Raw genomic sequence first — 55,822 nt, forward strand, 5'->3', positions numbered from 1 at the left:
GGCGCCGGAGCGGCCGGAGCGGCAGCCGGGGCCGCCGGAGCAGGCGCGGCAGCGGCGGCCGGAGCAGCCGGGGCAGCGGCCGGCGCGGCCGCCCCCGGAGCACCGATCACCGCGAGCTGGGCGCCGACCTCGACGGTCTCGTCCTCGGCCACGCTGATGGCCAGCAGCACGCCGCCGACCGGGGCCGGGATCTCGGTGTCGACCTTGTCGGTGGACACCTCCAGGAGCGGCTCGTCGGCCGCGACGGTGTCGCCGACCTGCTTGAGCCAGCGCGTGATGGTGCCTTCCTGCACGCTCTCGCCGAGTGCGGGCAGCACCACCGGGGTGCCCTGCGCCTCGCCCGCGGGTGCGGCGGGAGCAGCGGCCAGAGCCGCGGGCGCGGCCTCGGCCGGGGCGGCCGGAGCGGCCGGGGCCTCGGCGGCGGGCGCCGGAGCGGCCGCGGCCGGAGCCTCGGCGGCAGGGGCGGCGGCGGGCACCGGTGCGCCGGAGCCGTCGTCGATGATCGCCAGTTCGGCGCCCACCTCGACGGTGTCGTCCTCGGCCGCCTTGATGGAGACGAGGATGCCGGAGGCCGGCGCGGGGATCTCGGTGTCGACCTTGTCGGTCGAGACCTCGAGGAGCGGCTCGTCCATCTCGACGCGGTCACCCTCGGCCTTGAGCCAACGGGTGATGATGCCCTCCTGCACGCTCTCGCCGAGCGCGGGCAGTGTTACAGAGACCGGCATGGGGTCAGTGACTCCTTCGTACGCTTCCGGGCAAAAGTGTCAGCAGGGGCGCGTCAGTCGTGCACATGCAACGGCTTGCCGGCGAGCGCCAGGTGGGCCTCGCCGATCGCCTCGGACTGGGACGGGTGGGGGTGGATCAACTGGGCCACCTCGGAGGGCAGCGCCTCCCAGTTGTAGATCAGCTGGGCCTCGGCGACGAGTTCGCCCATACGGGCGCCGACCATGTGGATGCCCACGACCGGGCCGTCCTTGACCGAGACGACCTTGACGGAGCCCGCGGTCTTGAGGATCTGGCTCTTGCCGTTGCCGCCGAGGTTGTAGTCGATCACCGCGATCTTGTCGGCGCCGTAGCGCTCGACCGCCTGCGCCTGGGTGATGCCGACGGACGCGACCTCGGGGTCGCAGTAGGTGACGCGGGGGACGCCCGCGTAGTCGATCGGCGCGGCGGGCAGGCCGGCGATGTGCTCGGCGACGAGGATGCCCTCGCCGAAGCCCACATGGGCCAGCTGCAGCGTCGGGATCAGGTCGCCGACCGCGTAGACGTTCGGCACGTTGGTGCGGCAGTACTCGTCGGCGAGGACGTAGCCGCGGTCCATCGCGACCCCGGCCTCCTCGTACCCGAGGCCGGCCGAGACCGGGCCGCGGCCGACCGCGACGAGCATGAGCTCGGCCTCGATCTGCTTGCCGTTCTCCAGCGAGACCCGGATGCCGTTGTCGGTGTACTCCACGCCGCTGAAGCGCGAGCCGAGTTCGAACTTGATGCCGCGCTTGCGGAACGCGCGCTCGAGCAGCTTGCTGCTCGCCTCGTCCTCGACCGGCACCAGGTGCGGCAGGGCCTCGACGATGGTCACGTCGACGCCGAAGGACTTCCAGGCGCTCGCGAACTCGACGCCGATGACGCCGCCGCCCAGGATCACCGCGGACGCCGGGACCCGGTCCAGGACGAGCGCGTGGTCGCTGTTGATGACGCGGTTGCCGTCGATCTCCAGGCCGGGCAGCGACTTCGGCACCGAGCCGGTCGCCAGCACGATGTTGCGGCCCTCGTAGCGCACCCCGTCGACCTCGACGGCGTTCGGCGCGACCAGGCGGCCGGCGCCCTCCACCACGGTGATCTTGCGGCTCGCGATCAGTCCGCTCAGGCCCTTGTAGAGCCGGGAGATGACCCCGTCCTTGTACTTGTGCACGGCCGCGATATCGATGCCCTCAAACGTCGACTTGACGCCGAACTGCTCGCTCTCGCGGGTCTGGTCCGCCACCTCGCCGGCATGCAGGAGCGCCTTGGTCGGAATGCAGCCCTGGTGGAGGCAGGTGCCGCCGAGCTTGCCCTTCTCGATGAGCGCGACTTGCATCCCCAGTTCAGCGGCTCGGAGCGCGCAGGCGTAGCCGCCGCTCCCGCCTCCGAGGATGACTACATCGAAAACGGCTCCGGCGTCGTTCGCCACGTCACGTCCTCCTGCTGGATTGCGATGTGCTCACCCGGGCTATGACCCCGGGTAGCACCCCCTTCTTGTGGAAGGCTCTAAGTGCCGGTACAACATCCTCCCACTTGTTGTCGGGGGCCGGGCACCTCGGGTCTGTGCGGCACGTTCCCAGGGTGTGTTGCCTGGGCCACAACTGCGGCGGCAAGCTGTCCGCCACGGCACGCCGACTGCTCCTCGGGCGGCCGACCGAACGATCGGCCGAAGAAGGGATCGGACGTGGGACTGTTCCGACGCGGTTCGCGGGCCGGACGCGGGCGCGTCGAGCGCGACGCAGCGGCCGCAGCCGTCGAGCACCTGAAGGAATTCGCCCGCAGCCGGCGCGGTGTCGAGGCCTATCTGGAGCCGACCACGCAGGTGAGCGGCACGACGATGGTGCTGGTGGCGGACACCGGCGAGTGGACGCGCCGCCGGGTCGCCGACCCGGGCGCCGGGAAGGCGCTGGCCCGCAAACTGGGCGTGCCGCTCTACGAGGCAGGCATCGTGGGCTACCCGCAGCGCATGCGCGAGTGGACCCAGAAGAACAAGAGCGGCAGCTGATCACGCTTCGCGGCAACAAAACGTCCGGGACGCGGATTCCCGCGCCCCGGACGTCTGCGTCGCCGGACCTTTTCCGGACGTTCCCGGGCCCTGCCCGGGCCCTGCCCGGGCCTGAGCCGGACGGTCAGATGGTGCCGTCGGCCATGTCCGCCACGACCTGCACCAGCGTGCGGACCGCGACGCCGGTGCCGCCCTTCGCGGTGTAGCCGGACACCTCGCCCTCGTTGTACGCCGGGCCGGCGATGTCCAGGTGCGCCCAGGAGATGCCCTCGGCCACGAACTCGCGCAGGAACACGCCGGCCGAGAGGCCGCCGCCCATCCGGTCGCCGATGTTCTTGATGTCGGCGATCGTCGAGTCCATCGTGCGGCGCAGCTCGGCGGGCGTCGGCATCGGCCAGGACGGCTCGCCGACCCGCTCCGCGGCGTCGTGCACGGCGCTGCGGAAGTCGTCGTCGTTGGCGACGATGCCGTACGTCTTGTGGCCGAGCGCGACCATCATGGCGCCGGTCAGGGTCGCCACGTCGATGATCTTCTCGGGCTTCTCCTCGGCGGCCCGGGTGATCGCGTCGGCCAGCACCAGGCGGCCCTCGGCGTCGGTGTTGAGGACCTCGACCGTGCGGCCGCCGTACATGCGCAGTACGTCGCCGGGGCGGGTCGAGGTGCCGGACGGCATGTTCTCCGCCAGCGCCAGCCAGCCGGTGACGTTGACCGGCAGGCCGAGCCGGGCGATCGCGGCGACCGCGCCGAGCACCGCGCCCGCGCCGGCCATGTCCATCTTCATCGTCTCGTTGGCGCCCGCCGGCTTGAGCGAGATGCCGCCCGAGTCGTAGGTGATGCCCTTGCCGATGAGCGCGATCGAGCGCTTGGCCTTGGGGTGCGTGTAGCCGAGGCGGACCAGGCGCGGCGGGTTCGCGGAGCCCTGGCCGACGCCCAGGATGCCGCCGTAGCCGCCCTTGGTGAGCGCCTTCTCGTCCATGACCTCGACCTTGAAGCCGAAGTTCTTGCCCTGGTCCACGGCGATGGCCGCGAACGACTTCGGGTTCAGGTCGTTCGGCGGCGTGTTGACCAGGTCGCGCGTCTTGTTGACGCTCTCCGCGGTCACCTGCGCGCGCTCGAACGCCGCCTTGACGGCCTTGTCGCGGGCCTTCGCGCCGACCAGCGCGAGGTCCTTGACGGGCGCCTTGCGGCCTTCCGTGGACTTCTCGCGGTACGCCTCGAAGGTGTACGCGCCCAGCAGCGCGCCGAGCGCGACCGCCTCGACCGCGGCGGCGTCCGCCAGCGGCAGCGCGAGGCCGGCCTTCTTCGTGCCGGCCAGCGCACGGGCCGCGTTGCCGCCCGCCTTGCGCAGCGCCTCGGCCGCGAAGCCGCCCTCGGGCTCGGCACCCAGACCCACCGCGAGAACCAGGGGCGCCTTGAGCGAACCCGCGCCCGCGGCGGCCGGAATGCGGGTGATCTCACCCTCCGCGCCGGTGGCGCCCAGGGCGGTCAGGACCGCGCCCAGCGTGCCGCCGAACGCCTTCTCGACGGCCTCGCCGCCGGCGGCGACGACCGGCCCGCCGTCGCCCTTCGCAAGACCGATGACGATGGCGTCGGCGCGCAGCGTCGCCGCCGAGCTGGTGCTCAGGCTCAGTGTGGTCACGGGTGTCCTGTTCTCTTCTCGTTCGAATACGCGGTCCGAATCAGCGGTTCGCATCCGCGGAGGGGCCCCGCGTGTGGCGGGGATCCGTCAGGGACTTGGTGGGTCCCTTGGTATGCCCAAAGCATTACATGCTCATGTGCGGCGTGTCTCAACCCGTGGACATGACGACCAGCGCGGTCGCGGTCGCCGTCTCGCTCAACGCGCCCAGCACGTCTCCGGTGATGCCGCCGAACCGGCGAATCGTGTGGCGCAGCAGGGCGGTTGCCGCGAGCAGCCCGGCCGCGGCGGCCACCGCCGGGCGTACCGGCCCGAGTTCGGCCGCGGCACCGAGACCCGCTGCGGCCCCGGCGAGCAGGACGGCAAGTACCGCCACGACTCCCGGCCGCAGCGTCCCGGCGACCATCGCGCCCAGCCCGCCGGGGCGTGCACTCGGCACCCGGCGCAGGCAGCCGAGCCCGATCGCGACGCGGCCGCACACCACCGCGACGGCCAGCGCGGCCGCGGCCGCGGCAGTGCCGTGCCCGGCACCGATCCGGGCCAGCGCCGCGGTCTGCACGAGCAGCGCGAAGACCAGCGTGAGCACGCCGAACGGCCCGATGTCGGACGCCTTCATGATGCGCAGCGCGTCGTCCGCGGGCTTGCCGGAGCCGAGTCCGTCGGCGACGTCGGCCAAGCCGTCCAGATGCAGGCCGCGGGTGGCCACGGCCAGCGTGCCGAGCGCGAGCACGGCGGCCAGGAGCGGACCGGTGCCCGCGTACGCGGCCAGGGCCTGGACCCCGGCAGCGAGGCCGGCCAGCACCAGGCCCACCAGGGGGGCGAGCGCCATCGCCCGGGCGGCCACCGCCCGGTCCACGTGCGGGACGCGGACCGGCAGCACCGACAACGTGCCGAACGCCAGCCGGAGCCCGTTGCGCAGCGGAGCGGGGGCGGCAGCGGGCGGGGCGGTCATGGAGCAGGCTTGAAGGCGGGCTGTCCGGTGTCCGGGTCGATGTAGCCGATGCCGACGCCCGGTTCGGGGGCGCCGGGCTGCGGCTGCTTGCTCAGGGACGGAGCCTCGGCGGGCTCGGCGGCCTCGACCTCTTCGGCAGCGGTCTCGTCCGCGGCTTCCTCGGCCGGTGCCTCTTCCTTTGCCGCCACCGGGAGTTCGGCGGCCAGCAGCGCGGCGGCCTGCACCACCGGCAGGGCCAGCAGCGCGCCGGTGCCCTCGCCGTACCGGAGCTTGTAGTCGAGCAGCGGGTCCAGCGCCATGCGGTCGAGCGCCTTGGCGTGGCTCGGCTCGGGGGTCACGTGGCCGGCGAGGTACCAGTCCGGGGTGCGGTAGGCGATGCGCTGCACCACCAGGGCCGCGGCCGCCGACGCGATGCCGTCCAGGATCACCGGGGTACGCCGGATCGCGGCCTGCAGCAGGAATCCGCTCAGCCCCGCGAAGTCCGCGCCGCCGGACACCGCGAGGAGCCGCAGCGGGTCGCCGAGCACCGGGCGGGCCCGGCGCAGCGCGTCGCGGATGGCCGCGCACTTGCGGATCCACGTCGCGTCGTCGATGCCCGAGCCGCGGCCGATCGCGGCCGCCGCGTCGGTGCCGGTCAGCGCGCCGATCAGGACCGCCGCGGCGGTGGTGTTGCCGACCCCGATGTCGCCGACCAGCAGCAGGTCCGCACCGCCGTCGATCTCCGCGTCGGCGATCTCCATGCCGGTCCGGAAGGCCTGTTCGGCCTGCGCGGTGGTCAGCGCGTCGTGCCGGTCGATGCTGCCCGAGGAGTGCCGCACCCGGTGCCGGGCGACCGCGTCGGGGAGCAGCGCGGGGTCGGTGTCGACGGCCATGTCGACCACCCGCACGCCCGCCCCGTACAGCCCGGCGAGCAGCCCCACGGCGCCGCCGCCCGCGGCCGCCTCGCGCACCGCGTGCGCGGTGTGCCCGGGGGCCAGCGCGGAGACGTCCTTGGCCGCGATGCCGTGGTCGCCCGCGAAGACGACCATGCGGGGCTGCCGGACCGCGTGCACGGTCTCGCCGCCCTGCACGCCGGCGAGCCAGACGGCGATGTCCTCCAGGCGCCCCAGGGCGCCCGCGGAGCCGGTCTGCCGGGGCAGCCGCGCGCGCAGCCGGTCCCGGGCCTCGTCGTCCGGGCGTTCGACGAGGGCGCTGAGGGAGTCGAGGTCGATAGTCATCGCGGGTCAGCGTAGTCCGTGCCGCAACACCCCTGCGGAAGGGCGGTCCGGCCCGGCGGCGCGGGTGCCGGAACCGGGACCCGGCACCCGCGTCCGGTCCGGTCAAGCGCGGGCGTGGCGCGGCTTCCTGGGCAGGCCGCGGAGGGTCAGGACCTGGCCGGCGACGACCAGCAGCACCTCGTCGGACTCCTCCGCGACCGCGGCGTTCAGGCGTCCGAGCTCGTCGCGGTAGCGGCGGCCCGACGCGGTCGCCGGGACGACGCCGCTGCCGACCTCGTTGCTCACCGCGACCAGCGGCACCCGGCAGGAGCGCAGCGCCGCGGCCAGTTCGTCGACCCGGGCCCGGACCGCCTCGCGGCCGCCGGCCGCCCACGTCGCGTCGTCCCACGCGCCGCACTCGTCCATGACCGCGGTCAGCCACAGCGACAGGCAGTCGATCAGCAGCGGCGCCGCGGCCCCCGCGATCAGCCCGGCCAGGTCGGTGGACTCCGCGGTCGACCAGCCCGCAGGCCGCCGCTCGCGGTGCGTCTCGATGCGCTCCGCCCACTCGGGGTCGCCTTCGCGGGTCCCGCCGGTGGCCACGTAGACCACGTCCGGGACGGCGGCCAGGCGGCGTTCGGCCTCGGCCGACTTGCCGGACCGGGCACCGCCCAGGATCAGCGTGCGGTGCGGCCGCGCCGGGCGGCCGCCCGGATCCGAGCCGAGGTGCACGACGCCGCCGTCCGCGACCGCGCGGGCGCCCCAGGCGGCCAGCCGCCGGGTCAACTCCTCGCCGGGCGGCGCCTCGTGCGACAGGTGCACGGCCAACACGTCGGTGCTCTCCGTCACCGCGCCCTCGCGGCGCAGCGCGGCCAGCCGCTCCGGCCAGGCCACCACGTCGAGCAGCACCGCGTCGTACGGGCGGCCGTCGGCCCAGGCCCGTGCGGTGTCCGCCTCGGGGGCGAGCAGCGACGAGGGTATGTAGAGCAGCCGGGCGCCCTCCGCCCCGGTCACCGCGTACGCGACGCGTCCGGGGGAGCCGCCGGGCAGCACCCGGATGCGGTGCGCGCCCAGTTCGAACTCGTCGCCGGGCGCCACGGTCTGCCACGGCGGGCCGCCCGCGGTCGGGGCCGGCAGGCCGGCCGGCGGACCGGACGGCGCAGCGACCGCGTCGAGGCCCGCGGCCGGCAGCCAGCCCAGCGGCGCGGCCTCGGCCGGCCCGGTGAGGAGCAGGTGGCGGACGCCGGTCAGCGGCCGCGCGGCCCGGGCCGCGGCGTGCGCCGGCTCGGGCCCGCAGTCGATCAGCAGCGTGCCGTCGACGAGGACGCAACTGGGCTCGCGCACCGCGGAACCGGTGCAGCCCAGACACGAGGCGCAGGTGCAGAACGGCTGGGGCCAGCCGCGCGGGCCGGCCGTGCCGAGGAACGTCAACTCCATGGTGTGCTGCGCTACTCCCGAGCGATGCGGCGACGATGACTGCGTTGATGGGGCGTCACGGAATCCGTGGACGGAATGTCTGGTGGGTCCGGGTCGGCTACTGTGCGGACCGTTCACGGCCTGAGTCCGAAACGGTCCGGTCCGACGCAAGCCCCGAGCGAAGGAGCCCACGATGATGTGGCAGTGGCGGTACGAGAATGCGGCCGGTGCAGTGGTCCCCGGGCCGAAGTCCGAGGAGTTCTCGAACCAGTCGGACGCGGAGAGCTGGCTCGGCGAGAACTGGCGCGGCCTGCTCGACGCGGGGGTCGAACAAGTCAGCCTGCTCGAAGGCGAAGAGGTCGTCTACGCCGCGATGAGCCTGCGCGCCGCGGCCGAATAGCCGTACCGCGCACGGGTTCTCCGTGCCCGCACGGTGCCCGGCCCGGCCCGTGCCGGGTCCGCTTCTCCAACGCCCGGCGGTACGCGGGGGTCACGCCGGCGGGGGCGGTCCGGTCGGCCGGACCGCCCCCGGGGGGACCGGGGGGGCCCCGCCGGGGGGGGGGGGGGGGGCGCCCCCCCCCCCCCCGCCGCACGTGTCACGGACGGCTTGCCGGGCTCTGCGTCAGCGCCGGGTCGCGCTGCACGAAGGGCTCCAGGATCACGTCGATCTTGGTGAGCAGTTCGTCGTCGAGCTTCACGCCCGCGGCCTTCACGTTCTCGGCGACCTGCTCGGGACGCGAGGCGCCGATGATGGCCGCCGACACGTTGGAGTTCTGCAGCACCCAGGCGACCGCCAGCTGGGCCATGGTGAGCCCGGCCTGGTCGGCCAGCGGGCGCAGGCCCTGCACCGCGGTGAGCAGGTCGTCGCCCATCATCCGGGAGATGAAGTCCTGGCCGCCCTTGTCGTCGGTGGCGCGCGAGCCGGCCGGCGGCGGCTGACCGGGCAGGTACTTGCCGGTGAGCACGCCCTGCGCGATCGGCGACCAGACGATCTGGCCCAGGCCCAGCTCCTCGCTGGTCGGCACGACCTCGGGCTCGATCACGCGCCACAGCATCGAGTACTGCGGCTGGTTCGAGATGAACGGCACGCGCAGCTCGCGGGCCAGTTCGGCGCCCGCGCGGATCTGCTCGGCGTTCCACTCCGAGACGCCGATGTACAGCGCCTTGCCGGCCCGCACCACGTCGGCGAACGCCAGCATGGTCTCTTCCAGCGGGGTGGCGTGGTCGTACCGGTGGGCCTGGTAGAGGTCCACGTAGTCGGTGCCGAGCCGCGTCAGGGACGCGTCGATCGACTCCATGATGTGCTTGCGCGACAGGCCGCGGTCGTTGTGGCCGGGGCCGGTGGGCCAGTAGACCTTGGTGAAGATCTCCAGGCCTTCGCGGCGCTCGCCCTTCAGGGCGCGGCCCATGACCGACTCGGCACGCGTCTCCGCGTACACGTCGGCGGTGTCGAAAGTCGTGATCCCGGCGTCGAGGGCGGCGCGCACGCAGGCGAGCGCGGCCTCCTCCTCGACCTGGGAGCCGTGCGTCAGCCAGTTGCCGTACGCGATCTCGCTGATGACCAGACCGCTGCGGCCGAGGTGTCGGAACTCCATAGGCGACACCCTATGCCGCTATTACCTGATGGTCTTCTCGCCCACCAGGTGCAGCGTCGCGGCGATGCCGCGGTACGGGTCGGTACGCCCGGCTTCCTCCTCGACCGCGATGAGGTTCTGCCAGGTCTTGGTGCCGCGGCCGGGGGCCGGCTGCTCGCCGCGCAGCGAGCTGAAGACGCCCACGCCGTACCAGGACAGCACCGGCGCGCCGAGGTCGGCGAGCACCACCGACAGGCCCTCCGCGGACCCGGTGTCGGTGCCGTCCGCGCTGCCCACCGCACGGGCGCCGAGCGCCTTGCGGGTGGCGGACCACTCGCCTGCGGCGCCGGCGCGCATCGCGGCCGCGGCGCTGTTGGCCGCGGTGACCGAGAGCAGGCCGCCGGGATTGAGGATGCGGGCCAGCGCGGCCAGCATGCCGTCCGGCTCGGCCAGGTCGTCCAGCACGCCGTGGCACAGTGCCAGGTCGAAGCTGCCGGGCGGGAAGTGCCGGCCCGCCTCGCTGCCGTCGCCCTCGACCAGCCGCAGCCGGGCCCGGACGTCCTCGGGCTCGGCCGCCATCTCGTCGTGCAGCGCGGTCAGCTGCAGGGTGTCCGTGCTGACCGCGGTGACCAGGTGCCCGGCCCGGGCCAGCAGGAGCGACGGGGTGGCCGGGCCGCAGCCCACGTCGAGCACCTTGAGCGGGCCGCGCGAGCGCAGCCGGACCAGGTGCTCGGCGAGCTGCCGCGAGGCGATCTCGCGGAGCACGCAGGTGTGCAGGTCCGTGGGCCAGGTGGTCGCCTCGTGCAGGGCGGTCGTCATGGTGCTCCGTCGTCGGTGACTTGGTGCGCGCAGAACGGTGGTGCAGAAGGGCCTGGGGCCGCTGCGCTCAGAACTTCTCGCCGCGCTTGACCTGCGGCTTCGGCAGGCGCAGGCGGCGCATCTGGAGCGAGCGCATCAGGGCGTACGGGGTGCAGCCCTTCAGGTTCGCGTCCGGGAAGCGCTCGCGCAGCCGCTTCTTGAGCGTGTAGTTGAGCCGGATCGAGTCCAGGACGATGAGCACGATGATCGCGGCCCACATCAGCAGCGACGCGTTCTTCAGGGCCGCGCTCGGCATGATGCTCATGATGAGGATGAGCACGGCCGAGGGCAGGAAGAACTCGGCGGCCGAGAAGCGCGCGTCCACGAAGTCGCGGCAGTACCTGCGCACCGGGCCCTTGTCGCGCAGCGGCAGCGCGCGCTCTTCGCCGGTGAGCAGCGCATTGCGCTGCGCCTCGCGGTCCTCGCGGGCCCGCTGGCGCGCCACCCGGGCGGCCTCCTTGCGGTCCTTCGGCGGGGTCACGCGCGTCTTGCGATTGGCCTGGGCCTCGCTGCGCTTGGGCGTGGGGCGGCCCTTGGGCGCCTCGGGGTCGCGGACATCAGCCTCGACGGGGTCCGTCTCGGGGGCCGCGGTCTCTGCCTGGGAACGACGTCTGAACACGCCACAAGCCTACGTGTTCGAGCAAGCCCCCCGGACCGCCGGTCGGCCGGGCAGCTGATGGAGTGCCCTCCTGCCGGAAGGTCCATTCGCCATTTAGGCTGGTACAGCGCACAAGCTTGCCTACGAAGGGGGCGCGCGAGGCTCATGAGCAAGCGAATCGACCGGATGGACGCGCTTCGCGGATGCGGCGCCGAGCGCATCGAGGTGTCGGCATGACCGGTGTCATGAAGCGGATGGCCATGATCTTCCGCGCAAAGACCAACAAAGCACTCGACAAGTACGAGGATCCGCGCGAAATGCTGGATTACTCGTACCAGAAGCAGCTGGAACTGCTGCAAAAGGTGCGGCGCGGAGTGGCCGACGTCGCCACCTCCCGCAAGCGCCTGGAGCTCCAGCTGCGCCAGCTCGAGCAGCAGGCCGCCAAGCACGAGGACCAGGGCCGCAAGGCGCTGTCGCTGGGCCGCGAGGACCTTGCCCGTGAGGCGCTGACCCGGCGCAGCGGCATCATGCAGCAGATCGCCGACCTGCAGCTCCAGTACCAGCAGCTGCAGTCCGAGGAAGAGAAGCTGACGCTCGCCTCGCAGCGCCTCCAGGCGCGCGTGGACGCCTTCCGGATCCGCAAGGAGACCATCAAGGCGACCTACACCGCGTCCGAGGCGCAGGCCAACATCGGCGGCGCGATCGCCGGCATCTCGGAGGAGATGGCGGACGTCGGCCTGGCGATGCAGCGGGCCGAGGACAAGACCGCGCAGATGCAGGCGCGGGCCGGGGCGATCGACGAGCTGCTGGCCTCCGGCGCGCTCGACGACCCGACCGGGATGACCAAGGACGACATCACCGCGGAGCTGGAGCGCCTGTCCAGCGGCTCGGACGTCGAGCTGGAGCTCATGCGCATGAAGCAGGAGCTCGGCCAGGGCCCGGCCCCGCAGGCGCTCGGTCCCGGCCAGGCCGGGGGCCCCGGTGCCGCGCAGCAGGCCGATCCGCAGTACCAGCCCCGGTTCGAGAAGCAAGGGGAGTGACCATGATCGTCCGCATCATGGGGGAGGGGCAGCTGGAAGTCGCGGAGGCCCAGCTCGGCGCGCTCGACCTGCTGGACGACCGGATCGAGGCCGCGGTCGAGGCCGACGACGAGGCGGAGTTCCGCGCCGCGCTCGGCGCGCTGCTCGACAAGGTCCGCGAGGTCGGTACCCCCGTACCGGACGACGTGCTGGAACCGTCCGACCTGGTCCTGCCGGGTCCGGACGCCCATGTGGACGAGGTGCGCGAGCTGTTCCAGGAGGGCGGGCTGATCCCGGGCTGACCCGGGACGGACCGCGGATGTCCGGGCGGGGCCCGCAAGGGCCCGGTGCGCGCGCCCGGACGGGGAGCACGCCGCGCCCCTTCCGCAAATCCCTTGACTCTGACAAGCTTCTCGGGTCGAGGCCGTCCGCGGAAGGGTCATGTGCTGTGAAGGTCTACACCGGCATGGACCCGCGCCTGCCGCTGCGCGAGGTCGCCGCCCACGCCCGCCGGGCGGAGGCGGCCGGCTACGACGGCCTGCAGGTCGCCGAGACGGTCCACGACGCCTTCGGGGTGGCGCTGCTGGCCCTGGAGCACACCGAGCGGATCACCGTGCGCACGTCCGTCGCGCTGGCCTTCGTCCGGGCGCCGCTGCTCACCGCGTACGCGTCCTGGGACCTCGCCAAGTTCTCCGGCGGGCGCTTCCAACTGGGCCTGGGCACCCAGATCCGGCAGAACATCGAGGACCGCTACGGCATGCCGTGGTCCGAACCGGCCGCCCGGATGCGCGAGTACGTCACCGCCGTGCGCACCGCGTTCGCGACCTTCCGCACCGGCGAGCGCCCCGCGTACGAGGGCGAGCACTACCGGATGACCCGCATGCAGCCGTACTTCAACCCGGGCCCCGACGCGGAGACCCCCGAGCCCCGGATCTACCTCGGCGGCGTCAACCGGGCCATGTGCGCACTGGCCGGCGAGCTCGCCGACGGGTTCGTCACGCACCCCACCAACTCGAACCCCCGCTACCTCGACGAGATCTGCCGCCCCGGCCTCACCGCCGGCGCCGACGCGGCCGGCCGCACCCTGGCGGACCTCGAACTCGTCGCCGGCACCCAGATCGTCGCGGGCGCCACCGCCGCCGAGGTCGCCGCCGAACGCGAGCGCCAGCGCCGCCTCTTCGCTTTCCTCTACTCCACCCCGGCCTACCGCCGCACTTTGGAGCTGTGCGGCATGGCCGGCCTCCAGGAGAAGCTCGCCGCCCTGATCCGCGCCGACGACTGGGCCGCACTCCCCGCCCTCGTCACCGACGAAGTCCTCGACGCCCTCGTCCCGATCGGCACCTACGCCGAACTCCCGGACCTGATCCGCACTCGCTGGTCCACCAGAGCCGACGCCGTCACCGTCCCCCTCCCGGCCGACCCCGCCCACGACGCCCTGGTCGCCGAGGTCGTCGCCGCCCTGCAGACGCCCTGACGCAGCCGGCCGCGGCGGAGGCTCAACTGACCGGGTGCGTATCCGCGATCCGGATCACGGTCACCCACACGGCCACCAGCCCGAGAATCCAGCCGAGCGGGGCCAGGTAGCGCACGAGCCGCTTGCGGGAGGCGATCCCGAGGCCGCCCAGCGCACCCAGCACCGGACCGGACACCCAGGGGATCCACACCACCAGGCTCTGCCCGCGGGAAGTGCAGATCAGCGCTTCGTCCGCCGCCTCGCAGCCGGCGCTGTTGATCACCCCCAGCGGCGCAAACAGCATTGTCCCGAGCGTGGCCAGGACGAGTGCCAGCAGCACCGGGACGCGGATCCAGACGCGCCCCTTCGGCGATGCGGTGTCCCGCGACCAGCTCCAGCCGAACGGGTCGTGCTGCCTCTGCGTCGTCATACACCGACGATGGCGGATCCGAGCGGTCCCGGTTCAGTGTCGGGCTACTCGGATCCGCACCGCGCGGATACTCGGCCGGGCGGTCACCCGTCACTGCTCCGCAGCCGCCGGGCGGTGCCGGAGCATGGTCACCGTGCCGTCGAAGGTGCGCGTCTCGACCAGGTCCAGCTTGTGGCGCAGGGCGGACTTCTCGAACACCGGGCGGCCGCCGCCCAGCAGGACCGGGTGCACGAAGATCCGGAACTCGTCGACCGCGCCGTGCTCGGTCAGGTACGACGCCAGCGAGGAGCCGCCGAACAGCACCAGGTCCTTGCCGGACGCCTTGATCTCGGCGAGCTGCGCGACCACGTCGTCGTTGATCACGCGGGTGTTCCAGTCGGCCTTCTCCTTGGTGCGGGAGACGACGACCTTCTCCGCCGCCCGCCACACCGGCGCGAACGCCAGGTCGTGCTCGTGGTCGGAGATCTCCTCGGCCTTGGGCCAGTACGACGCCATGAAGTCGTAGACCACCCGGCCGTACAGGAAGACCTTGTCGCCGCCGGTCAGTTCGTGCGAGTACGCGGAGAGCTCGGGGCCCATCGACGGCCAGTCGAACTCGCCGTTCGGGCCCTCGATGTAGCCGTCCAGCGACTGGTGCACGAAGTGGACGAGCTTGCCGGCGGTGTTGCCCATGATGATCAGCCTGCCTCGGTGTCGATCCCTGCGGCGCGCCGCTCCGGCGCGCTCTCACCGGATACGTCGGAGGCCTCCGGCGCTTCTCGACATCCCCGCGGACCTTCTTCGAAAGAATTTTTCGGCGGGGTCCTCAGGAGGCGGGCCCGATGACGTCGTCGCCCGGTTCGGCGGCCGCCGCGCGGATGATCCAGTTCTGCAGCTCGCGGCGGTCCCGGCTGCCGTGCACGTGCGCGTACTGGGCGGGGGACAGGCTCAGTTCGCGCACCGTCATCATGGTGAGGAGCGCGTCGCGCATCCCGTACACGGCCCCGTCGATGAACAGCTCCTCGACGCCCGGCGCGGCCAGCTCCGGAACCCCGGCGGGCGCTTCGATGCGGACCACCTCCACCCGGACATTGGCGGTGTCGCCGATGTCGACGCCCGCCTCGCGCAGCAGCGTCCCGAGGAACTCGGGCTGCCGGACGCAGAGTTCGACTATCCCCTGACGCACCGCCTCGGCCTGCTCGTCGGTCCAGCCGCCGTCTTCGGCTTCGTCGTGGGGCTCAGGAATGTCACCGGTCGATGTCATGGCGGCAGACTAGCCGCGGGAACTCCGCTGTGCAGTCGAATGACTACACAACGTGCTCATCCGACAATGCTGAACACCGGCTGTCGGCAAAAGTACCTGCCGCCCGCGGGGGGAATGCGGGCGGCAGGAGTGGTGGGGCGGTGCAGTGGGGCCACAGCAGGGCTACGGCAGGGCCAGCATCTGGTCGAGGGCCTGCTTGGCGTACTTCTCGGTGTCGGCGTCGACCTGGATGCGGTTGACGACCTTGCCGTCCACCAGGGATTCCAGCGCCCACACGAGGTGCGGCAGGTCGATGCGGTTCATGGTCGAGCAGAAGCAGACGGTCTTGTCGAGGAAGACGACCTGCTTGTCCGGGTGCGCGGCGGCCAGGCGGCGGACCAGGTTGAGCTCGGTGCCGATGGCCCAGGCGCTGCCGGGCTCGGCGGCGTCGAGGGCCTTGATGATGTATTCGGTCGAGCCGACGTAGTCCGCGGCCGTGACGACCTCGTGCTTGCACTCCGGGTGCACGAGGACGTTGACGCCGGGGATGCGGGCGCGGACGTCGTCCACCGAGTCGACGCTGAAGCGGCCGTGCACCGAGCAGTGGCCGCGCCACAGGATCATCTTCGCGGCGCGCAGCTGGTCGGCGGTGACGCCGCCGTTCGGCTTGTGCGGGTTGTAGACGACGCAGTCGTCGAGCGAGAAGCCCATCTCCAGGACCGCGGTGTTGCGGCCGAGGTGCTGGTCCGGCATGAACAGGACCTTCTCGCCCTGCTCGAAGGCCCACTCCAGGGCGCGCTTGGCGTTGGAGGAGGTGCAGATCGTGCCGTTGTGGCGGCCGGTGAAGGCCTTGATGTCGGCCGAGGAGTTCATGTACGAGACGGGGACCGTCACGTCGGCTATGCCGGCGTCGGCCAGGACGTCCCAGCACTCCTCGACCTGGTCGTAGGTCGCCATGTCGGCCATCGAGCAGCCCGCCGCGAGGTCCGGCAGGATCACCTGCTGGGCGTCGTTGGTCAGGATGTCGGCGCTCTCCGCCATGAAGTGCACGCCGCAGAAGACGATGTACGGCGCGTCCGGGCGGGCCGCGGCCTCGCGGGCCAGCTTGAACGAGTCGCCCGTCACGTCGGCGAACTGGATGACCTCGTCGCGCTGGTAGTGGTGGCCCAGGATGAAGACCGAGTCGCCGAGCTTCTCCTTGGCGGCGCGGGCGCGCGCGACCAGCGTGGGGTCGGCCGGGTTCGGCAGGTCGCCGGGGCACTCGACGCCGCGCTCGCTGTACGGGTCGGCGCCGCGGCCCAGCATGAGCAGGGCGAGCGGGGTCGCCTCGACGCCCGGGGGCAGGTCCAGATCGTTCGTGGCCGTCACGTCGCACATCCTTTTCGTCTATCTGACACTATGTATCTTACCTTGATGTCGTCGGATTGACGAGAGCGGGGGGCGGCACGCGACGCGGGTCACAATGCCGGGGCCGTCCCGGCACGTGGCGCGGTATGCGACCATGAACGGATCGGGCCTGGAATAGAAACCAGGGCACCGTTCGTTGCGGACGGTGATAGCCGTATCCAGCACCGAACCATCACGTGGGAGCATCCAGATGACGGTCAAGGACGAGACCACGACCAGTGGCGTCATCCTCACCGATGAGGCCGCGGCCAAGGTCAAGGCCCTGCTCGAGCAGGAGGGGCGCGACGACCTCGCGCTGCGTGTCCAGGTGCAGCCGGGCGGCTGTTCCGGTATGCGTTACCAGCTCTACTTCGACGAGCGCTCGCTCGACGGCGACTCCGTGCAGGAGTTCGGCGGCGTCCGCGTCGTCACCGACCGCATGAGCGTCCCGTACCTCGGCGGCGCGACGATCGACTTCGTCGACACCATCGAGAAGCAGGGCTTCACGATCGACAACCCGAACGCGGCCGGCTCTTGCGCGTGCGGCGACTCGTTCAGCTGAGCGGTCCGGGCCGCGCGGCCCGGTGCAAAACGTCTGCGGCGGCAGTGCCCGGAGGGGGGCTGGCGGCGCGGGTTTTGGGGCGGGGGGTGTCGCCGGTCAGTCGCCGAACTCGGCGAGGCCGGCCACCAGCGCGGCGCCGCGGGCCGGCACCTCGACCGCGGGGGCGGTGAGCGAGAACGGCTCGGCGGGCAGCGGGCGGGTGGTGTGCGGGGTCGTCCACGAGACGTCGATGCGGGCGCAGTCGCCGCGCAGCTCGGCCATCGACTCGGCCTCGGCCTTGGGCGGGAGGTACGAGCGGACGGGGTCGACGTGGGCGGACCTGGCGGACATATAGGGCTCCTTGGGTGGTTACTCCCCCGAAAGCCTCAAAGTCGGGGGCGCGCCCTCAGCCTAGATCGCACGCAGGGTGACCGCACCGTCTACTCACGGGTAGTTTCATCCGCTTTGCGGACCGGCTGGGGACCGGCTGCCGGCCGGCGGCGGAACCGCCACCGGCCTGCCGCTTACCGCACCGACCAGTGCGGCGGGTACCGTGGGCGGGTTCCGGTGCGTCCCGGATCCCGTCCGGACCGGCAGGGCCCGGATGCGTCGGGGGCGGCCGCCCGCCCCTCATCCCAGGAGCCACCCGTGCGCATCGCCGTGACGGGGTCGATCGCCACCGACCACCTGATGACCTTTCCCGGCCGCTTCGCCGACCAGCTCCTCCCCGAGGAGCTGCACCGGGTCTCGCTGTCGTTCCTCGTCGACACCCTCGACGTCCGCCGGGGCGGCTGCGCCCCCAACATCGCGTTCGGCATGGGCTGCCTCGGCCTGGAGCCGATCCTCGTCGGCGCCGCGGGTGCGGACTTCACCGACTACCGGTCGTGGCTCGACCGGCACCGGGTGGACACCCAGTCGGTGCACATCTCGGAGACGCACCACACCGCGCGCTTCCTGTGCACCACCGACGAGGACCACAACCAGATCGCGTCCTTCTACACCGGCGCGATGAGCGAGGCCCGGGAGATCGAGCTGCGCCCGATCGCGGAGCGCGTCGGCGGCCTGGACCTGGTCGTCATCGCCGCGAACGACCCGCAGGCGATGATCCGGCACAGCGAGGAGTGCCGGGAGCGCGGCTACACCTTCGCCGCGGACCCCTCGCAGCAGCTGGCCCGGATGGGCAAGCACGACATCCGCAGCCTGGTCGACGGCGCCGCGTACCTGTTCACCAACGAGTACGAGGCCGCCCTCATCGAGGAGAAGACCGGCTGGTCCGCGGAGGAGATCCTGGACCGGGTCGGCATCCGGATCACCACGCTCGGCCCCAAGGGCGTGCGCATCGAGCAGCGCGGCGAGCCGACCATCACGGTCGGCTGCGCGCAGGAGAAGAAGAAGGCCGACCCGACCGGCGTCGGGGACGCGTTCCGGGCCGGATTCCTGGCCGGCCTGTCGTGGGGCCTGGGCCTGGAGCGCTCCGCGCAGGTCGGCTGCATGCTGGCCACGCTCGTGATCGAGACGGTCGGCACCCAGGAGTACACGCTGCGCCGCGTGCCGTTCCTGGAGCGCTTCGCCGAGACGTACGGCCAGGAGGCCGCGAACGAGGTCGACGCGAACCTCAAGGTGTGACGCCGGACCCGTTCGGGTGATCCTGCCGGGCGGGGCCGGGCCGCGTACGTGCGGACCGGCCCCGCTCTGCTGCGTCCGGACCGGGGTCAGGAGGTGCGGCGGACCAGGTAGGCGACCCCGCCCTCCGGGGACGGGCGTTCACCCGCGTATGCGTGGCCGGTCATCTCGCACCAGGCCGGCACGTCGAGCCGGGCCGCCTCGTCGTCGGAGAGCACCGCGACCAGCGCGCCGGGCGGCACCTCTCCGATGTGCTTGGCGAGTTCGATCACCGGGATCGGGCAGCGGCGGCCCAGGGTGTCCAGGACGAGTGCGGGGGAGCCGGGTTCGCCGGAGCCCTGCTCGCCGGTGCCCGGCTCAGCGGATTCCGGCATGGGGGAGTCTGCGATGGCGGAGTCCGCGATGGCGGAGTCCGCCGCAGTGCCGGCCGCGGATGGCAGCACGCCGGGCGTCACCCCGGTGACCGCCCGCAGGTCCGCCACGATCCCGGGCAGCACCGCGAGGAACCGGTCCACCTCCGCGGCCGGCGTCCCGTGCGGCAGCGACACCCGCACGTTGCCCTGCGACAACACCCCCATCGCCGCCAGCACATGACTGGGCGTCAGGGTCGAGGACGTGCACGACGAGCCGGACGAGACCGCGAACCCGGCCCGGTCCAGCGCGGTCAGCAGCGCCTCGCCGTCCACGTACAGGCAGGAGAACGTCACCAGGTGGGGGAGGCGCGCGACCGGGTCGCCGACCACTTCGACGTCCGGCACGGTCTGCGGCACCCGGGTGCGGATCTTGTCGACCAGTCCGGCCAGCCTGCGGTTCTCGTCGTCGCCGCCGGTGGCCACCGCGCCGAGTGCGACCGCGGCCGCGACGATCGCGGGCACGTTGACGAAGCCCGGCACGCGGCGCGCCTCGCGTTCGTCGTAAGGCAGCGGCGAGGCATATCGTGTGCCCTTTTTCACGACGAGGACCCCGACGCCCGCGGGACCGCCCCATTTATGTGCGCTGGCGGCGAGCACCGACCAGCCGTCCGGAACGGCGACACGCCCGACCGATTGTGCGGCGTCGACAATCAGCGGAATACCCCGGGCAGCACACAAATCGGCGGCTTCGGCGACCGGCTGAAGTGTGCCGACTTCGTGGTTCGCGCTCTGCAGCGCGACTGCCGCGGTGTCGGCCCGTAGATCATTTTCCAGTGCCGCGAGGTCGACGCGCCCCGTACGGTCCACCACCGTCCGGGTGATTTCCCCGCCGCGCGCCTCGTGCTGCTCCGCGGCGTGCAGGACCGAGGAGTGTTCCACCGCGCTCACCACCGCATGCGCGCCGACCCGGCGCCGGCCGGCGAGCGTGCCGAGGAGCGCCAACTGGACTGCCTGGGTGCCCGATCCGGTGAACGCCACCTCGTCCGGGCGCGCGCCGAGCACCGTCGCGACCGTCTCACGTGCGGCATCGAGCAGCAGGCGGGCGCGGCGGCCGTCGTGGTACTGCCGGGCGGGATCCGCCCAGCCCTCCTCCAGCGCACTGAGGAACGCCGCCCGTGCGGCGGGGTGGAGGGGTTCCGCGGAGGCCGCGTCGAAGTACGCCATAAGGGGACGGTAGTCCGCCTCTGACGGATCGCGTGAACCGGCTTGTTCACTCGATCGGACGGCGCGTCACATTCCTCTTTTCCGCCACACCGGACCTCGGCGCGCGACCCGAATACCGCTCCAGTAGGGTTGCCCCGCAGAAACATCCAAACCTGCCCGTGCGACGGACGACCGGGGGACGAAGTTCCCGGGGAGACCGGCCTCATGGGCGAGACATTCGGGAAGGCGCTACGTGAGTCCCTACGGCTCCGACCGCTCGCCGCGGCGCTGGATGCGGCGCAGGGTGCCGCAGCTGCTGGCTCTGGGCCTCGTCACTGTGACCGCCACCGGCTGCTCCGTCGACTCCAAGGATCTGCCCAGACTCGGACTGCCGAACCCGGCGACCGAGCAGGGCCACAGGGTTCTCTCACTCTGGCAGGGCTCTTGGATCGCAGCCCTCATCGTCGGCGTAGTGGTGTGGGGGCTCATCCTGTGGAGCATCGTGTTCCACCGGCGCAGCCGCACGAAGCAGGAGATCCCGCCGCAGACCCGGTACAACCTCCCCCTGGAGGTCCTGTACACGGTGATCCCCGGCATCATCATCGCGGTCTTCTTCTACTTCACCGCTCGTGACGAGACCGAGCTGCAGAAGACGACCAAGCCGGGCACCGAGGCGTACGCCTCGGTGAACGTCATCGAGGTCGTCGGCTTCCAGTGGAGCTGGGCGTTCAACTACAAGGAAGGTCCGGCGAACAAGACCGGTGCGGTCTACGACGTCGGAACTCCGGGCGAACGTCCCACGCTCTACCTGCCCCAGGGGCAGAAGGTGCAGTTCGAACTGAACTCGCCGGACGTGATCCACTCGTTCTACGTGCCGTCGTTCCTCTACAAGTTGGACGTCATCCCCGGCAAGACGAACAAGTTCGAGATCACGCCCGAGGTCCTGGGCACCTACGACGGCAAGTGCGCGGAACTGTGCGGTGCCGACCACTCCCGCATGCTCTTCTACGTGAAGATCGTCACCCCCGAGGAGTACCAGGCGCGCCTCGCCGCGCTGAAGGCCAAGGGGAACGACGGCGCTATCCGCAGCCAGATCAACATGCCGGCCACTCCTGAGAACGCCGAGCACGCGGGAAGTGAAAAGTGACCATCCTCAACGAGCCACAGAGCGTGGCGGTGGGCGCGGCGGGGGTGCGTCGCAAGTCCCCCGGCAACGCGGTGGTCAAGTGGATGACGACCACTGACCACAAGACCATCGGCAGCCTGTACCTCATCACCTCGTTCGTCTTCTTCTGCATCGGCGGCGTCCTGGCGCTCGTCATGCGCGCCGAGCTGGCCCGCCCGGGCACGCAGGTGATGTCGAACGAGCAGTTCAACCAGGCGTTCACGATGCACGGCACGATCATGCTGCTGATGTTCGCGACGCCGCTGTTCGCCGGTTTCACGAACTGGATCATGCCGCTGCAGATCGGCGCGCCCGACGTGGCGTTCCCGCGGCTGAACATGTTCGCGTACTGGCTCTACCTGTTCGGCTCGATCATCGCGGTGGCCGGCTTCCTCACCCCGCAGGGTGCGGCGGACTTCGGCTGGTTCGCGTACGCCCCGCTGTCGGACTCGGTCCGCTCGCCGGGCATCGGCGCCGACATGTGGATCATGGGCCTGGCGATGTCCGGCTTCGGCACCATCCTCGGTGCGGTCAACTTCATCACGACGATCATCGCGATGCGGGCGCCCGGTCTGACGATGTTCCGGATGTCGATCTTCTGCTGGAACGTCCTGCTGACCTCGATCCTGGTCCTCATGGCGTTCCCGGTCCTGGCCGCCGCGCTCTTCGCGCTGGAGGCGGACCGCAAGTTCGGTACCCACATCTTCGATCCGGCCAACGGCGGACCGATCCTGTGGCAGCACCTCTTCTGGTTCTTCGGACACCCAGAGGTGTACATCATCGCGCTGCCGTTCTTCGGCATCGTCTCCGAGGTCATCCCGGTCTTCGCCCGCAAGCCGATGTTCGGCTACAAGGGCCTGATCGGCGCGACCATCGCGATCGCGGGTCTGTCCGTCACGGTGTGGGCGCACCACATGTTCGTGACCGGCTCGGTCCTGCTGCCGTTCTTCTCCTTCATGACGTTCCTCATCGCGGTGCCCACCGGGGTGAAGTTCTTCAACTGGATCGGCACGATGTGGCGCGGCTCGCTGTCCTTCGAGACACCGATGCTGTGGACCATCGGCTTCCTGGTGACCTTCGTCTTCGGTGGTCTCACCGGCGTCATCCTGGCCTCGCCGCCGCTGGACTTCGCGGTGTCCGACACGTACTTCGTCGTCGCGCACTTCCACTACGTGGTCTTCGGCACCGTCGTGTTCGCGATGTTCGCCGGCTTCCACTTCTGGTGGCCGAAGTTCACCGGCAAGATGCTGGACGAGCGGCTCGGCAAGATCACCTTCTGGACGCTGTTCATCGGCTTCCACACCACGTTCCTGGTGCAGCACTGGCTGGGCGCGGAGGGCATGCCGCGGCGCTACGCGGACTACATGGAATCGGACGGCTACACGTCCCTGAACATGGTGTCGACCATCGGGTCGTTCCTGCTCGGCCTGTCGATCCTGCCGTTCCTCTACAACGTGTGGAAGACGCACAAGTACGGCAAGAAGATCACCGTGGACGACCCGTGGGGCTACGGCCGTTCGCTCGAATGGGCGACGTCCTGCCCGCCGCCGCGGCACAACTTCACGTCGATGCCGCGCATCCGTTCGGAATCGCCGGCCTTCGACCTCCACCACCCGGAGATCGCCGCCCTGGACTACCTGGGCGACGACAGGCAGGCCGTCTCGGCGAGCAAGGACGGTGAGCGGTGAAGTTCACCGGTGCGCTGATGACGCTGGTGGCGATCTTCCTGCTGCCCGTCACGATCATCTACTGGGTGCTCTCCGAGGACCCGACCGGAACGACGGCCCTGGCCCTGGCCTTCGGCCTGTCGATCATGATCGGCTACTACCTCTGGTTCACCGCGCGGCGCAGCGATCTGCTCCCGCAGGACAACGAGGTCGGCGACGTCGCGGACGACGCGGGCGACCTGGGCTTCTTCAGCCCGCACAGCTGGGCTCCGCTCATGCTGGCGTCGGGTACGTCGCTCATGTTCCTCGGTGTCATCTTCGGGTGGTGGCTCTGCTACTTCGCCGCCCCGATCGTCGGTATCGGCGTGTTCGCGTGGGTCTTCGAGTACTACCGCGGAGAGAACGCCAACCAGTGATCGCTTGAACAAGCGGTACAGCGAGGCCGGTCACCCGTCTGGGTGGCCGGCTTCGTGCATTCGGGTCATTGTTGGACCAATCGGGTCGAGACCCGCTCCGGAGCCGGGAGTTGTCACTGTTGTGTGACTGTCTCCAGGACCGGGAACCCCGCGCGCTGAGGGGGCGTCACACACAGCGCATACGGTTCGCAGCAGGACTGCGCAAGCATGAGGGAGGGATCGCGTGCCCCGTATATCTGGGACATCGCGCATGGGGGCCGCCAGGCTGGCCGCAGGACTGCTCGTCGTACCTTTGGTACTTCTGACGGGATGTTCTTCGTCGGGCGGCAAGGAGACCCCGAAGGGGACCGGCGGCGCGTCCGCCGACCAGGCGGGCGGCGGGGGCGGCAAGAACAAGGTGCCGGCGGCGCCCGCGGGCCTCGTCATCAGCCCGGCCGACGGTGCCAAGTCGGTCGAGACCGACGGCGCGCTCACCGTCACCGCGACCGGCGGCAAGGTCCTGTCGGTGCAGGTCGCGGACCCCAAGGGCAAGGCCGTCGAGGGCAACACGTCGACGGACGGCGCCAAGTGGACGCCCAAGGCGCCGCTGGCCAACAACACCAAGTACACGGTCGCCGCGAAGGCGGCCAACGCGGACGGCGCCGAGGTCACCGCGAACAGCAGCTTCACCACCATTGCGGCCGGGAAGACCTTCGAGTACTCCTACAAGCCGGACTCCGACGACGGCGACAAGCTGGGCGTCGGCGCGATCATCTCGCTGAAGTTCAACAAGTCGGTCAAGGACAAGGCCGCGGTCGAGCGCAACCTCAGCGTGGTCGCCGAGCCGGCCGTCGAGGGCTCCTGGAGCTGGCTCACCGACCTGGACGGCAGCGACCGCATCGACTACCGGCCCAAGGAGTACTGGAAGCCGGGCACCAAGGTGACCTGGGCGGCCAACCTGGCCGGCGCCAAGGCGGCGGACGGCACGTACGGCACGCAGAACCGCGGCGGCACCTTCACGATCGACGACTCGATCGTGGCGACCGCGGACCTCAAGTCCAAGCAGATGACGGTCAAGAAGAACGGCGAGGTCGTCCACACGCTGCCGATCTCCGCGGGCGGGCCGCAGTTCCCGACCTGGACCGGCACGATGGTCGTGATGGACAAGGTCGACGGCATCGACATGAACTCCGAGACCGTGGGCCTGGGCAACGCGTACGCGGTGGACAACGTCCGGTTCGCCGTGCACCTCTCCGCCTCCGGCACCTACGCGCACGCCGCGCCGTGGAACGAGGGCAAGTTCGGCCGGCAGAACGACAGCCACGGCTGCATCGGCATGAGCACCGCGAACGCCAAGATCTTCTACGACATGGTCGGCGCCGGCGACGTCGTCGAGGTGATCAACGGCACCGAGAAGAAGATCAAGGCCGGCAACGGCTTCGGCGGCTGGAGCCTGGACTGGGACACCTGGGTGAAGGGCAGCGCCCTGACCGCCCCTGCAGGGGGTACTCCCGGCGTGTCCGCCACTCCTGCCGCTCAATAGTGTGATATTTCGTCCCTAATGGGTGCATAGCCGATCGTTTCTGACCGCATCAGGTGACACTTGATCAGACAGTGCTCACCTGATGCGGGAGGTTCCGGGTGCGCGTCATCACGGATTCCATCGGCCGCCCCCGGCGACTGCTCCGCCCGGCTGCCGCGACCGCCCTGGTCCTGGCGCTGGGCGGTTGCCAGTTCTTCGGCAGCGAGGCCGCCAAGCCGGCCCCCAAGCCGACGGTCAGCACCGCCCGCTTCACCATGACCCCGCTCGACGGCAGCGCCACCGTGGCGCCGGAGAGCGTGGTCACGGTGGGCTCCGGCGGCGGCGTGCTCTCCGCGGTCACCCTGGCCGCCGCGGACGGCACGGCGGTCCCCGGCAAGCTCAGCCCCGGCGGCGCCTCCTGGCACAGCTCGGGGCCGCTCAAGTACGGCACCAAGTACACCGTGCAGGCCACCGCGGTCGACGGCCACGGGCTCACCGCCACCGGCACCTCGTCCTTCACCACGGCCACCCCGGAGACGCTCGTCAGCGTCGCCAAGGTGATCCCCGAGAAGGGCGCCACGGTCGGCGTCGGGATGCCGGTCAGCGTCGAGTTCGACCAGAAGATCGAGGACCCCGCGGTCCGCGCCGCGGTCGAGAAGCGCCTCGTCGTCGCCACCTCCACCCCCGTCGAGGGCGCGTGGTCCTGGATCGATGCCAAGACCGTCCGCTTCCGCCCCAAGACGTTCTGGCCCGCCGACACCAAGGTGTCCGTCTCCGGCGACCTCTACGCGCTGCCCATGGGCAAGGGCGTGTACGGCGGTTCCGGCACCGCCACGGACTTCACGGTCGGCTCCGCGGTCGTGGCCACCGTCGACTCCGCGGCCCACCAGATGACCGTCACCCGCAACGGCGAGGTCCTCAAGACCGTGCCGGTCACCACCGGCAAGCCCGGCTTCACCACGCGGGCCGGCACCAAGGTAATCCTCGGCAAAGAGGAGCACGTCCTGATGGACGGCACCACCGTGGGCATCTCGGAAGGCAGTTCCGAGTCGTACCGGCTCGACGTCTACTGGGCCGCCCGGGTCACCTGGAGCGGCGAGTACCTGCACGCCGCACCCTGGTCGGTCGGCTCCCAGGGCCGCGCCAACGTCAGCCACGGCTGCGTGGGCATGAGCACCGACAACGCCCGCTGGTTCTTCGGCGTGGTCGGCGTCGGCGACGTGGTCAACGTCGTCAACACCGGCAGCAGCAAGAGCATGGAGCGCATCGGCAACGGCTACGGCGAGTGGAACGTGCCGTGGGAGGAATGGCTCCAGGGCAGCGCGTCCGGAGCGGTCACCACCGGGGCACCCGCGGCCGGCTGAGCGGCGGTCCGGCACGCGGCAAGCCCCTGCGCGGGTGCGCAGGGGCTTGCCGCGGGCCGGCGGCGCCGAGGAGGCGGGATCAGCCGGCCGCTCGGGAGATCGCGGTCGCCAGCACCTCAGGGGTCACCGCTGCGTCGCCCGGGGAGTTGCCGATGACGTGCAGAAGCACCACGGTGCGCCCGCTGCGGCCGAATCCCTGGTAGCCCCGGTAGCTGTCGTCGCCGTGGTTCCACTGCCACAGCTGGGCGTCTTCCGTCGCGGAGATGCGGGTGCTCACCGAGCCCGGCTGCGCCGTGGCGCAGTTGGCCAGGCCGGCCGCGAACTCTGCGACCACGCGGGCGGCTTCCGCCTCGCTGGGGGCCTGGAACGTCGTCTCGATCAGGGCGGGCATGAAGTCCCCCGGCCCGGCTTTCGACTCGTAGCGCGTGACCTCGGTGACGGTGTCGGGGGCAAGGCCGAGGTTGGCGATCGGATCCGCCAGCGGCGGCTGGGTGAGTGCGGGGGTGCAGTAGCCGCCGGGCTGCGCGTCCTTGACGGGACCGGTCCAGGTGCCCCGGTCGCCGTCCGGCAGGTGCCAGCTGCGGCCCGGCAGTCCGGGCAGGTCCGTGAGGGCCAGTGCCTTGGCGGACAGCGGTCCGTCCGTGCCGCCCCGCTGATAGCTGCAGGGGAACCTGCTGCCCGCCGCGGGCTGCCCCTTGGTGGACAGCGGCGGGATCGAACCGCCGGGGCCGGGCTGGGCCGTGCCGGGCCCTCCGGTCATCCGGGCGAATCCCGGCGGGCACGAGGCGGGCGAATCCGCCGCCGCCCGGTCGGCTTTGCCGTCGTCCGCGCCGAACACCGCGGTGCTCGCGACGACGGCGCCGAGCACGGCCAGCGCCGCGGCCCCGGCGGCGGCCCGCTGCCGCATCCGGTGCCGGGTGCCGCGCGTGCGGGTCTTCTCCGCGGGGGCGAGCACCACCAGCGGCTGCACGTCCTCGACCAGCGCGCGCAGGCGCCGGTCCAGATCCTCGGTCATGTTCGTGTCTCCTGCCATGGTCGGACGACGGTCGTCAGCGGGCGGCACGGCGACCGCCCGGCTCGGGCTCGGGCTCCGGCGCCTCGCCCAGGTCCCGGGCGAGCGCCTGGCGGGCCCGGTACAGCCGGGTCCGCACCGCTCCCTCCGAGCAGCCGACTTCGCGGGCCACGGCCTCGGCGGGCAGGTCGTAGAGGTGGAAGAGCACCACCACGCGCCGCTGGTCCTTCGGCAGCTTCTGCAGTGCCGCCACCATCGCCACGTGGTCCGGTCCCAGCTCCGCGGCCGCCGCGGGGGAGCCGTGCCGCGCGTGCGCCCGGAGGCGGTTGCGGGCCTTGCGCCACGAACTGACCGCCAGGCGCTGCGCCACGACCCGCACCCAGGCCGCCGGGTCGCCGCCGGCCTGGATCCGCGCCCAGCGCGCCCAGGCCCGGGCGTACGCCTCCTGGACGGCGTCCTCGGCGTCCGCCAGGTTCCCGGTGAGCGCGTACACCGCACCGGTCATCCGGCGCGCCGTGGCGGCGTAGAAGGCGTCGAACTCGGCCCGCGCCGCCCCTCCGCCCGGCTGCAACGCCCCGGCCCCGCCGCCGGCCGCGGACTCCTCCGGTGGACCGCCGGGGTCGTCGGCGACGGCCACGTCCCCGCCTCTCGTGTGCTCGCGCTGCATCGCTTCCCCGTCTCCGTCGGCGTCTGCTGTCGTCATGAGCACGCGGGGCCGCCCGGGCATGTCACGCCCCCTTGGGCAGTGTCCGGAAAACGCGGAGGGCCCCGCCGGAAATCCGGCGGGGCCCTCTGTTGCTGATGTGGCGTCAGCGAGGTGGTTCAGCGGCGATCAGTGGTGGCCGTGGCCGCTCGTGATCTCCTTGTATTCCTCTGCGGTCGGCTTCTCGACCTTCTCGTCGAAGTACCAGCGCGACAGGCGCACGCGGAGCTTCTCGCCCGGCTTGAGCTTGCGGGCGACGCCGTTCTCGTCGACGGCGGGCGGCAGAGCGGCCGGGGTGGGCTGCTCGTGCGAGGTCAGGAAGTGCAGGCGCTCGGCGTCGAGGGGCTCGTGCACCTCGATGAACTCGCCGTGCGGCAGCTTCTTGATGATGCCGGTCTCGCGGCCGTGCAGGACCTTGTCCTTGTCGCGGCGCTGCAGGGCCATCGCGATCCGGCGGGCGACCACGAAGGCCAGTACCGGAGCCACGAAGAACAGGACCCGCATCGTCCACGTGATCGAGTTGATCGACAAGTGGAAGTGGGTGGCGATGATGTCGTTGCCACCGCCGATCCACAGGACCAGGTACATCGCGATCCACGCGGCACCGAGGCCGGTACGCACCGGCACGTTGCGCGGCCGGTCCAGCAGGTGGTGCTCACGCTTGTCGCCGGTGACCCAGGCCTCGAGCCAGGGGTAGGCGGCGATGAAGGTGAACATCACGCCGGGCACCACGAGGGACGGGATCAGCACGTTCCAGCTGATCGTGTGGCCCCACAGGTTGGTCTCCCAGTTCGGCATGATGCGCAGGGAGCCTTCGAGGAAGCCGATGTACCAGTCGGGCTGCGAGCCCGCGGTGATCTGCCCCGGGTGGTAGGGGCCGTACGACCAGATCGGGTTGATCTGGACCAGGCCGCCCAGCGCCGCGGTGATGCCGAAGACGATGAAGAAGAAGCCGCCCGCCTTCGCGGTGTAGACCGGCAGCAGGGGCAGGCCGACCACGTTCTTCTCGGTGCGTCCGGCACCCGGGAACTGCGTGTGCTTGTGGTAGAAGACCAGGATCAGGTGGACGGTCAGCAGGCCGACCATGATCGCGGGCACCAGCAGCACGTGGATGGTGAACAGGCGCGGCACGATGTCCGTACCCGGGAACTCCCCGCCGAACAGGAAGAACTGCAGGTAGGTGCCGACCAGCGGAATCGCGAGGACCACGCCTTCCGCGATGCGCAGACCCGTACCGGAGAGCAGGTCGTCCGGGAGCGAGTAGCCGGTGAAGCCGTTCACCATCGCCAGCACCAGCAGGAGGAACCCGAACAGCCAGTTCATCTCGCGGGGCTTGCGGAATGCACCGGTGAAGAAGATCCGGAACATGTGCACGAACAGCGACGACACGAAGATCAGCGCCGCCCAGTGGTGGATCTGACGGATCGCCAGACCACCGCGGATGTCGAAGCTGATGTCCAGCGTCGACGCGTACGCCTCGGACATGTGGATGCCCTGCAGCGGCACGTACGAGCCGTCGTAGACGACCTCGGTCATGCTCGGCTTGAAGAACAGCGTCAGCCAGACGCCGGTCAGCAGGATGATGATGAAGCTGTACAGCGCCACTTCACCGAGCATGAAGGACCAGTGGTCCGGGAAGACCTTGCGGAGGTTCTTCTTCGCGGCGCCGTAGATGCCCAGGCGCTCGTCGAAGTAGTCCGCGGTCTTGGTGGCGGCGTTGTCCGGGATCGGACCCGTCGCCTTGTTGGAGTGCGCGTTCGACATCAGCCACGCTCCCAGAAGCTCGGGCCGACGGGTTCGGCGAAGTCGCCGACGGCCTCGAGGAAGCCGGTCGACTCGTTCACGGTGATCTTCAGCTGCGGCAGCGAGCGCGCCGCCGGGCCGAAGACGACCGCGCCGTCGTCCGCGAGGTCGAAGGTCGACTGGTGGCACGGGCACAGCAGGTGGTGCGTCTGCTGCTCGTACAGGCCGATCGGGCAGCCCACGTGGGTGCAGATCTTCGAGTACGCCACGATGCCCTGGTAGGACCACTCGAGCTGCTTCTTGGACTTGATCTCGTCCGGCTCGAGGCGGACCAGCAGGATCACCGCCTTGCCCATCTCGGCAAGGTAGTGCTCGTTGGGCTGGTGGTCCTCGGTCTCCTGGTTCAGACCCTCGGGCTTCGCCATGGTGAGCGAGCCCTTGATGATGTGGTCCGGCTTGAGCGGCTTGCCGGTGTTCTCGTTGATGATCACCGTGCGGCCCTCGGGACCCTTGCGGCCCCAGAAGGTGTGCCGCAGCTTGTTGCCCGGCAGCGGTCCGAGGTCGCGCAGCAGCACCACACCGGACAGCGGGACCAGCGCCATGGCGCCGATCATCGTGCGGCGGATGAGCGGCCGGCGGCCGATGCCCGAGTCGGCAGCGCCCTGCTGGAACTCCCGGATGCCCGCCTCGCGGTCCTCCGGGGAGGACTTGAGCTCGTGGCGCTCCTGGACGATCTCCTCGTCGGTCATCAGCGTGCGGGCCCAGTGGACCGCGCCGGCGCCGATGCAGAACAGCGCGATGCCCAGCGTGACGCCGAGCGCGAGGTTCAGCGCGCCGATCTTCCCGAAGAAGAAGAGGTCGACGATCCGGTACTTGTCGATCGTGACGTACGACGCGATGAAGCCGACGGTGGCCAGCATCGAGATCACGAACAGCAGGGACACCTGGCGCTCGGCGCGCTTGGCGGCCTTCTCGTCGATGTCCGTGCGACGCGGCTCGTGCTCCGGCAGACCCGGGTCGGCGAACGGGTCGAGAGTACCGGCCGGGGCGTGCGCCGCCGGCAGCTTCTCTTCTGACATGTCGTGGTTGCTACTCACTTGGTCCTGGCCTTGGGGGTGCGGGCAGCGATCCAGATGGCGGCGGCGATCAGGAAGCCGAGCCCGAAGATCCACACGAACAGACCCTCGGAGACCGGGCCGAGGCGGCCGAGTCCGAGACCACCCGGGTTCGGCTCGTCCTTCGTCACACCGGTGATGTAGGTGACGATGGCCTTCTTCTGCTCCGGCGGCATGATCGTGTCGGGGAACGACGGCATGTTCTGCGGGCCGGTGAGCATGGCCTCGTAGATGTGCTTCGGGTCCACGTCCACCAGCGACGGCGCGAACTTGCCGTCCGGGAGGGCACCGCCTTCACCGGCGAAGTTGTGGCACTGCGAGCAGTTGGTGCGGAAGAGCTCGCCGCCCTCCGCGATCATCGCGTTGTTGCCCTCTTCGAGCGCGTAGTCCTCCTCGCGGGGCACGGCCGGGCCGGCACCGAGGGAGGCGATGAACGCACCGAGCTGGTCCGACTGCTCCTGCGTGAACACCACGGGCTTGCGCGGGGCCTGCGGGCCCTGCTGCTGCATCGGCATGCGGCCGGTCATGACCTGGAAGTCGACCGCCGCGGCACCGACGCCCACGAGGGACGGGCCGTCGCTGCTGCCCTGGCCGTTGAGGCCGTGGCAGCTGGAACAACCGCTCAGGTACAGCTTCTTGCCCTCTTCGATGTCGGAGAGGGCGGTCGCAGCGCCTTCGGCCTGTGCGGGCTTGGCGGGCGCGAACGCGGCGTACAGCCCCCCGGTCGCCGCGAGCGCGAAGAGTAGGACGACGAGCGCCGCCAGGGGATGGCGCCGTCGTGCGGAGAGCTTCTTCACCAAAAACCTCGGTTGGTTTCGTCGGTTGTCGAGTGGGACGAGATGCCGCGTCTACTTGATGAGGTAGATCGTGGCGAAAAGCCCGATCCACACCACATCGACGAAGTGCCAGTAGTACGAGACGACGATCGCGCTCGTGGCCTGCTCGTGGGTGAACCGCTTGGCCGCATACGTCCGCCCGAGAACCAGGAGGAACGCAATGAGGCCGCCGGTCACGTGCATGCCGTGGAAGCCGGTCGTCAGGTAGAAGACCGAGCCGTAGGCCGACGAGGAAAGCGTCAGGCCTTCCTTGACCAGCTCGGTGTACTCCATCACCTGCCCGCCGATGAAGATCGCGCCCATCACGAAGGTGATCACGAACCACATGCGCAGCTTCTTGACGTCCCCGCGCTCCGCGGCGAAGACGCCCAGCTGGCAGGTCAGGGAGGAGAGCACCAGGATCGTGGTGTTCACCGACGAGAACGGGATGTTGAGCATCTCCGTGCCCTGTTCCCAGATCTCGGGTCCCTGGACCGACCGGATCGTGAAGTACATCGCGAAGAGGGCCGCGAAGAACATCAGCTCCGACGCCAACCAGACGATCGTGCCGATGCTGACCAAGTTGGGACGGTCGACCGTCCCGTGTGCATGCCCGGTTTCTACTGCAGTTGCTGTCGCCACGGCCGCCATTATTGCGGTCGCCGGATCAGCCCGCGCTCCGGGGGGCATCCTTCGGTGAACGTGTCTAACTCGGGGCGGTGTTCCCGGCGCTCGGGATTCGGCCAAACGGGCCCGGCAAGACGCTCGGCGGAGACTGTCCCTGACGCTCTTTCAGGCGAAGAAGCACAGGTCCGAACGGGTGCCGCGGCAATTCCGCGATCTTCCCTGCGCAATTCGCGCGGGGCGACCGACGGTGCTTCCGCAGAGCGTACGGAAAGGACTCGGTAGGGGGACCGACCCGAACGGGTGATTCTGCGACACGGCTCCCGGCGGTTGGGCCGAACGAGGTGCACAAGGAGTCGCAGAGACAGAGGGGTAGCGTCCCCTGCATGGCTCTGGCAGGCATCGGCAAGATCTTCCGCCGCAAGCGCGGCACCCCCGAACCCCCGCTCGTCGACGACGGCACCCTGGTCGTGGTCGGCGAGTGCTTCGACCCGGCCCGCGCGGACTCCGCGGTGCTCGGCGAGCTGGCCGAGGCCGGCGTGGTGGTCGAGGGCCGGCCCCTGATCCTGCGTCATGTCCTGCGCCTGCCGGATGCCGACGCGGTCGCCGAGGCGGCCCGGCTGCTCGCCCCCGACGGCTGGACGCTCGCTGCCGGACCCGGCGGCGCGACCCACGCGGACCGGCAGCAGAAGGTGACAGCCCTCGAATTGGCCCGCGAGCGCAGCCGCATGGCCGGCCTCGCGCAGCGCCTCGGCGGCGACGCCGAGGGCTGGCGGCTGCTCGGGCGGCCCTGACGCGGAGCGGTGCGGACCGGCCGCGGGCCGATCGCGGCCCGGTTCCGGCGCGGTTCCGGGTCTGCTGCGTCGATCAAGAGCTTGGAGGCCGTCGATCAAAGGGAGTAGCATCCGCGATGTTGTAACGCGGATCACATCCGGCTTGACGACCAGGGCAGGTGGCAATGGCGCACAGCGGCGACACCATGACCGTCCTCGTGTACAGCGATGACCGCAACACCCGCGAGAAGGTCACGCTCGCGCTCGGACGGCGGCCCGCCGCCGACGCCCCGCGCGTGGAGTACTTCGAGTGCGCCACCGAGCCCGCCGTCATCGGGAAGATGGACAAGGGCGGCATCGACCTCGTCATCCTCGACGGCGAGGCGGCCCCGGCCGGCGGCATGGGCATCTGCCGCCAGCTCAAGGACGAGATCTACCGCTGCCCTCCGGTGCTGGTCCTGGTCGGCCGCCCGCAGGACGCATGGCTGGCCACCTGGTGCCGCGCGGATGCGGTCGTGTCGCACCCGCTCGACCCGGTGACGCTTGCCGCCGCGGCCGCGGACCTGCTGCGCAAGCGCGCCGCGGCCCGCGTGCCGGTCTCCTGACCGGTCGGCCTGCGCACGCCTCTCACGCCTCGGACATGCCGGAACCGGCTTGCCGCGCGCGGCTACGCTGAGTCCGACCTGACGGACTCGACATGCGGGAGCGGACCATGGGCGCCTCGGCCTCGGCAGCGGTGAGCAGCACCACCTCCGGGCAGGGCCGTTCCTGGCCGGACGTCCTGACCTCCTTGATGCGCGGCGAGGACCTCGACGCGGGCACCACCGCCTGGGCGATGGACCAGATCATGAGCGGCGATGCGACGCCGGTGCAGATCGCCGCGTTCGTCGTCGCGCTGCGCGCCAAGGGCGAGACCGTCGACGAGGTCGCCGGCCTGGTCGAGGCCATGTACGCGCATGCCGTGACCATCGAGGTGCCGGGTCCGATCGTGGACATCGTCGGCACCGGCGGCGACCGCGCGCGGACCGTGAACATCTCCACGATGTCCGCGATCGTCGTCGCGGGCACCGGGGCCACCGTGGTCAAGCACGGCAACCGCGCGGCGTCGTCCGCGAGCGGGGCCGCCGACGTGCTGGAGGCGCTCGGCGTCTCGCTCGACCTGACCCCCGATCAGGTGGCCCGCACCGCGGTGGAGGCCGGCGTCACGCTGTGCTTCGCGCAGCGCTTCCACCCCGCGCTGCGGCACGCCGCGCAGGCCCGCCGCGAACTCGGCGTGCAGACCACGTTCAACATCCTCGGCCCGCTGACCAACCCGGCCCGGGCCCCGCACACCGCGATCGGCGTCGCGGATGCCCGGATGGCCCCGCTGATGGCCGGCGTGCTGGCCCGGCGCGGCACCTCGGCGCTGGTGTTCCGCGGCGACGACGGGCTCGACGAGCTCACCATCACCACCACCTCGAAGGTGTGGGTCGTGCGCGACGGCGAGGTCCGCGAAGACCAGGTCGACCCCCGGGACTTCGGGATCGCGCTGGTGCCCATCGAGGCGCTGCGCGGCGGGGACGCGGCGTACAACGCGGACGTGGCCCGGAAGCTGCTGGCCGGCGAGCGCGGGCCGGTGCGCGACGCGGTGCTGCTCAACTCGGCGGCCGCCCTCGTGGCGCTCGGCCCCGGCGAGGGCCCGCTGAGCGAACAGCTGGCCGCGGGCATCGAGCGGGCCGCGGACGCGGTCGACTCGGGCAAGGCGCAGGCCGCGCTGGAGCGCTGGGTCGAGACGACGCGCGCCTTCGGCTGACGCCGACAGGCCCGGCACGTGCGGCGTCCGGCCGGGCGCCGCACGGGATTTGGCGGTGGCCCGCGGCCGGGCGCCGGGCGGAAGCCGGTGCCCGGCCGCGGGCTTTTGCCTGCCGTCTCACATGCTGATACGTCGAATATCCATGTTGAGAGACCGTCGATCGTGCGGTAATAATTCCTTCCAGGTCACGAGTGACAGCGTTTTGGCCCCGGCTTGCTGTCCGGCAACCCTCCTCCGCGGTGGGGTGCCCCGGGTGATGACCAGGCCGGACGCCATGAGGCGCTCCGGCAAGCGCGGACCTCCTTCCGGTCATCGGTACCCGGGGTCCCTGTCCCTGGAGAGCTGCCATGACCGCTGTCGCCTTCGCCCCCGCTGCCGCCGAGACCGCCCCGACCGCGGCTGCGGCCCCCGCCGGAACCTCCCGCCCGGACGCCCCGCTCGCCGTCGTCGGCCGCGACGTCCGCGTCCCGCTGGTCACCGGCGGCGAGGTCGAATACGCCGCCCTCGACTACGCGGCCAGCGCGCCCTGTCTGCAGCGGGTCTGGGACGACGTCTCCGCCTACCTGCCGTACTACGGCAGCGTGCACCGCGGCGCCGGCTACCTCTCGCAGCTGTCCACCGACCTGTACGAGTCGAGCCGCAAGACCGTCGCGTCCTACCTCGGCGCCCGTGCCGACGACGTCGTCCTGTTCACCCGCGGCACCACCGACTCGCTCAATCTGCTGGCCGCCGCACTCCCGGCCGGCACCCGGGTGTTCGTCTTCGAGACCGAGCACCACGCCGCACTGCTGCCCTGGCGCCGCACCGCCGAGGTGACCCACCTGCCCGCCCCCGGCAGCCACGCCGAGGCCGTCGCCACCCTGGACGCCGCGCTCGCCGCCGCACCCGCCGACGGCCCGCGCCTGGTGTGCGTGACCGGCGCGTCCAACGTCACCGGCGAGCTGTTCCCGGTCCGCGAACTGGCCGCGACCGCGCACCGGCACGGCGCCCGCATCGTGCTGGACGCCGCGCAGCTCGCCCCGCACCACCCGGTCTCGCTCACCGGTCTGGACGTCGACTGGGTGGCCTTCTCCGGCCACAAGCTCTACGCGCCGTTCGGGGCCGGCGTGCTGGCCGGCCGCGGCGACTGGCTCGCGGACGCCGAGCCGTACCTCGCGGGCGGCGGCGCCAGCAAGTCGGTCACCGCCGACGCGGTGGAGTGGAACACCGGTTCGGCCCGGCACGAGGCCGGCTCGCCCAACGTCATCGGGGCGTACGCGATCGCCTCGGCCTGCCGCGCGCTCACCGAGGCCGGACTCGACGCCCTCGCGGCGCGCGAGGACGCCCTCCTGGCCCGGCTGCGCGCCGGCCTCGCGGACATCCCCGAGGTGCGCACGCTGGACCTGTTCGGCCCCGGCGCGGCGCGCGTGTCGGTGGTGTCGTTCGTGGTGGAGGGCTGGAACAGCTCGCGGTTCGCCGCCGCGCTGTCCGCGGAGTACGGCATCGGGGTCCGCGACGGGCTGTTCTGCGCGCACCCGCTGGTGCGCCGGCTGCTCGGCGGCCGGGACGACGCGCCGACCGAGTGCGGCGCGCCGGACGCCCCGGCCGGCGAGCAGAACCTCAACGCGATCCGGGTCAGCTTCGGTGCGGGCACGCCCGAGGAGCACCTCGACCGGTTCGTCGGCGCGGTGCGCGAACTGGTGCGCCGCGGTGCGAAGTGGACGTACCGCACCGACGGCGGCCGCTGCGTGCCCGAGTCGGACCCCCGCGGACCCGCCTCGGTCGCGGGCCTGATCTGACGGGTGCTCTAGAAGCCGTCGTCCAGGCCGATCGCGAACGCGGCCTCGAGGTCGTGCTTGGAGTATGTGCGGAACGCGATGTGGGTCGCGGTGTGCAGCACGCCGGGGACCTTGTTCAGCTGCCCCGGGATCGCGTCGGCGAGCTGGTCGTGCTCGCGGACCCGGACCATCGCCACGAGGTCGAACTCGCCACCGGTGACCGAATAGACCTCGGTGACCGCGTCGATGGCCGTGATCGCTTCGGCGATCTCGGGGATGCGGTCGACGGCGGCCTTGACGTGCACGATCGCGGTGATCACAGCGGAGGCCTCTCCTCGGCGGGGCGGTGCGGTCCGGGATCCAGAGCCTATCCCGGCGGGGTCGGCGGGATGACCGGGGCGGGCGGCAGCGTGTGCGGGTACGGCTGCGGATCCGCGGGGCCGGCCGGCCCCGCCGGGCCGCGGCCGCTCTTGCGGCGGCCGTACAGCGCCCAGGTGTAGGCGAACCCGGAGGCGAAGCCGACCAAGTGCGCGGAGTAGGCCACATTGGCGTCGCCGCTCACCCCGAGGCCCTGGAAGTACAGCCACTGCAGCACGAAGTAGAAGCCCAGGACCGCCCAGGCCGGGAAGCGCAGCGGGAGGAAGAGGAGCAGCGGGACCAGGCTGGTGACCCGGGCCTTGGGATAGAGGTAGAGATACGCGCCGAGCACCGCGGCGATCGCCCCGGACGCGCCGACCAGCGGCTGCACCGAACCCGGATTGAGCAAGGCGAACCCGTACGTGGCCAGATAACCGGCGGCCAGATAGAAGAGCGCGAAATGCCCGCGGCCCATGCGGTCCTCGACGTTGTTGCCGAAGACGTACAGATAGAGCATGTTCCCGATCAGATGCACCCAGCCGCCGTGCATGAACATCGCGAACAGCACGGAAAGCGCCGGGATCTTGTCGGGATCGGGCACGACCTTGCAGCGCACCGGGCCGCGGTCGGTGGCCACCACCTCGGGCGGGTCGACGCGCGGGCCGCCGCCGACCAGTTCGCGCGGGATCGCGCCGTACTCGTAGTAGTAGCCGTTCTCCGCGCAGACCCGGGATTCCGGGCTGTCGTACCGGCTGCCGAAGCCGGACAGCGGACTGAGCAGGAAGATCACCACGTTGAGTGCGATCAACGCATAAGTGACCACCGGGGTGCGGCGGACCGGGTTGGCGTCGTGCACGGGGATCAACATGGCATCAATAGTCAGCCGACGCCCGGTTCGTACCCCGGTGATTGCCCCCTTCAGACTGCCTGTGGTTCACCCGGATGGCCGGTGCACCGGAGCAGACCGGACAGGTCGTGCACGCCCGCGCGCTGCAGGCGCGCGATGAGGGAGCGCAGGATGTGCGCGGTCGCGCGGGCATCCGCCGCGGCGCGGTGCACCGCGGGCTGCGGCGCGTCGAACAACCTGGCCAGGGTGCCCAGTTTGTAGTTCGCCACCTCGCCCCGCGAGACCAGCGCCCGGGCCAGCTCCAGCGTGTCCACCACGACCAGGTGCGGCCACGGCTCGCCGCACGCCGCGCACGCGGCCCGCAGGAAGCCGATGTCGAACGGCGCGTTGTGCGCCACCAGGACCGCGTCCCGGGCGAATTCGTGGAATGCGGGCAGCACGTGGTGCAGCGGCGGGGCGTCCGCCAGCATCGCGTCCGAGATGCCGGTCAGCGCGGTGATGAACGCCGGCACCGGCACACCCGGGGCGACCAGCGTGGCGAACTCGCCCAGCACGTCGCTGCCGCGCAGCCGCACCGCGGCTATCTCGGTGATGCGGTCCGCCTCCGCGGACAGCCCGGTCGTCTCCAGGTCGACGACCACGAACACCTGCCGGTCCAGCGGCGTGCCGTGGTCCCACCGGCCGGACGCGTTTCGCGCCGCGTGCGCCGGAACGGTACTGTCCGCCGCGGGTACGCCGGACCCCGGCGCAGCCGCATCACCCGCCCCCGCTCCGGGCACGGGGTGTGCCTCAGGGACGTGCACCGGTGGTCCGGACCCGTGGATGCTCATGGCAGGGACGGTACGGATCCGCCCTGACACCGGTGCGGGCACCCCTCCCGGACGGCCGCCCTCGCGCGGCGCGGGATGATGGTGTGCGACCCCTGACCGGGGTCCCGAGGAATTCCCCCCCGCAGCATCCAGAAGAAGAGGAACGTGCATGTCGATTCCGGCCCCCACCGAGGCGACCCGGTGGCGCTGCTCGCTGTGCGGCAACCTGACGCGGTTCGACGTGACCCGGACGACCCGGGCGGTGGAGTTCGTCCACCTCGACCTCGCGGGTGAGCCCCGGGTGGACGAGCGCGAGGTGCTGGAGGACACCATCGAGTCGGTCCGCTGCCGCTGGTGCCAGGCCACCGACTCGGTGCAGCTGGTGCCGCGCCCGGACGCCGACGAGAAGGACGACACGCCCGCCGAGTAGCACCGCGGCGCCGCCCGGCCGCAGGCTGTCCGCACGATGTGGCACTTTTGGGGTGGCGGACGCCGTACGCGACGCGGCACGCTTGCGGGCCGGGTTGTGCATCTTTTCGGCATCGGCCCGGGGAGGCGTGTCCGCCCCTCCGGGCGGGCAGGCCATGATCAGGAGCAGTGGCGAGCCGGGCGGGGAGACCGGGCGGCGACGGAACCGGAGGAGCAGTGGGCGAGTCGGACACACGTGCCGAGCCGGGCTACCTGGCCCGCGGCTCCGCCGCGTCCGCGCCCGAGCCCGCCGGCTCCTGGACGACCGGGCCGAGCTGGACCCCGCCGACCGCAGGTTCCTACACCCCGCCCCGCAGCGGCACTGCGGCCGACAGCGCACCCGGAACCGGTGCAGCGGGTGCGGACGGCAGTTCCGCCCCCGGTGCCCCGGGCGACCAGGAGGCCGAAGCCCAAGGCGACGGCGCGGAGTCGTCCGGCAGCGCGGCCCGCAGCGCGTCGAACGGCGCGGCGGCGGATCCCGCGGCCGACGGTGCGCGCGCCGCAGATGCGGCCGGCGACACCGCATCGGCCGGCCCCGACTCGACTGATGCCGATGCGGACGGTGCTGCTTCGGACGGCGGCGGGCACGGGGATGAGCACGACGACACCGCCGAAGGCCTGCAAGGGCCGCTGCCGGACGGTGTGCGCCAGCGGGTGATCGCCCTGGCCGCGGACGGGCTCGGGGCCATGACGGCCGACGAGATCCCCGTCCCGCTGCGCCAGTTCGCCCGCTTCACGCCGTCCCGCCGGGCCAAGCTGGCGGCCACCCCGCTGGCCGGCGTCCTGGAGAACGACCCGGTGTTCCGGCAGCGCATAGCGGAGCGTCTGCGGCGCGGACTCCCCGACCTCGCGGCCGCGTTGGACGCGGGCCGCCCGCCCGCCGCCGCGGATCCGCTGGATGTCGCCGCCGCCGCGTACCTGCTGCGGCCGCGCGGCTGGACCGCACTGCTGGACACCGCGGGCCAGGCCGCCGAGAAGGCCGCCCAGGACCGGGCGGGTGCCGAGGCCGCCGCGGTCGTCGACCGCCTCGAATCCGAGCTGGGCACGCTGCGCGCCACCGCGCGCGCCGAGCAGGAGCGGCTGCGCACCGAACTCGACGAGGCCCGCAAGGAGACCGAGCAGCTGCGCCGCCAGGTGCGCGGCCTGCAGGGCGGTGCCAAGCACGCCGAGAAGGAAGCCAAGAACGCGCTGTCCGAACTCGCCGCGGTACGAGCCGAGGCGCAGGCGGCCATCGCCGCCGCGGACAAGGAGACGCGGCGGCTGCGCACGCGCGTCACCGAGGCGGAGTCGGCACTCGAGGCCAGCCGCCGGGCCGCGCGCGAGGGCCGCAGCATGGAGGACACCCGGGTACGCCTGCTCCTGGACACCGTCCTGGAGGCCGCGCAGGGGCTGCGCCGCGAACTGGCGCTGCCACCGGTCGACATCCGCCCCGCGGACACCGTGGACGCGGTCGCGCCCGAGGGCGCCAGCCCGAAGGACATCGCCAAGCGCGCCCTGGAGGGCGACGACCCGGCGGTCCTCGACCAGTTGCTGAGCCTGCCGCAGGCGCACCTGGTGATCGACGGCTACAACGTCACCAAGACCGGTTACCCCTCGCTCGCGTTGTCGGAGCAGCGGGTGCGGCTCCTCGGCGGACTGGCGGTCATCGCCGCGCAGACCGGCGCGGAGATCACCTGCGTCTTCGACGGCGCGCAGCTCGACGCACCGGTGCTGCTCGCGCCGCCGCGCGGCGTGCGGGTGCGGTTCAGCAAGGCGGGGGAGACCGCCGACGAGCTGATCCGCCGCCTGGTGCGGGCCGAACCCCCGGGCCGGGTGGTCATCGTGGTGTCGTCGGACCGCGAAGTGGCCGACGGCGTACGCCGGGCCGGGGCGCGCCCGGTGCCGTCGACCATGCTGCTGCGCCGCCTCGCCCGCGGCTGACCGCCGCGTCGTCCGCGCCCCTTTCTGCGAGCTGTTCCGCGAGCTCTTCCCGCGAGCTCTTTCGCGGGCCCGCTCGCAATCCCCCGCAAGCGCTCCCGCGCCCCTTTGCACTACGTCCCATCTCGACTGCCGTGGTTGACATGTGACGTTGTGTCAGTGCCCGTCCCTACCGTGGATGCCACGAGTACTTCGCTCCAACGGAAGCTCAACGGATACGCAGCGGAAGGGGTGGACGACCATGTGGGTCTGCTGCCGTACGTGCCGTGCCCGAGGACCGGCGTGTGGCGATTGCGCGGTGCCCGAAATTCTGTCCGATAAATCGGACTTTTCGGATCAAAGTCATGACTCTCGGACGGCGGCGCCTGCCTGCCGACACGCTCTGACTCGGGTGGGAAATCCCACAAAACGGCGTTCCGGCACCGATACGGGTGATTCGCCCGTAGGGCGGAATTCCGGAATTGCCGGATGCCTCGAACTGGGTCCGGAAACCCTGGAGGCCATCGCGGCACTCGCCGCCGAAGGGCTCGGAAAACCCCTGCGCTACGAGCCTGACCTGCGCGAAGACCCGCCTCCGCGCAGCGTTCCGGAGGCCCGGACGCCGCCCGCGCCGGCCCCGGCGGCACGCCGGAAGCCGCCGCGAAAATATGAACAGATGGTCGCCCTCTGACCACGTTCCGTGCCTCCGGAAGCCTTAATCCGAGGCTTTCTCGTAAAACTTTGCGGATTGATTTGAACGGATCAAGGCCGGGTCACTAATGTCTCTGGCTGAGTGCCCGCGCGGACGACCGCCCAGCCAGGGTGGCGGCGGGGGCTCCCGCCGAATCCGGCGCGGCCCACGGGGGGCCGGTCCGGAACCGGGGACCCGGTTCCCTGGGGTGAATCGGTGCGGCATGCCGCACTGTAGGGCTTGCTTCCAGCCCGAACCCGTCAGCTCACCCGGTAGGCGGCCGGAGGAAGAACGGAGTTCGCCTGCGTGGCGTCCCATCGACGGCCCAAGAAGCCGAGCAAGGCGCGCGTCGGCGTCCTGACCGCCGCCGCGGCCACCGCGGTCGCGCTGTCGCCCGGCATGAGCCAGGCCGACCCCGCACCGTCCAAGGACCAGGTCAAGGCTCAGATCAACGAGCTGACCCACCAGGCCGAGGTGGCCACCGAGGAGATGAACGGCTTCCAGGAGAAGTCGGAGCAACTCCAGGGCCAGGTCGCCCAGATCCAGGAGCGGATCGCCAAGGAGCAGTCCGACCTCCTCGCGCTGCAGGGCACCATGGGCGCGATGGCCAGCGCCCAGTACCGCAGCGCCGGCATCGACCCGACGCTGCAGCTGCTGCTCTCCGAGCAGCCGGACGAGTACCTGCGCAAGGCGTCCGCCCTCGACCAGGTCACCTCGCACCAGGCCGAGTCCCTGGTCCAGATCCAGGCGAAGAAGCGCATCCTCGACCAGGAGCGCGCCGAGGCCTCGCAGAAGCTCGGCCAGCTCGAGGAGACGCGCAAGAACCTCTCGGCCAAGAAGGCCGAGGTCGAGGCGAAGCTGCAGAAGGCGCAGACCCTTCTCAACACCCTCACCAAGGCCGAGCGCGACGCGATCCTCGCGGACGACGGCCACGGCGAGTCGGCCACCGACCGCGCCTCGCGCGACGACACCCGCACGCCCACCTCGCCGAAGCCGTCGGCCAAGCCCGAGGTCGAGGCCCCGAAGGTCGACGTCCCGGTCTCCGGCCGGGCCGGTGCCGCGGTCGCGGCCGCCGCGGCCCAGATCGGCAAGCCGTACGTGTACGGCGCCACCGGTCCCAGCTCGTTCGACTGCTCGGGCCTCACCGGGTACGCCTGGAAGCAGGCCGGCGTCACGCTGCCGCGCACCTCGCAGTCCCAGGGCGGCGCCGGACGCAGCGTCCCGGTCTCCCAGATCCAGCCGGGCGACATCGTCATCTACTACAGCAGCGCCTCGCACGTCGGGATCTACGCCGGTGGCGGTCAGATAATCCACGCGCCGAAGCCCGGCACCAACGTGCGCTACGCCCCGCTGAACTCGATGCCGGTCAAGGACGTCCGCCGCATCTCCTAGGCAGCGCACCGCGCACGCCCCGGCCCTGCGCCACGCACACGGCCGGCCCGCCCCGGGCCGGCCTGCGCTCGGCGGGTGCCTCCGCGTGCGGTCTCGTACGATCAGTCCGTGGACGACCGGAGCCTGACGGCGCGACGGATCCCGCGGTGGTTCCTGGCACTCGTGGCGTTCTGCCTCGTGGTCGCCGCCGGAATCGCCCTGGGAAACCTCAGCCTGGGCGGCAGCGGATCGAGCCCCCCGCGCGCCGCTGCGAGCGGCACCCCGGAACCCGGGCAGGCCGCCGACCGGCCCGCGGGCACCGGCCGCCTGGACGTCACCCGCCACGACGAGATCGTCCGGCTGCTCGAACGCCGGGCCGCCGCGGTGCGGGACCGCGACCAGGCCGCCTACCTGGCCACCGTCGACCCGCAGGCCACCGCCTTCCGGGCGGTGCAGGCGGCCTCGTTCGGCAATGCCGCGCAGATCCCCTTCGCGTCCTGGGACTACGAGCTCGTCACCCCCGATGCATTCACTCTTCCGGCGGTACGCCGCGCCGAACTCGGCGGCACCGCCGTCTTCACCGCGCACGTGGACCTCGCGTACCGGATCGCCGGCCTCGACGCCGCCCCGCTGCGCAGCCCGCAGTTCCTCACCTTCGTGCAGCGCGACGGCGCCTGGTACATCGCCGCGGACGGCGACGGCGCGGCGGCCGGGCAGCCGAGTGCGGCCCAGGTCTGGGACCTCGGCCCGGTGACCGTGCTGCAGACCAGGTCCGGCATCATCCTCGGGGTCGGCGCGAACGCCGACCTGAGCGCGTACCAGAAGGACGTCGAGACCGCGGTCCCCGACGTCACCGCGGTCTGGGGCCCGGACTGGGCCGGCAAGACCGTCCTGGTGGTGCCCGCCGACCAGGAGCAGATGGCCGAGCTGCTCGGCGCCGAACCGCAGAAGTACGCGCGCATCGCCGCGGTCACCACCGGCGAGCGCGGCGCGGGCCCCGACGAGGCGGCCGCCGACCGGATCATCGTGAACCCCGAGGCGTTCCGCGAACTGGGCACGGTGGAGCGCCGGGTCGTGATGACCCACGAGATCGCCCACGTGGCCAGCCGGGCGGCCACCCGCAACTGGACGCCGACCTGGCTCTCCGAGGGCTTCGCCGACTACATCGGGTACCTGAACTCCGGGCAGACCATCCGCAGCGCGGCCCCCGAACTGCGCCGCGACGTGCGGGACGGCAAGGTGCCCGCGCAACTGCCGTCCGACGAGCAGTTCGAGACCACCCAGGACTCCCTCCCGCAGGCCTACGAGATGGGCTGGCTGGCCTGCCGCATGATCGCCGAGCAATGGGGCGGGACCAAGCTCGTCGACTTCTACCGCGCGGTCGGCGCCCCGCCGGCCGGCGGTGCCGGGCCGCCCGACCAGACGGCGCGGCTGGCCGAGGCGTTCACGTCGGTGCTCGGCACCACGCCCGCGGAATTCACCGCCAAGTGGGTCGCGTACGTGAAGGCCCAGGTGAAGTAGGCCGCCGCGGTCGGCCCCCGCACCCGGTGCGCCGTACGATCGCGGAGCCGGGCGATGGCCCGGCGTCGCCTGCCGCGGAGGGGGAGAAGGACCGATGAGCGGCCAGAAGGTGCTGGTGCTCTGCCTCGCGGTCACCGCGGTCGTGCTGCTGGCCGCGGTCGCCTTCACCACGCCGTGGCGGCCGCTGCCGGACGTGCCCGGCGGGGCGACCGCCCCGGACGCGGCCCGCGACTTCTCCGCGGCCGAGATCGCCCGCGGCCGGGCCCTCGCCGAACAGGCCCGCCCGCCGGTCTACCTCGCCATGGCGCTGTCCTTGGCGGTCACGCTGCTGCTCGGGCTCACCCCGCTCGGCGCGCGCCTGGTCACCGCGGTGGCCCGGCCGTTCGGCGGCGGCTGGGTGTGGCAGGTGCTGCTCGGCGGACTCGCGCTGCTGGTCGTCGGCCGGCTCGTCGCGCTGCCCTTCGACGCCCGGCTGGAGGTGGTCCGGCGCCGGCACGGCCTGTCCGTGCAGACCTGGCCGGGCTGGTGGCTGGACCTGGCCAAGGGCTTCGCGATGTCGTCGGGGCTGCTGCTCGCCGTCCTCGTCGCGTTCTTCGCCCTGCTGCGGCACTGGCCCCGGGCCGCCTGGCCGATCGCGGCCGGGGCCGGCGCGCTGCTCGTGGTGGCGATCTCGTTCCTCTACCCGCTGCTGGTCGAGCCGGCGTTCAACAAGTTCCACCCGATGCCGGACGGGCCGCTCCGCACCTCGCTCATGCAGCTGGCCGAGAAGGACGGCGTGCCGGTCGAGGACGTGCTGGTCGCCGACGCGTCGCGGCGCACGACCGCCTTGAACGCCTATGTCTCCGGCTTCGGTTCGACGCGCCGCATCGTCGTGTACGACACGACCGTGCAGACCGCGACCGCGCGCGAGATCGAGCTGATCACCGCGCACGAACTCGGCCACGCCAAGCGCAACGACGTCCTGCACGGCACCTTGATCGGCGCCGCCGGACTGGCCGCGGGCGTCTGCGCGGCCGGGCTGCTGGTGACCTGGCAGCCGCTGCTGCGCCGCGCGGGGGCGGACAGCGCGGCCGATCCGCGGGCGCTGGCACTGCTGATGGCCGTGGTCGCGGTGGTCGCCACGCTGTCCGGGCCGGCCCAGATGCTGATCAGCCGCCGCCTGGAGACCCGGGCGGACGTGCACGCTCTGGACCTGACCCGGGACCCCGAGGGGATGATCGCGATGCAGCGCCGGCTGGCGCTGGCCAACCGGTCCAACCTCACACCGAACCCGGTGCTGCACGTCCTGTTCGGGTCGCATCCGGCGACGGTGGACCGGATCGCGCTGGCGCGGGACTGGGCGCGGCTGCACGGGGAACCGGTGCCGGCCAGTCCGCGGCCGTGAACTCCGGTTCGCGCGAACCGTTCCACAGCCGCCGCGCGGACCAGACCGCCGCGGCGACCAGCAGGACGTTCCGGGCCGCGAGCACCGCGACCGCCTGCGGTTCGCTCGCCGCCAGCCAGCCGAACCACACCGGGAACTCCCAGGTGGTCAGCGGCACGGCGAGCAGGATCAGCACGGCGGCGGGCCGCTGCGTGGTCTCGCGCCGGGTCAGGCACACCGCGGCCAGGCCGATCAGCCACACCATGTACTGCGGGCTGAGCACCCGGCTGGTCACCACGAAGAGCAGCACCGCGGTGAGCGCCGCATCGGGCATCGTCGCGTGCGTCCAGCGCTGCGCCTGCCGCCGCCACAGCAGCAGCCACACCAGGTCGAGTGCGCTGGCCGCCAGGCAGATCCGGCCGGCCGCCGCGATGTGCGGGCCGAGGAACTCCATCGAGCCGTAGGTGAACCGGGCCTCGCCCGACCAGCCGTACGCGCGGGCGATGTGGAACGGCGTGGCCGCCACCGCCTCGATCTCGATGCCGCGGTCGCGCTGCGCGGTCACGAAGTCGAAGGCCCCCGGCAGCGCCGCGGCGAAGCCGAGCACCACGGCACCCGCACCGACCAGCGTCCACAGCGCCGCCTCGTACAGCCGGCGCCCGCGCGGCGCGCCGATCAGCAGCAGCACCGGCCACACCTTTATGGCCGCCGCGACGCCGGTCAGCACGCCGCTCACCCGGGGGCGGGCGGCGCACGACAGCGCGGCGACCGCGAGTGCGGTGACCAGCAGGTCGTACCGGGACAGGATCATCGGGCCGAGCACCGGCACCGCGGCCACCCACAGCATCGCGCCCAGCCGCGAGGGGCCGCGCAGCAGGAAGACCAGGGCGGCCAGGTCGGCCGCCAGCATCAGCGTGAAGAACGCGGTCGGGTAGGACAGCGGCAGCAGACCCGGGAGGAGCAACGCGCCCGCGGCGCCCGGCGGGTACTGCCACGTGACGTCGCCGATCGGGAAGGACCCGGCGCGCAGGATCTCGTACCAGCCGAAGTACGTGTACCGGACGTCGTCGGTGACGATCGGGTACGGGTTGTACAGCACGCCGAGCGTCACCAGGAACAGCCAAGCGCGCGAGACCGCCCACGCGGCGGCGATGCTCCAGCGGGATTCGCGGCTCATGCTCTCCTCGTCGCTGCCCGGTCGCACCTGCCGCCCTTCGGCCGTCGTGCGCGCCACCATAACGTCTGAAATCATCGGGACCCGATGAACAGCGAACAGACCGGCCGCGCGCCGACGACCAGGACCCTGATCGTCACCAACGACTTCCCGCCGCGTCCCGGGGGCATCCAGTCGTTCGTCCATTCGATGGCACTGCGGCTGCCGTCGGACAGCGTGGTCGTGTACACGTCCTCGTGGAAGGACAACGCGGAAGTCCGCGTGTTCGACCGCGAACAGCCGTTCCCCGTGGTGCGCGACGCGACCAAGATGATGGTCCCCAACCCCTGGGTGTTCCGCCGGGCGAAGGAGATCGCGCAGGCCGAGAAATGCGATGCGGTGTGGTTCGGCGCCGCCGCGCCGCTCGGCCTGATGGGCGTCGGGCTCCGCGAGGCCGGCGTCACCCGATTGGTGGCCACCACCCACGGGCACGAGGCGGGCTGGGCCCAACTCCCGGTCTCGCGCGGCCTGATGCGCCGGATCGGCGACAGCGTCGACACCGTCACCTATCTGGGCGAGTACACCCGCTCGAAGATCGCTCCGGTGCTGAGTCCGCAAGCGGCCGCGCGCATGGTGCAGTTGCCGCCCGGCGTCGACGAGTCCGTCTTCCGGCCCGGCGTCGGCGGCGACGAAGTGCGGGCCCGGCACGGGCTCTCCGACCGGCCGGTCGCGGTGTGCGTATCGCGCCTGGTGAAGCGCAAGGGCCAGGACACGCTGATCCGCGCGATGCCGGAGATCCTGCGCCGCGTCCCGGACGCCGCGCTGCTCGTCGTGGGCGGCGGCCCGTACCGCGGCGACCTGGAGAAGCTGGTGGACCAGGTCGGGGTACGCCGGTCGGTGGTCTTCACCGGCCCCGTCCCGTGGGCCGAACTCCCCGCGCACCACGAGGCCGGCGACGTCTTCGCGATGCCCTGCCGCACCCGGCGCAAGGGCCTGGACGTGGAGGGCCTGGGCATCGTCTACCTGGAGGCGTCCGCAGTCGGCCGCCCGGTGGTGGCCGGGAACTCCGGCGGTGCCCCCGACGCGGTGCTCGACGGCGAGACCGGCTACGTGGTGGACGGCCGCTCGCCCGCGCAGACCGCGGACCGGGTCGCCGAGCTCCTGCTCGACCCGGTCAAGGCCAAGGCGATGGGCGAGCGCGGCCGCCGCTGGGTCGAGGAGTCCTGGCGCTGGGACCTGCTGGCGGAACGGCTGAGGGGACTGCTCGGCTACCGCGCCGAAGGCGCGTGAACCGGTCAGCCCCCTCGGGAGCGTTCCGAGCCGCCGGCCGGCTCCGCGGGCACCCGCGGAGCCGGCCGGTCCGGCGTCACTTCGTGTAGATGGTCTCCACGTCCGCCGCGAAGTCCTTGAGCACCAGGTTGCGCTTGAGCTTCATGGACGGCGTGAGGTGGCCGCTCTCCTCGGTGAAGTTGATGGTGAGGATGCGGAACTTCTTGACGCCCTCGGCCTTCGAGACCGCCTTGTTGCCCTCGTCCACCGCCTCCTGGACCGCGGCCAGCAGGTCCGCGTCGTCCAGCAGGTCGGCGACCTCGGCGTCGGCCGGCTTGCCGTTCAGCTCCTTCCAGCGCGGGAAGGTCTCCGGGTCGATGGTGACCAGCGCGGCCACGAACGGCCGGGCGTCGCCCACCACCATGCACTCGCTGATCAGCGAGTGCGCGCGGATGCGGTCCTCGATCACCGCGGGGGCGACGTTCTTGCCGCCCGCGGTCACCAGGATCTCCTTCTTGCGGCCGGTCACCGACAGGTAGCCCTCGTCGCTGAGCTCGCCCAGGTCGCCGGTGCGGAACCAGCCGTCCTCGAACGCCTCTTCGGTGGCCACGTCGTTGTGCCAGTAGCCGGAGAAGATGTTGACGCCCTTGAGCAGGATCTCGCCGTCGTCCGCGATACGCACCGCGGAGGACGGGATCGGGCGGCCGACGCTGCCGATGCGCACCGCGTTCGGCGGGTTCAGCGTGGTGGCCGCGGTCGACTCGGTCAGGCCGTAGCCCTCCAGGATGGTCAGCCCGATGCCGCGGTAGAAGTGCCCGAGCCGGGTGCCCAGCGGGGCGCCGCCGGAGACCGAGTACTTGCAGCGGCCGCCGAGCGCGGCGCGCAGCTTGCCGTACACCAGCTTGTCGAACATCGCGTGCTTGACGCGCAGACCGAAGCCCGGGCCGCCGGCGTCCAGCGCCTCGCTGTACGCGATCGCGGTGTCCGCGGCCTTCTTGAAGATCTTGCCCTTGCCGTCCGCCTCGGCCTTGGCCGTCGCGGAGTTGTAGACCTTCTCGAACACGCGCGGCACGGCCAGCACGAAGGTCGGCTTGAACTCGGCCAGTTCGCCGGTCAGCTGCTTGATGTCCGGACAGTGGCCGGTGCGCACCCGGGCCTGCATGCAGATCACGTGCAGCTCGCGGCCGAGCACGTGGGCCAGCGGCAGGAACAGCAGGCAGGACGGGTTCTCGACGCTGAAGAGGTCCTCGAGCTGCTCGATGAGGTTGGTGGACGCGCCGTAGAAGTTGCGATGCGTCAGCACGCAGCCCTTGGGGCGGCCGGTGGTGCCGGAGGTGTAGATGAGCGTCGCGGTCGACTCCCCGGTGAGCTCCGCGCAGCGGGCGTCGACCGCGTCGTCGCCGAGCCCGGCACCGGCCTCGGCCAGCGCAGCCTCGACCCCGGGGGTGTCGCCCTCGTCCATACGCCACACGTGCGCGAGCTCGGGGAGGTTGCCGCGGATGCCGGCCACCATCGCCTCGTGCCCGGCGGACTCCACGATGCACGCCTTCGCACCGGAGTCGGCCAGGATCCAGGACACCTGCTCGGCCGAGGAGGTCTCGTAGATCGGCACGGTGACCGCGCCCGCCGACCAGATCGCGAAGTCCAGCAGGCACCACTCGTAGCGGGTCCGGGACATGAGGCCGACCCGGTCGCCCGGGCCGATGCCGGACGCGATCAGGCCCTTGGCCGCCGCGTACACCTCGGCCTTGAACTGCACGGAGGACACGTCGGTCCAGCGGCCCCCCACCTTGCGGGAGAGAACGGGGGTGTCCGGGGCCTCGGTGGCGTTGGTCCTGATGATGTCGGTCAGGTTGCCTGCCGCAGGTACCTCGGCCACGGCCGGGACGCTGAACTCGCGCACGGACTGCTCCTTGATGGCGTTGCCAGTGGTCGGGCGAACGTTACTAGCCGGTAAGGTCCGAGTGACAGGGGTTGTGACAATCCTGTGCCCTGGCTCACCTCGGGCTCTGCCGCATCGTTTCGCCGCACCCGTACCTTCGAGAGTATGCGAACCGGCGCCGGACACGGCGGCGGCGGGCGCCGGTACGCTGCGGACATGCGGGTCCATGTGGTGAGCGATGTACACGGCGAGGCGGGGGCGCTGGCCCGGGCGGGGGACGGTGCCGATGCACTCGTGTGCCTCGGCGATCTCATCCTTTTCATCGACTACCACGACCTGACGCAGGGGATCTTCCCCGAGCTCTTCGGCCTCGACAACGCCGTGCACCTGGTCGGCCTGCGCAATGCCAAGCGCTTCGCCGAGGCCCGCGACTTCTCCCGCTCGCTGTGGGCCTCGCTCGGCACCGATCCGCAGGCCGCCATAGAGAAGGCGGTGCGGCGGCAGTACGCCGAGCTGTTCGCGGCCTTCCCGGACCCCACCTATCTGACGTACGGCAACGTCGACCTGCCCGCGCTCTGGAAGGACTACGCGCGCGACGGCGTCACCGTGCTCGACGGCGCCACCACCGAGATCGGCGGCCGCACCTTCGGCTTCGTCGGCGGCGGCCTCAAGACCCCCATGCACACCCCGTACGAGATCTCCGACGAGGAGTACGCCGCCAAGGTGGCCGCCCTGGGCAAGGTCGACGTGCTGTGCTCGCACATCCCGCCGGCCGTCCCCGAGCTCACCTACGACGTGGTGGCGCGCCGCTTCGAGCGCGGCAGCGAAGCCGTCCTCGATGCGATCCGCACCATGCAGCCGGACTACGCCCTGTTCGGGCACGTGCACCAGCCGCTCGCCCGGCGGATGCGCATCGGGCGGACCGAGTGCATCAACGTCGGGCACTTCCAGGCCACCGGACGCCCCTTCGCGCTGTCCTGGTGACCCTCGGGCGGCGCGGCGCGATAGCCTTCGCAAGGAACCGCAGCGTCCCCGCCCGGGGCGGCGCGCAGGGCTGAAGGCTTCCCGGAGGGCTGCTGACGATGGCGGAACGGACCAGATCGAGCATCACGATCGACGCCACGCCGGCCGAGGTCATGGCGGTCATCGCGGGGTTCTCCGAATACCCGGACTGGACCGGCGAGGTCAAAGAGGCCGAGGTCCTGGAGAAGGACGAGCAGCTCGGCCGCGGCACGCGCGTCCGCCTGGTGCTGGACGCCGGCGCGATCAAGGACGAGCACGTGCTCGCCTACACCTGGGACGGCGACCGCGAGGTGCGCTGGACGCTGGTGAGCAGCCAGATGCTCAAGTCGCTGGACGGTTCCTACAGCCTCCGGCCGCTGGGCACCGGCACCGAGGTCACCTACGAACTGCGCGTCGACGTCAAGATCCCGATGCTCGGGATGATCAAGCGCAAGGCCGAGAAGGTCATCATCGACCGCGCGCTGTCCGGCCTCAAGAAGCGGGTCGAGCAGCGCCCCGGCGCCGCGAAGAACGGCTGAGGGTTTGGCGTCCCGGCAGCCCCTGATCCGCCCGCGCCCGTGCGGGGCCCGCGCATGACCAGGGTCCTGCTGGTCACTGGCACGGGCGGCGCGGGGCGCACCACCGTCGCCGCGGCGACCGCGGCCGCCGCGGCCCGGGCCGGTACGCGCACCCTGCTGCTGGCCGCCGACGGCACCGCCGACGCGGAGACCGTGCTCGGCGTCGCGCTCGGCTCGGAACCGGTCGAGGTCGAGCCGCGGTTCTTCGCCGCCCGCGTCGCGGTGCGGGAGGAGTTCGAACGCGAGTTCCTGCTGGTCCAGGACCAGCTGCGCGGCGTGCTGGCGCTGATCGGGGTCGACCCGCTGGACCCCGAGGAGATCACCGCGGTCCCGGGCGCGGCCGACGCGCTCGCACTGCGCGTGCTGGCCCGGCACGCCGGCGCCGCCGAGGACCCGTCCGGCCCGGCCCCGCGACCGCTGTGGGACCTGATCGTGGTCGACCTCCCGCCCGTCGACCGCACCGCCCTGGCCCTCGCCCTCCCCGAGTCGCTGGCCCGCTACCTCGACCGGCTGCTGCCCGTCGAACGCCAGGCCGCCCGCGCGCTGCGCCCGGTGCTGGCCGCGGTGGCCGGCGTGCCGATGCCGGACGAATGGCTGTACGAGACGGCCCGGCGCGTGATCGGCGAACTCGACGCGGTGCGGGCCGTCCTCGACGCCCCCGGCACCAGCGTCCGGCTGGTCACCCGGTCCGGCGCGGTCGCGGCCGCCACCGACCGGCGGGCCGCCGCCGCCCTCGCGCTCTACGGGCGCCGGGTCGACGACGTGATCGTCAACGCCGTGCCGCACGGCGCCACGCTGCCGCGCGAGCGCGGGACTTCGCTGCGTGCGCTGTTCCCCGGCGCCGGGGTGGCCGCGGTGGGCGCGGCCGACGACGAACCGCTGGGCAGCGACGCGCTGGCCGAATTCGCGGAGAGCCTGCCGCCGGTGCCGGGCGTCGCGCTGCCCGGCGAGGCGTCCGACGCGCTCGGCGGGACCGAGTCGTACGGCCCGTTCGGCGTCGAGGCGGACGGCGAGCGCCTGGTCCTCGTCGTCCCGCTGCCCGGTGCCGAGCGCGGCGACCTGGACCTGCTGCGCCGCGGCGACGAACTCGTGGTGACCGTGGGGGCGCACCGCCGCCTCATCCCGCTGCCGTCCGCGCTGCGGCGCTGCACGATCGAAGGCGCCGGGCTGCGCGGCGGAATGCTGCGCGTCCGGTTCGTCCCGGATCCGGCCGTGTGGATGCGGACATGACGCGGCGCCCGCACCGCGGTCGGCCTGCAGAGTTCGCCCGAACACCCGCTCACCCGGGAGAATGCTGCAGGTGGAGCCTCCGATGAAGACGACCGACGGACCCGACGACCCCTGGACGGGCGTCGCGGACCCGATCCCGGGCGCGCGCACCGAGCCGGGCCCGGACGAATCCGGCGCCCGGGAGCATCCGCAGGACGGCGACCGGCGCGAGCCCGGCGAGCGGCTGGCCGAAGAGGCCCGCAAGCTGGCCGAGGCGGTCGTCGGGCAGTTGGGCGAGGTCCGCCAGCGCGTCGTGGAGCCGCTCCTCAGGAAGCACCCCGAAGCGGCCGCGCACCTGGGTGCGGCGGGCTTCGAACTGATGGCCGCGTACCGGTCGTTCGTGGCCGACAAGGAGCGCCGCTGGGCCTCGCGCGCGGCACCCGCGCAGCGCGTGGACCTGGACGCCCCGGACGACGAGCCCCGCGGCACCTGAGCCCCCGCGGCACCTGAGCCCCTGAGCCCCTGAGCATCTGAGCATCTGAGCAGCATCTCGGCACCTGAGCACCGGCCACCGAATCACCGAGGACGACACACCACATGGGACTGACGATCGGCGTCGACATCGGCGGCACCAAGATCCTGGCCGGCGTCGTGGACGCCGCGGGCGTGGTCCTCGACCGCGTGAAGGTGCCCACTCCCGGCGAGCCCGACGCGGTCGCCGAGGCGATCGGCGACGCCGTCCGGCACCTGTGCCAGGACCGCGAGGTCGAGGCCGTCGGCCTGGGCGCGGCCGGCTTCATCGCCGCGGACCGCGCCACCGTGATGTTCTCCGCGAACGTCTCGGCCTGGGTGGACGAGCCGCTGCGCGACCGCATCCAGGCGCTGACCGGGCTGCCGGTCGTGGTCGAGAACGACGCGAACGCGGCCGCCTGGGCCGAGGTCCGCTTCGGTGCGGGCGTCGGGCACGACGACGTGGTGTGCCTGACCGTCGGCACCGGCATCGGCGGCGCGATCGTGCAGGACGGCCGGCTGGTCCGCGGCCGGCACGGCATCGCGGGGGAGCCCGGCCACATGCGCGTCGTCCCGGACGGCCTGCCCTGCGGCTGCGGCAACTACGGCTGCTGGGAGCAGTACGCGAGCGGCAACGCGCTCACCCGGTTCGCCCGCGAGCGGGCGGCCGGCGAACCGCACGCCGCCGAGAAGCTCCTCGCGTTCGGCGACGGCACCCCCGAGGGCATCCGCGGCCCGCACGTCACACAGGCCGCGCGGCTGGGCGACCCGGTCGCGCTGGCCGCGTTCACCGACATCGGCGAATGGCTCGGCCAGGGCATGGCCGACCTCGCCGCGCTGCTGGACCCGAGCGCATTCGTGCTGGGCGGCGGCGTCTCCGAGGCCGGCGACCTGCTGCTGCAGCCCACGCTGGCCGCGTACCAGCGCGTCCTCACCCGCGGCCACCGCCCGGGCGCGGAGGTGCTGGTCGCGAAGCTGGGCCCGGAGGCGGGACTCGTGGGGGCGGCCGACCTGGCCCGCTGCTGAGCCGCGGGCGTCCGGTCGGACCGCGCTGCCGCGACGTTGGTCCGCGTCCCGCCAAGGCCTTTGGTCCTTCCGGGCGTTCGCCATGCCCGGAGAGCCTGTTTCGAGTCGTCCATGTCGACTTTGGGTGCGTAGGGTCGGAGATGTCCGACCGGTACGCACGGAAGCGGTGACGCAGCGCATGGAGATCCTGGCCTACGGAGTCGAGAGCTACGAGCGGCCGCTGCTCGTCAAGGCCTTCGACGGGCACCACGCGCTGCGCTGCCTGGACGTGAACCTCGACGAGGACACCGCGGTCCTGGCGGCCGGCCACGAACTGGTGTCCACCAACGTCAACTCCAAGGCGGACGCCGAGGTGCTGCGCCGCCTCGCCGCGGGCGGGACGCGCCTGGTCACGCAGCGCTCCACCGGTTTCAACAACATCGACCTGGACGCCGCCGCGCGGTACGGCATCACGGTCATGCGGGTGTCGCACTATTCGCCGCACTCCGTCGCGGAGTTCGCCTGGGCGCTCGCCCAGGCCGCGAACCGGCACCTGCCGCGGGCGATCATCCGCACGCGCGACTTCGACTTCCGGCTGGACGGGCTGCTGGGCCGCGACATGCACGGCAAGACCGTCGGCGTGGTGGGCACCGGCAAGATCGGCGAGGTGTTCACCCGGATCGCCCACGGGCACGGCTGCGAGCTGCTGGGCTGGGACATCGCGGAGAACCCCGCCTGCCGCGAGCTGGGCATGGAGTACGTCGAACTCCCGGAGCTGCTCTCGCGCTCCGACGTGGTCAGCCTGCATGTGCCGCTGACCCCGGAGACCCACCACCTCATCGACGCCGCCGCACTGGACGCGATGCGCGAGGACGCCCTGCTGGTGAACACCAGCCGCGGCGGCCTGGTCGACACCTTCGCGCTGGTGGCAGCGCTGCGCCGCGGGCTGCTCGGCGGCGTCGCGCTGGACGTCTACGAGGAAGAGGAGCACTTCTTCTACCGCGACCTGTCCGACCGGGTGGTCACCGACGACGTCCTGGCCCGGCTCATGACGTACCCGAATGTGCTGGTCACCTCGCACCAGGCGTTCTTCACGCAGGAAGCGGTCGACCAGATCCTCGGCACCACGGTCCGCAACGTCGCGGACTTCCTGGCCGGCCGGACGACCGAGAACACGCTGACCGCGTAGCGGGGCGGGCCTGGTCGGGCAGCAAGATCGATTGGTCAATGGTCTGCCCGAT

53 protein-coding genes, 1 pseudogene and 2 riboswitches are annotated in these 55,822 nt (G+C 71.9%); of the genes and pseudogenes, 28 read left to right on the forward strand and 26 right to left on the reverse strand.

Annotation, left to right across the window (positions count from 1 at the left end):
- Both LZ495_RS28805 and lpdA read right to left on the reverse strand, forming a co-directional pair.
- On the reverse strand, window positions 1-725 hold a 725-nt coding region (locus tag LZ495_RS28805), incomplete at its 3' end, for a biotin/lipoyl-containing protein (protein ID WP_284701869.1).
- Window positions 726-778: 53 nt separating this feature from the next.
- Window positions 779-2,167: a dihydrolipoyl dehydrogenase gene (lpdA, locus tag LZ495_RS28810; protein ID WP_235055862.1), complete on the reverse strand. Its 1,389-nt coding sequence runs from the start codon at window positions 2,165-2,167 to the stop codon at window positions 779-781.
- A 255-nt stretch (window positions 2,168-2,422) separates the two neighbouring features.
- On the opposite strand from lpdA, the gene LZ495_RS28815 reads away from it, so the two are divergent.
- A complete protein-coding gene (locus tag LZ495_RS28815; RefSeq protein ID WP_235055863.1) occupies window positions 2,423-2,743 on the forward strand; it encodes a hypothetical protein in 321 nt (106 codons plus the stop codon).
- 124 nt (window positions 2,744-2,867) lie between these two features.
- On the opposite strand, the gene LZ495_RS28820 is transcribed toward LZ495_RS28815, so the two are convergent.
- From LZ495_RS28820 to LZ495_RS28835, 4 genes are all read right to left on the reverse strand, one after another.
- The gene (locus tag LZ495_RS28820) at window positions 2,868-4,382 is read right to left on the reverse strand and encodes a leucyl aminopeptidase (protein ID WP_235055864.1); all 1,515 of its coding nucleotides are present in this window, start codon (window positions 4,380-4,382) and stop codon (window positions 2,868-2,870) included.
- A 148-nt stretch (window positions 4,383-4,530) separates the two neighbouring features.
- Complete coding sequence (locus LZ495_RS28825) at window positions 4,531-5,331, reverse strand: adenosylcobinamide-GDP ribazoletransferase (RefSeq protein ID WP_235055865.1); 801 nt, start codon at window positions 5,329-5,331, stop codon at window positions 4,531-4,533.
- Window positions 5,328-6,548, reverse strand: a complete 1,221-nt coding sequence (cobT, locus tag LZ495_RS28830) for a nicotinate-nucleotide--dimethylbenzimidazole phosphoribosyltransferase (protein WP_235055866.1) — start codon at window positions 6,546-6,548, stop codon at window positions 5,328-5,330. The genes LZ495_RS28825 and cobT overlap by 4 nt, the downstream gene beginning before the upstream one ends.
- A 102-nt stretch (window positions 6,549-6,650) precedes the next feature.
- Window positions 6,651-7,964: a bifunctional adenosylcobinamide kinase/adenosylcobinamide-phosphate guanylyltransferase gene (locus LZ495_RS28835; RefSeq protein WP_235055867.1), complete on the reverse strand. Its 1,314-nt coding sequence runs from the start codon at window positions 7,962-7,964 to the stop codon at window positions 6,651-6,653.
- 172 nt (window positions 7,965-8,136) lie between these two features.
- Between LZ495_RS28835 and LZ495_RS28840 the strand changes: the two genes are divergently transcribed.
- The gene (locus LZ495_RS28840) at window positions 8,137-8,343 is read left to right on the forward strand and encodes a hypothetical protein (protein ID WP_235055868.1); all 207 of its coding nucleotides are present in this window, start codon (window positions 8,137-8,139) and stop codon (window positions 8,341-8,343) included.
- 196 nt (window positions 8,344-8,539) lie between these two features.
- On the opposite strand, the gene LZ495_RS28845 is transcribed toward LZ495_RS28840, so the two are convergent.
- From LZ495_RS28845 to LZ495_RS28855, 3 genes are all read right to left on the reverse strand, one after another.
- On the reverse strand, window positions 8,540-9,538 hold the full coding sequence (locus LZ495_RS28845) for an aldo/keto reductase family protein (protein WP_235055869.1): 999 nt from the start codon (window positions 9,536-9,538) through the stop codon (window positions 8,540-8,542).
- Window positions 9,539-9,559: 21 nt separating this feature from the next.
- Window positions 9,560-10,336: a class I SAM-dependent methyltransferase gene (locus LZ495_RS28850; RefSeq protein ID WP_235055870.1), complete on the reverse strand. Its 777-nt coding sequence runs from the start codon at window positions 10,334-10,336 to the stop codon at window positions 9,560-9,562.
- Between the two features lie 67 nt (window positions 10,337-10,403).
- A complete protein-coding gene (locus LZ495_RS28855) occupies window positions 10,404-10,994 on the reverse strand; it encodes a DUF3043 domain-containing protein (RefSeq protein WP_235055871.1) in 591 nt (196 codons plus the stop codon).
- 212 nt (window positions 10,995-11,206) lie between these two features.
- Between LZ495_RS28855 and LZ495_RS28860 the strand changes: the two genes are divergently transcribed.
- From LZ495_RS28860 to LZ495_RS28870, 3 genes are all read left to right on the forward strand, one after another.
- Window positions 11,207-12,013 carry a PspA/IM30 family protein gene (locus tag LZ495_RS28860; protein ID WP_235055872.1) on the forward strand — a complete coding sequence of 269 codons (807 nt, stop codon included), beginning with the start codon at window positions 11,207-11,209 and terminating at the stop codon, window positions 12,011-12,013.
- A 2-nt stretch (window positions 12,014-12,015) separates the two neighbouring features.
- Window positions 12,016-12,294 (forward strand): PspA-associated protein PspAA, encoded by a 279-nt coding sequence (pspAA, locus tag LZ495_RS28865; RefSeq protein ID WP_235055873.1) that lies wholly within the window; start codon window positions 12,016-12,018, stop codon window positions 12,292-12,294.
- Between the two features lie 146 nt (window positions 12,295-12,440).
- Entirely contained in the window at window positions 12,441-13,466 is a 1,026-nt protein-coding gene (locus tag LZ495_RS28870; RefSeq protein WP_235055874.1) for a TIGR03617 family F420-dependent LLM class oxidoreductase, read from the forward strand.
- Window positions 13,467-13,488: 22 nt separating this feature from the next.
- Here the strand turns inward: LZ495_RS28870 and LZ495_RS28875 are convergent, their stop codons facing one another.
- From LZ495_RS28875 to nadA, 4 genes are all read right to left on the reverse strand, one after another.
- Window positions 13,489-13,875, reverse strand: a complete 387-nt coding sequence (locus LZ495_RS28875) for a hypothetical protein (protein ID WP_235055875.1) — start codon at window positions 13,873-13,875, stop codon at window positions 13,489-13,491.
- A gap of 90 nt (window positions 13,876-13,965) precedes the next feature.
- Window positions 13,966-14,547 carry a dihydrofolate reductase family protein gene (locus LZ495_RS28880; RefSeq protein WP_235055876.1) on the reverse strand — a complete coding sequence of 194 codons (582 nt, stop codon included), beginning with the start codon at window positions 14,545-14,547 and terminating at the stop codon, window positions 13,966-13,968.
- Window positions 14,548-14,680: 133 nt separating this feature from the next.
- Window positions 14,681-15,118: a hypothetical protein gene (locus LZ495_RS28885; protein ID WP_235055877.1), complete on the reverse strand. Its 438-nt coding sequence runs from the start codon at window positions 15,116-15,118 to the stop codon at window positions 14,681-14,683.
- A 162-nt stretch (window positions 15,119-15,280) separates the two neighbouring features.
- Window positions 15,281-16,474: a quinolinate synthase NadA gene (gene nadA, locus LZ495_RS28890; protein ID WP_235055878.1), complete on the reverse strand. Its 1,194-nt coding sequence runs from the start codon at window positions 16,472-16,474 to the stop codon at window positions 15,281-15,283.
- Between the two features lie 220 nt (window positions 16,475-16,694).
- On the opposite strand from nadA, the gene LZ495_RS28895 reads away from it, so the two are divergent.
- Entirely contained in the window at window positions 16,695-17,045 is a 351-nt protein-coding gene (locus LZ495_RS28895) for a HesB/IscA family protein (RefSeq protein ID WP_235055879.1), read from the forward strand.
- A 96-nt stretch (window positions 17,046-17,141) separates the two neighbouring features.
- Here the strand turns inward: LZ495_RS28895 and LZ495_RS28900 are convergent, their stop codons facing one another.
- Window positions 17,142-17,375 (reverse strand): hypothetical protein, encoded by a 234-nt coding sequence (locus LZ495_RS28900; protein WP_235055880.1) that lies wholly within the window; start codon window positions 17,373-17,375, stop codon window positions 17,142-17,144.
- Window positions 17,376-17,672: 297 nt separating this feature from the next.
- On the opposite strand from LZ495_RS28900, the gene LZ495_RS28905 reads away from it, so the two are divergent.
- On the forward strand, window positions 17,673-18,650 hold the full coding sequence (locus LZ495_RS28905) for a carbohydrate kinase family protein (RefSeq protein ID WP_235055881.1): 978 nt from the start codon (window positions 17,673-17,675) through the stop codon (window positions 18,648-18,650).
- 86 nt (window positions 18,651-18,736) lie between these two features.
- Here the strand turns inward: LZ495_RS28905 and LZ495_RS28910 are convergent, their stop codons facing one another.
- Window positions 18,737-20,224 (reverse strand): cysteine desulfurase/sulfurtransferase TusA family protein, encoded by a 1,488-nt coding sequence (locus LZ495_RS28910; protein WP_235055882.1) that lies wholly within the window; start codon window positions 20,222-20,224, stop codon window positions 18,737-18,739.
- A 232-nt stretch (window positions 20,225-20,456) separates the two neighbouring features.
- Here LZ495_RS28910 and ctaC point away from each other — a divergent pair, with 232 nt between their 5' ends.
- The 5 genes from ctaC (at window position 20,457) to LZ495_RS28935 (ending at window position 26,316) form a co-directional block, all read left to right on the forward strand.
- Window positions 20,457-21,350, forward strand: a complete 894-nt coding sequence (gene ctaC / locus LZ495_RS28915) for an aa3-type cytochrome oxidase subunit II (protein ID WP_235055883.1) — start codon at window positions 20,457-20,459, stop codon at window positions 21,348-21,350.
- On the forward strand, window positions 21,347-23,056 hold the full coding sequence (gene ctaD, locus LZ495_RS28920) for an aa3-type cytochrome oxidase subunit I (protein ID WP_235055884.1): 1,710 nt from the start codon (window positions 21,347-21,349) through the stop codon (window positions 23,054-23,056). Before ctaC ends, ctaD begins: the two co-directional genes overlap by 4 nt.
- On the forward strand, window positions 23,053-23,451 hold the full coding sequence (locus LZ495_RS28925; RefSeq protein ID WP_308268656.1) for a cytochrome c oxidase subunit 4: 399 nt from the start codon (window positions 23,053-23,055) through the stop codon (window positions 23,449-23,451). The genes ctaD and LZ495_RS28925 overlap by 4 nt, the downstream gene beginning before the upstream one ends.
- Before the next feature lie 250 nt (window positions 23,452-23,701).
- A complete protein-coding gene (locus LZ495_RS28930; protein WP_235055885.1) occupies window positions 23,702-24,973 on the forward strand; it encodes a L,D-transpeptidase in 1,272 nt (423 codons plus the stop codon).
- A gap of 98 nt (window positions 24,974-25,071) precedes the next feature.
- Window positions 25,072-26,316, forward strand: a complete 1,245-nt coding sequence (locus LZ495_RS28935; RefSeq protein ID WP_235055886.1) for a L,D-transpeptidase — start codon at window positions 25,072-25,074, stop codon at window positions 26,314-26,316.
- A 79-nt stretch (window positions 26,317-26,395) separates the two neighbouring features.
- Here LZ495_RS28935 and LZ495_RS28940 read toward each other — a convergent pair whose 3' ends face one another.
- The 6 genes from LZ495_RS28940 to ctaE all read right to left on the reverse strand — a co-directional run bounded on the left by LZ495_RS28940 (window position 26,396) and on the right by ctaE (window position 32,355).
- Window positions 26,396-27,331: a hypothetical protein gene (locus LZ495_RS28940; protein ID WP_235055887.1), complete on the reverse strand. Its 936-nt coding sequence runs from the start codon at window positions 27,329-27,331 to the stop codon at window positions 26,396-26,398.
- A gap of 34 nt (window positions 27,332-27,365) precedes the next feature.
- Window positions 27,366-28,055: a SigE family RNA polymerase sigma factor gene (locus LZ495_RS28945; protein WP_308268657.1), complete on the reverse strand. Its 690-nt coding sequence runs from the start codon at window positions 28,053-28,055 to the stop codon at window positions 27,366-27,368.
- A 105-nt stretch (window positions 28,056-28,160) separates the two neighbouring features.
- Window positions 28,161-29,795 carry a cytochrome bc1 complex cytochrome b subunit gene (gene qcrB / locus LZ495_RS28950; RefSeq protein ID WP_235055888.1) on the reverse strand — a complete coding sequence of 545 codons (1,635 nt, stop codon included), beginning with the start codon at window positions 29,793-29,795 and terminating at the stop codon, window positions 28,161-28,163.
- Window positions 29,795-30,853: a cytochrome bc1 complex Rieske iron-sulfur subunit gene (gene qcrA, locus LZ495_RS28955; RefSeq protein WP_235055889.1), complete on the reverse strand. Its 1,059-nt coding sequence runs from the start codon at window positions 30,851-30,853 to the stop codon at window positions 29,795-29,797. Before qcrA ends, qcrB begins: the two co-directional genes overlap by 1 nt.
- 14 nt (window positions 30,854-30,867) lie before the next feature.
- The gene (qcrC, locus tag LZ495_RS28960; RefSeq protein WP_235055890.1) at window positions 30,868-31,686 is read right to left on the reverse strand and encodes a cytochrome bc1 complex diheme cytochrome c subunit; all 819 of its coding nucleotides are present in this window, start codon (window positions 31,684-31,686) and stop codon (window positions 30,868-30,870) included.
- 51 nt (window positions 31,687-31,737) lie between these two features.
- Window positions 31,738-32,355 (reverse strand): aa3-type cytochrome oxidase subunit III, encoded by a 618-nt coding sequence (ctaE, locus tag LZ495_RS28965; protein WP_235055891.1) that lies wholly within the window; start codon window positions 32,353-32,355, stop codon window positions 31,738-31,740.
- Between the two features lie 359 nt (window positions 32,356-32,714).
- Between ctaE and LZ495_RS28970 the strand changes: the two genes are divergently transcribed.
- The 4 genes from LZ495_RS28970 to LZ495_RS28985 all read left to right on the forward strand — a co-directional run bounded on the left by LZ495_RS28970 (window position 32,715) and on the right by LZ495_RS28985 (window position 36,671).
- Window positions 32,715-33,122 (forward strand): hypothetical protein, encoded by a 408-nt coding sequence (locus LZ495_RS28970; protein WP_235055892.1) that lies wholly within the window; start codon window positions 32,715-32,717, stop codon window positions 33,120-33,122.
- A gap of 164 nt (window positions 33,123-33,286) precedes the next feature.
- Window positions 33,287-33,706 (forward strand): response regulator, encoded by a 420-nt coding sequence (locus LZ495_RS28975; RefSeq protein WP_235055893.1) that lies wholly within the window; start codon window positions 33,287-33,289, stop codon window positions 33,704-33,706.
- A 107-nt stretch (window positions 33,707-33,813) separates the two neighbouring features.
- Window positions 33,814-34,893, forward strand: coding sequence for an anthranilate phosphoribosyltransferase (trpD, locus tag LZ495_RS28980; protein ID WP_235055972.1), 1,080 nt, complete (start codon window positions 33,814-33,816; stop codon window positions 34,891-34,893).
- A 183-nt stretch (window positions 34,894-35,076) separates the two neighbouring features.
- Window positions 35,077-35,193, forward strand: a riboswitch (SAM riboswitch).
- A 47-nt stretch (window positions 35,194-35,240) separates the two neighbouring features.
- Window positions 35,241-36,671 (forward strand): aminotransferase class V-fold PLP-dependent enzyme, encoded by a 1,431-nt coding sequence (locus LZ495_RS28985; RefSeq protein WP_235055894.1) that lies wholly within the window; start codon window positions 35,241-35,243, stop codon window positions 36,669-36,671.
- Window positions 36,672-36,679: 8 nt separating this feature from the next.
- Here LZ495_RS28985 and LZ495_RS28990 read toward each other — a convergent pair whose 3' ends face one another.
- The 3 genes from LZ495_RS28990 to LZ495_RS29000 are packed head-to-tail and all read right to left on the reverse strand — an operon-like array spanning window position 36,680 to window position 38,684.
- Window positions 36,680-36,970, reverse strand: a complete 291-nt coding sequence (locus tag LZ495_RS28990; RefSeq protein ID WP_235055895.1) for an Lrp/AsnC family transcriptional regulator — start codon at window positions 36,968-36,970, stop codon at window positions 36,680-36,682.
- A 47-nt stretch (window positions 36,971-37,017) separates the two neighbouring features.
- Window positions 37,018-37,875 (reverse strand): rhomboid family intramembrane serine protease, encoded by an 858-nt coding sequence (locus tag LZ495_RS28995; RefSeq protein WP_235055896.1) that lies wholly within the window; start codon window positions 37,873-37,875, stop codon window positions 37,018-37,020.
- A 50-nt stretch (window positions 37,876-37,925) separates the two neighbouring features.
- Window positions 37,926-38,684, reverse strand: coding sequence for an exonuclease domain-containing protein (locus tag LZ495_RS29000; protein ID WP_235055897.1), 759 nt, complete (start codon window positions 38,682-38,684; stop codon window positions 37,926-37,928).
- A gap of 148 nt (window positions 38,685-38,832) precedes the next feature.
- Between LZ495_RS29000 and LZ495_RS29005 the strand changes: the two genes are divergently transcribed.
- The 5 genes and pseudogenes from LZ495_RS29005 to LZ495_RS29025 form a co-directional block, all read left to right on the forward strand.
- A complete protein-coding gene (locus LZ495_RS29005) occupies window positions 38,833-39,093 on the forward strand; it encodes a hypothetical protein (protein ID WP_235055898.1) in 261 nt (86 codons plus the stop codon).
- Between the two features lie 656 nt (window positions 39,094-39,749).
- Window positions 39,750-41,051 (forward strand): NYN domain-containing protein, encoded by a 1,302-nt coding sequence (locus LZ495_RS29010; RefSeq protein WP_235055973.1) that lies wholly within the window; start codon window positions 39,750-39,752, stop codon window positions 41,049-41,051.
- Between the two features lie 805 nt (window positions 41,052-41,856).
- A riboswitch (cyclic di-AMP (ydaO/yuaA leader) is annotated at window positions 41,857-42,012 on the forward strand.
- A 12-nt stretch (window positions 42,013-42,024) separates the two neighbouring features.
- Window positions 42,025-43,110, forward strand: a complete 1,086-nt coding sequence (locus LZ495_RS29015; RefSeq protein ID WP_235055899.1) for a C40 family peptidase — start codon at window positions 42,025-42,027, stop codon at window positions 43,108-43,110.
- A 108-nt stretch (window positions 43,111-43,218) separates the two neighbouring features.
- The gene (locus tag LZ495_RS29020) at window positions 43,219-44,610 is read left to right on the forward strand and encodes a gluzincin family metallopeptidase (protein WP_235055900.1); all 1,392 of its coding nucleotides are present in this window, start codon (window positions 43,219-43,221) and stop codon (window positions 44,608-44,610) included.
- A gap of 301 nt (window positions 44,611-44,911) precedes the next feature.
- Window positions 44,912-45,889: pseudogene (locus LZ495_RS29025) on the forward strand (M48 family metallopeptidase); the annotation flags it as partial.
- Here the strand turns inward: LZ495_RS29025 and LZ495_RS45390 are convergent.
- Window positions 45,870-47,225 carry a glycosyltransferase 87 family protein gene (locus LZ495_RS45390; protein WP_372498658.1) on the reverse strand — a complete coding sequence of 452 codons (1,356 nt, stop codon included), beginning with the start codon at window positions 47,223-47,225 and terminating at the stop codon, window positions 45,870-45,872. The pseudogene LZ495_RS29025 and the gene LZ495_RS45390 sit on opposite strands and share 20 nt — an antisense overlap.
- A gap of 9 nt (window positions 47,226-47,234) precedes the next feature.
- Here LZ495_RS45390 and LZ495_RS29035 point away from each other — a divergent pair, with 9 nt between their 5' ends.
- Window positions 47,235-48,416, forward strand: coding sequence for a glycosyltransferase family 4 protein (locus LZ495_RS29035; protein WP_235055902.1), 1,182 nt, complete (start codon window positions 47,235-47,237; stop codon window positions 48,414-48,416).
- A 76-nt stretch (window positions 48,417-48,492) separates the two neighbouring features.
- Here LZ495_RS29035 and LZ495_RS29040 read toward each other — a convergent pair whose 3' ends face one another.
- Window positions 48,493-50,298 (reverse strand): AMP-dependent synthetase/ligase, encoded by a 1,806-nt coding sequence (locus tag LZ495_RS29040; RefSeq protein WP_235055903.1) that lies wholly within the window; start codon window positions 50,296-50,298, stop codon window positions 48,493-48,495.
- Window positions 50,299-50,493: 195 nt separating this feature from the next.
- Between LZ495_RS29040 and LZ495_RS29045 the strand changes: the two genes are divergently transcribed.
- From LZ495_RS29045 to LZ495_RS29070, 6 genes are all read left to right on the forward strand, one after another.
- Complete coding sequence (locus LZ495_RS29045; protein WP_235055904.1) at window positions 50,494-51,261, forward strand: metallophosphoesterase family protein; 768 nt, start codon at window positions 50,494-50,496, stop codon at window positions 51,259-51,261.
- Between the two features lie 98 nt (window positions 51,262-51,359).
- Window positions 51,360-51,818, forward strand: coding sequence for an SRPBCC family protein (locus tag LZ495_RS29050; RefSeq protein ID WP_235055905.1), 459 nt, complete (start codon window positions 51,360-51,362; stop codon window positions 51,816-51,818).
- Between the two features lie 54 nt (window positions 51,819-51,872).
- Complete coding sequence (locus tag LZ495_RS29055) at window positions 51,873-53,087, forward strand: ArsA family ATPase (protein ID WP_235055906.1); 1,215 nt, start codon at window positions 51,873-51,875, stop codon at window positions 53,085-53,087.
- Between the two features lie 82 nt (window positions 53,088-53,169).
- Window positions 53,170-53,559 carry a DUF5304 family protein gene (locus tag LZ495_RS29060; protein ID WP_235055907.1) on the forward strand — a complete coding sequence of 130 codons (390 nt, stop codon included), beginning with the start codon at window positions 53,170-53,172 and terminating at the stop codon, window positions 53,557-53,559.
- Window positions 53,560-53,663: 104 nt separating this feature from the next.
- On the forward strand, window positions 53,664-54,602 hold the full coding sequence (locus LZ495_RS29065; protein WP_235055908.1) for an ROK family glucokinase: 939 nt from the start codon (window positions 53,664-53,666) through the stop codon (window positions 54,600-54,602).
- Window positions 54,603-54,780: 178 nt separating this feature from the next.
- On the forward strand, window positions 54,781-55,770 hold the full coding sequence (locus LZ495_RS29070) for a 2-hydroxyacid dehydrogenase (protein WP_235055974.1): 990 nt from the start codon (window positions 54,781-54,783) through the stop codon (window positions 55,768-55,770).
- Window positions 55,771-55,822 lie beyond the last annotated feature (52 nt).

The organism is Yinghuangia soli, from assembly GCF_021502675.1.
Lineage (GTDB): Bacteria > Actinomycetota > Actinomycetes > Streptomycetales > Streptomycetaceae > Yinghuangia > Yinghuangia soli.

What these genes read in the sequence shown, in the direction of transcription:
- LZ495_RS28825 (WP_235055865.1), bottom strand. Translation starts at nt 5,331, where the DNA reads ATGACCGCCCCGCCCGCTGCCGCCCCCGCTCCGCTGCGCAACGGGCTC.
- cobT (WP_235055866.1), bottom strand. Translation starts at nt 6,548, where the DNA reads ATGACTATCGACCTCGACTCCCTCAGCGCCCTCGTCGAACGCCCGGAC.
- LZ495_RS28835 (WP_235055867.1), bottom strand. Translation starts at nt 7,964, where the DNA reads ATGGAGTTGACGTTCCTCGGCACGGCCGGCCCGCGCGGCTGGCCCCAG.
- LZ495_RS28840 (WP_235055868.1), top strand. Translation starts at nt 8,137, where the DNA reads ATGATGTGGCAGTGGCGGTACGAGAATGCGGCCGGTGCAGTGGTCCCC.
- LZ495_RS28845 (WP_235055869.1), bottom strand. Translation starts at nt 9,538, where the DNA reads ATGGAGTTCCGACACCTCGGCCGCAGCGGTCTGGTCATCAGCGAGATC.
- LZ495_RS28850 (WP_235055870.1), bottom strand. Translation starts at nt 10,336, where the DNA reads ATGACGACCGCCCTGCACGAGGCGACCACCTGGCCCACGGACCTGCAC.
- LZ495_RS28860 (WP_235055872.1), top strand. Translation starts at nt 11,207, where the DNA reads ATGACCGGTGTCATGAAGCGGATGGCCATGATCTTCCGCGCAAAGACC.
- pspAA (WP_235055873.1), top strand. Translation starts at nt 12,016, where the DNA reads ATGATCGTCCGCATCATGGGGGAGGGGCAGCTGGAAGTCGCGGAGGCC.
- LZ495_RS28875 (WP_235055875.1), bottom strand. Translation starts at nt 13,875, where the DNA reads ATGACGACGCAGAGGCAGCACGACCCGTTCGGCTGGAGCTGGTCGCGG.
- LZ495_RS28880 (WP_235055876.1), bottom strand. Translation starts at nt 14,547, where the DNA reads ATGGGCAACACCGCCGGCAAGCTCGTCCACTTCGTGCACCAGTCGCTG.
- LZ495_RS28885 (WP_235055877.1), bottom strand. Translation starts at nt 15,118, where the DNA reads ATGACATCGACCGGTGACATTCCTGAGCCCCACGACGAAGCCGAAGAC.
- nadA (WP_235055878.1), bottom strand. Translation starts at nt 16,474, where the DNA reads ATGTGCGACGTGACGGCCACGAACGATCTGGACCTGCCCCCGGGCGTC.
- LZ495_RS28895 (WP_235055879.1), top strand. Translation starts at nt 16,695, where the DNA reads ATGACGGTCAAGGACGAGACCACGACCAGTGGCGTCATCCTCACCGAT.
- LZ495_RS28900 (WP_235055880.1), bottom strand. Translation starts at nt 17,375, where the DNA reads ATGTCCGCCAGGTCCGCCCACGTCGACCCCGTCCGCTCGTACCTCCCG.
- LZ495_RS28910 (WP_235055882.1), bottom strand. Translation starts at nt 20,224, where the DNA reads ATGGCGTACTTCGACGCGGCCTCCGCGGAACCCCTCCACCCCGCCGCA.
- LZ495_RS28930 (WP_235055885.1), top strand. Translation starts at nt 23,702, where the DNA reads ATGGGGGCCGCCAGGCTGGCCGCAGGACTGCTCGTCGTACCTTTGGTA.
- LZ495_RS28940 (WP_235055887.1), bottom strand. Translation starts at nt 27,331, where the DNA reads ATGACCGAGGATCTGGACCGGCGCCTGCGCGCGCTGGTCGAGGACGTG.
- LZ495_RS28945 (WP_308268657.1), bottom strand. Translation starts at nt 28,055, where the DNA reads ATGCCCGGGCGGCCCCGCGTGCTCATGACGACAGCAGACGCCGACGGA.
- qcrB (WP_235055888.1), bottom strand. Translation starts at nt 29,795, where the DNA reads ATGTCGAACGCGCACTCCAACAAGGCGACGGGTCCGATCCCGGACAAC.
- qcrA (WP_235055889.1), bottom strand. Translation starts at nt 30,853, where the DNA reads ATGTCAGAAGAGAAGCTGCCGGCGGCGCACGCCCCGGCCGGTACTCTC.
- ctaE (WP_235055891.1), bottom strand. Translation starts at nt 32,355, where the DNA reads ATGGCGGCCGTGGCGACAGCAACTGCAGTAGAAACCGGGCATGCACAC.
- LZ495_RS28970 (WP_235055892.1), top strand. Translation starts at nt 32,715, where the DNA reads ATGGCTCTGGCAGGCATCGGCAAGATCTTCCGCCGCAAGCGCGGCACC.
- LZ495_RS28975 (WP_235055893.1), top strand. Translation starts at nt 33,287, where the DNA reads ATGGCGCACAGCGGCGACACCATGACCGTCCTCGTGTACAGCGATGAC.
- trpD (WP_235055972.1), top strand. Translation starts at nt 33,814, where the DNA reads ATGGGCGCCTCGGCCTCGGCAGCGGTGAGCAGCACCACCTCCGGGCAG.
- LZ495_RS28985 (WP_235055894.1), top strand. Translation starts at nt 35,241, where the DNA reads ATGACCGCTGTCGCCTTCGCCCCCGCTGCCGCCGAGACCGCCCCGACC.
- LZ495_RS28995 (WP_235055896.1), bottom strand. Translation starts at nt 37,875, where the DNA reads ATGTTGATCCCCGTGCACGACGCCAACCCGGTCCGCCGCACCCCGGTG.
- LZ495_RS29000 (WP_235055897.1), bottom strand. Translation starts at nt 38,684, where the DNA reads ATGAGCATCCACGGGTCCGGACCACCGGTGCACGTCCCTGAGGCACAC.
- LZ495_RS29005 (WP_235055898.1), top strand. Translation starts at nt 38,833, where the DNA reads ATGTCGATTCCGGCCCCCACCGAGGCGACCCGGTGGCGCTGCTCGCTG.
- LZ495_RS45390 (WP_372498658.1), bottom strand. Translation starts at nt 47,225, where the DNA reads ATGATTTCAGACGTTATGGTGGCGCGCACGACGGCCGAAGGGCGGCAG.
- LZ495_RS29035 (WP_235055902.1), top strand. Translation starts at nt 47,235, where the DNA reads ATGAACAGCGAACAGACCGGCCGCGCGCCGACGACCAGGACCCTGATC.
- LZ495_RS29045 (WP_235055904.1), top strand. Translation starts at nt 50,494, where the DNA reads ATGCGGGTCCATGTGGTGAGCGATGTACACGGCGAGGCGGGGGCGCTG.
- LZ495_RS29050 (WP_235055905.1), top strand. Translation starts at nt 51,360, where the DNA reads ATGGCGGAACGGACCAGATCGAGCATCACGATCGACGCCACGCCGGCC.
- LZ495_RS29055 (WP_235055906.1), top strand. Translation starts at nt 51,873, where the DNA reads ATGACCAGGGTCCTGCTGGTCACTGGCACGGGCGGCGCGGGGCGCACC.
- LZ495_RS29060 (WP_235055907.1), top strand. Translation starts at nt 53,170, where the DNA reads ATGAAGACGACCGACGGACCCGACGACCCCTGGACGGGCGTCGCGGAC.
- LZ495_RS29065 (WP_235055908.1), top strand. Translation starts at nt 53,664, where the DNA reads ATGGGACTGACGATCGGCGTCGACATCGGCGGCACCAAGATCCTGGCC.
- LZ495_RS29070 (WP_235055974.1), top strand. Translation starts at nt 54,781, where the DNA reads ATGGAGATCCTGGCCTACGGAGTCGAGAGCTACGAGCGGCCGCTGCTC.